Source organism: Arthrobacter sp. cf158 (genome assembly GCF_900106835.1).
In the GTDB taxonomy this organism is placed as follows: Bacteria; Actinomycetota; Actinomycetes; order Actinomycetales; family Micrococcaceae; genus Arthrobacter.
Map to the genome: position 1 here is coordinate 397,414 of NZ_FNNR01000002.1, position 56,927 is coordinate 454,340.

General features: G+C 62.0%; 55 protein-coding genes, 1 tRNA gene and 1 riboswitch (2 of these 57 only partly in view). Of the genes, 28 read left to right on the top strand and 28 right to left on the bottom strand.

Annotated elements, in window-relative coordinates; all coding sequences use genetic code 11:
- The 4 genes from BLW08_RS04860 to BLW08_RS04875 form a co-directional block, all read right to left on the bottom strand.
- Positions 1-132, bottom strand: partial view of a hypothetical protein gene (locus BLW08_RS04860; RefSeq protein ID WP_091323662.1) — the 5' portion only. The gene continues 141 nt to the left of window position 1, outside the view; the window shows 132 of its 273 coding nt (coding positions 1-132); the start codon lies at positions 130-132; the stop codon falls past the left edge of the window.
- Positions 129-329, bottom strand: coding sequence for a hypothetical protein (locus BLW08_RS04865; protein ID WP_091323663.1), 201 nt, complete (start codon positions 327-329; stop codon positions 129-131). Before BLW08_RS04865 ends, BLW08_RS04860 begins: the two co-directional genes overlap by 4 nt.
- On the bottom strand, positions 326-589 hold the full coding sequence (locus tag BLW08_RS04870) for a hypothetical protein (protein WP_091323665.1): 264 nt from the start codon (positions 587-589) through the stop codon (positions 326-328). Before BLW08_RS04870 ends, BLW08_RS04865 begins: the two co-directional genes overlap by 4 nt.
- Positions 590-950: 361 nt before the next feature.
- Complete coding sequence (locus BLW08_RS04875) at positions 951-1,205, bottom strand: helix-turn-helix domain-containing protein (protein ID WP_139244856.1); 255 nt, start codon at positions 1,203-1,205, stop codon at positions 951-953.
- Between the two features lie 172 nt (positions 1,206-1,377).
- Here BLW08_RS04875 and BLW08_RS04880 point away from each other — a divergent pair, with 172 nt between their 5' ends.
- From BLW08_RS04880 to BLW08_RS04890, 3 genes are all read left to right on the top strand, one after another.
- Positions 1,378-1,620: a helix-turn-helix domain-containing protein gene (locus tag BLW08_RS04880; RefSeq protein WP_091323669.1), complete on the top strand. Its 243-nt coding sequence runs from the start codon at positions 1,378-1,380 to the stop codon at positions 1,618-1,620.
- Positions 1,621-2,007: 387 nt separating this feature from the next.
- A complete protein-coding gene (locus tag BLW08_RS04885) occupies positions 2,008-2,301 on the top strand; it encodes a helix-turn-helix domain-containing protein (RefSeq protein WP_175538581.1) in 294 nt (97 codons plus the stop codon).
- A 370-nt stretch (positions 2,302-2,671) separates the two neighbouring features.
- Entirely contained in the window at positions 2,672-3,670 is a 999-nt protein-coding gene (locus BLW08_RS04890; RefSeq protein WP_091323673.1) for a S1C family serine protease, read from the top strand.
- Positions 3,671-3,677: 7 nt separating this feature from the next.
- Here the strand turns inward: BLW08_RS04890 and BLW08_RS04895 are convergent, their stop codons facing one another.
- On the bottom strand, positions 3,678-4,052 hold the full coding sequence (locus BLW08_RS04895) for a hypothetical protein (RefSeq protein ID WP_254779687.1): 375 nt from the start codon (positions 4,050-4,052) through the stop codon (positions 3,678-3,680).
- Positions 4,053-4,083: 31 nt separating this feature from the next.
- On the opposite strand from BLW08_RS04895, the gene BLW08_RS04900 reads away from it, so the two are divergent.
- Positions 4,084-5,535 carry a DHA2 family efflux MFS transporter permease subunit gene (locus BLW08_RS04900; RefSeq protein WP_091323674.1) on the top strand — a complete coding sequence of 484 codons (1,452 nt, stop codon included), beginning with the start codon at positions 4,084-4,086 and terminating at the stop codon, positions 5,533-5,535.
- An 18-nt stretch (positions 5,536-5,553) separates the two neighbouring features.
- Here the strand turns inward: BLW08_RS04900 and BLW08_RS04905 are convergent, their stop codons facing one another.
- The 7 genes from BLW08_RS04905 to BLW08_RS04935 all read right to left on the bottom strand — a co-directional run bounded on the left by BLW08_RS04905 (position 5,554) and on the right by BLW08_RS04935 (position 12,812).
- The gene (locus BLW08_RS04905) at positions 5,554-6,267 is read right to left on the bottom strand and encodes a metal-dependent transcriptional regulator (protein WP_090818452.1); all 714 of its coding nucleotides are present in this window, start codon (positions 6,265-6,267) and stop codon (positions 5,554-5,556) included.
- A 9-nt stretch (positions 6,268-6,276) separates the two neighbouring features.
- Positions 6,277-7,101 carry a class I SAM-dependent methyltransferase gene (locus tag BLW08_RS04910; protein WP_254779717.1) on the bottom strand — a complete coding sequence of 275 codons (825 nt, stop codon included), beginning with the start codon at positions 7,099-7,101 and terminating at the stop codon, positions 6,277-6,279.
- A gap of 93 nt (positions 7,102-7,194) precedes the next feature.
- Positions 7,195-8,604, bottom strand: a complete 1,410-nt coding sequence (locus BLW08_RS04915) for an aminotransferase class V-fold PLP-dependent enzyme (RefSeq protein ID WP_091323678.1) — start codon at positions 8,602-8,604, stop codon at positions 7,195-7,197.
- 32 nt (positions 8,605-8,636) lie between these two features.
- Positions 8,637-8,750, bottom strand: a riboswitch (SAM riboswitch).
- A gap of 183 nt (positions 8,751-8,933) precedes the next feature.
- The gene (gene hisN / locus BLW08_RS04920; RefSeq protein WP_090818461.1) at positions 8,934-9,746 is read right to left on the bottom strand and encodes a histidinol-phosphatase; all 813 of its coding nucleotides are present in this window, start codon (positions 9,744-9,746) and stop codon (positions 8,934-8,936) included.
- 55 nt (positions 9,747-9,801) lie between these two features.
- Positions 9,802-10,917: a ribosome small subunit-dependent GTPase A gene (locus BLW08_RS04925; protein ID WP_090818466.1), complete on the bottom strand. Its 1,116-nt coding sequence runs from the start codon at positions 10,915-10,917 to the stop codon at positions 9,802-9,804.
- A 2-nt stretch (positions 10,918-10,919) separates the two neighbouring features.
- Positions 10,920-12,290, bottom strand: a complete 1,371-nt coding sequence (gene aroA, locus BLW08_RS04930; protein ID WP_091323680.1) for a 3-phosphoshikimate 1-carboxyvinyltransferase — start codon at positions 12,288-12,290, stop codon at positions 10,920-10,922.
- Between the two features lie 6 nt (positions 12,291-12,296).
- A complete protein-coding gene (locus BLW08_RS04935) occupies positions 12,297-12,812 on the bottom strand; it encodes a DoxX family membrane protein (RefSeq protein ID WP_090818473.1) in 516 nt (171 codons plus the stop codon).
- A 271-nt stretch (positions 12,813-13,083) separates the two neighbouring features.
- Between BLW08_RS04935 and BLW08_RS04940 the strand changes: the two genes are divergently transcribed.
- Both BLW08_RS04940 and rsrA read left to right on the top strand, forming a co-directional pair.
- Positions 13,084-13,791 carry a sigma-70 family RNA polymerase sigma factor gene (locus tag BLW08_RS04940; protein WP_302846897.1) on the top strand — a complete coding sequence of 236 codons (708 nt, stop codon included), beginning with the start codon at positions 13,084-13,086 and terminating at the stop codon, positions 13,789-13,791.
- On the top strand, positions 13,788-14,048 hold the full coding sequence (gene rsrA / locus BLW08_RS04945; RefSeq protein WP_090818479.1) for a mycothiol system anti-sigma-R factor: 261 nt from the start codon (positions 13,788-13,790) through the stop codon (positions 14,046-14,048). The genes BLW08_RS04940 and rsrA overlap by 4 nt, the downstream gene beginning before the upstream one ends.
- A 284-nt stretch (positions 14,049-14,332) precedes the next feature.
- Here the strand turns inward: rsrA and BLW08_RS04950 are convergent, their stop codons facing one another.
- The 3 genes from BLW08_RS04950 to BLW08_RS04960 all read right to left on the bottom strand — a co-directional run bounded on the left by BLW08_RS04950 (position 14,333) and on the right by BLW08_RS04960 (position 16,924).
- Positions 14,333-14,947, bottom strand: coding sequence for a PadR family transcriptional regulator (locus BLW08_RS04950; RefSeq protein WP_091323682.1), 615 nt, complete (start codon positions 14,945-14,947; stop codon positions 14,333-14,335).
- Positions 14,947-15,795 (bottom strand): DUF4097 family beta strand repeat-containing protein, encoded by an 849-nt coding sequence (locus tag BLW08_RS04955; RefSeq protein ID WP_091323684.1) that lies wholly within the window; start codon positions 15,793-15,795, stop codon positions 14,947-14,949. The genes BLW08_RS04950 and BLW08_RS04955 overlap by 1 nt, the downstream gene beginning before the upstream one ends.
- A gap of 85 nt (positions 15,796-15,880) precedes the next feature.
- Positions 15,881-16,924, bottom strand: coding sequence for a serine hydrolase domain-containing protein (locus BLW08_RS04960; protein ID WP_254779689.1), 1,044 nt, complete (start codon positions 16,922-16,924; stop codon positions 15,881-15,883).
- Here BLW08_RS04960 and BLW08_RS24080 point away from each other — a divergent pair.
- Entirely contained in the window at positions 16,911-17,195 is a 285-nt protein-coding gene (locus BLW08_RS24080; RefSeq protein ID WP_254779691.1) for a hypothetical protein, read from the top strand. The genes BLW08_RS04960 and BLW08_RS24080 overlap by 14 nt on opposite strands.
- Here BLW08_RS24080 and BLW08_RS04965 read toward each other — a convergent pair.
- Positions 17,173-17,820, bottom strand: a complete 648-nt coding sequence (locus BLW08_RS04965) for a GDSL-type esterase/lipase family protein (RefSeq protein WP_011775296.1) — start codon at positions 17,818-17,820, stop codon at positions 17,173-17,175. The two genes, BLW08_RS24080 and BLW08_RS04965, sit on opposite strands and share 23 nt — an antisense overlap.
- A 90-nt stretch (positions 17,821-17,910) precedes the next feature.
- Entirely contained in the window at positions 17,911-21,714 is a 3,804-nt protein-coding gene (locus BLW08_RS04970; protein WP_091323687.1) for a multifunctional oxoglutarate decarboxylase/oxoglutarate dehydrogenase thiamine pyrophosphate-binding subunit/dihydrolipoyllysine-residue succinyltransferase subunit, read from the bottom strand.
- 484 nt (positions 21,715-22,198) lie between these two features.
- Here BLW08_RS04970 and BLW08_RS04975 point away from each other — a divergent pair, with 484 nt between their 5' ends.
- The 5 genes from BLW08_RS04975 to BLW08_RS04995 all read left to right on the top strand — a co-directional run bounded on the left by BLW08_RS04975 (position 22,199) and on the right by BLW08_RS04995 (position 27,592).
- On the top strand, positions 22,199-23,551 hold the full coding sequence (locus BLW08_RS04975; RefSeq protein WP_091323689.1) for a hemolysin family protein: 1,353 nt from the start codon (positions 22,199-22,201) through the stop codon (positions 23,549-23,551).
- Positions 23,548-24,618 (top strand): hemolysin family protein, encoded by a 1,071-nt coding sequence (locus tag BLW08_RS04980; protein ID WP_091323691.1) that lies wholly within the window; start codon positions 23,548-23,550, stop codon positions 24,616-24,618. Before BLW08_RS04975 ends, BLW08_RS04980 begins: the two co-directional genes overlap by 4 nt.
- Positions 24,619-24,765: 147 nt before the next feature.
- On the top strand, positions 24,766-25,734 hold the full coding sequence (locus BLW08_RS04985; RefSeq protein WP_175538594.1) for a metal ABC transporter solute-binding protein, Zn/Mn family: 969 nt from the start codon (positions 24,766-24,768) through the stop codon (positions 25,732-25,734).
- A gap of 151 nt (positions 25,735-25,885) precedes the next feature.
- Positions 25,886-26,701: a metal ABC transporter ATP-binding protein gene (locus tag BLW08_RS04990; RefSeq protein WP_254779692.1), complete on the top strand. Its 816-nt coding sequence runs from the start codon at positions 25,886-25,888 to the stop codon at positions 26,699-26,701.
- Positions 26,702-27,592, top strand: a complete 891-nt coding sequence (locus BLW08_RS04995) for a metal ABC transporter permease (protein WP_090818503.1) — start codon at positions 26,702-26,704, stop codon at positions 27,590-27,592.
- Here BLW08_RS04995 and BLW08_RS05000 read toward each other — a convergent pair.
- Entirely contained in the window at positions 27,589-28,056 is a 468-nt protein-coding gene (locus BLW08_RS05000; protein WP_090819158.1) for a Fur family transcriptional regulator, read from the bottom strand. The genes BLW08_RS04995 and BLW08_RS05000 overlap by 4 nt on opposite strands.
- A 94-nt stretch (positions 28,057-28,150) precedes the next feature.
- Here BLW08_RS05000 and BLW08_RS05005 point away from each other — a divergent pair, with 94 nt between their 5' ends.
- Positions 28,151-28,804 carry an MBL fold metallo-hydrolase gene (locus tag BLW08_RS05005; RefSeq protein ID WP_091323695.1) on the top strand — a complete coding sequence of 218 codons (654 nt, stop codon included), beginning with the start codon at positions 28,151-28,153 and terminating at the stop codon, positions 28,802-28,804.
- Here the strand turns inward: BLW08_RS05005 and BLW08_RS05010 are convergent.
- Complete coding sequence (locus tag BLW08_RS05010) at positions 28,801-29,883, bottom strand: L-cysteine desulfhydrase Cds1 (RefSeq protein ID WP_090818510.1); 1,083 nt, start codon at positions 29,881-29,883, stop codon at positions 28,801-28,803. The two genes, BLW08_RS05005 and BLW08_RS05010, sit on opposite strands and share 4 nt — an antisense overlap.
- Before the next feature lie 70 nt (positions 29,884-29,953).
- On the opposite strand from BLW08_RS05010, the gene BLW08_RS05015 reads away from it, so the two are divergent.
- From BLW08_RS05015 to BLW08_RS05025, 3 genes are read left to right on the top strand one after another with little or no spacing between them, the layout of a single operon-like run.
- Entirely contained in the window at positions 29,954-30,871 is a 918-nt protein-coding gene (locus tag BLW08_RS05015; RefSeq protein WP_091323696.1) for a sulfurtransferase, read from the top strand.
- Entirely contained in the window at positions 30,868-32,022 is a 1,155-nt protein-coding gene (locus BLW08_RS05020; protein ID WP_091323698.1) for an NAD(P)-dependent alcohol dehydrogenase, read from the top strand. Before BLW08_RS05015 ends, BLW08_RS05020 begins: the two co-directional genes overlap by 4 nt.
- Complete coding sequence (locus tag BLW08_RS05025) at positions 32,019-32,447, top strand: HIT family protein (protein WP_091323699.1); 429 nt, start codon at positions 32,019-32,021, stop codon at positions 32,445-32,447. The genes BLW08_RS05020 and BLW08_RS05025 overlap by 4 nt, the downstream gene beginning before the upstream one ends.
- 64 nt (positions 32,448-32,511) lie before the next feature.
- On the opposite strand, the gene hrpA is transcribed toward BLW08_RS05025, so the two are convergent.
- From hrpA to BLW08_RS23810, 3 genes are all read right to left on the bottom strand, one after another.
- The gene (gene hrpA, locus BLW08_RS05030) at positions 32,512-36,456 is read right to left on the bottom strand and encodes an ATP-dependent RNA helicase HrpA (protein WP_091323701.1); all 3,945 of its coding nucleotides are present in this window, start codon (positions 36,454-36,456) and stop codon (positions 32,512-32,514) included.
- Between the two features lie 13 nt (positions 36,457-36,469).
- Positions 36,470-37,462 (bottom strand): helix-turn-helix transcriptional regulator, encoded by a 993-nt coding sequence (locus BLW08_RS05035; RefSeq protein ID WP_091323703.1) that lies wholly within the window; start codon positions 37,460-37,462, stop codon positions 36,470-36,472.
- 234 nt (positions 37,463-37,696) lie between these two features.
- Entirely contained in the window at positions 37,697-37,867 is a 171-nt protein-coding gene (locus BLW08_RS23810; RefSeq protein WP_175538583.1) for a hypothetical protein, read from the bottom strand.
- A gap of 81 nt (positions 37,868-37,948) precedes the next feature.
- Between BLW08_RS23810 and BLW08_RS05040 the strand changes: the two genes are divergently transcribed.
- Entirely contained in the window at positions 37,949-38,917 is a 969-nt protein-coding gene (locus BLW08_RS05040) for a GlxA family transcriptional regulator (RefSeq protein ID WP_090818528.1), read from the top strand.
- A 23-nt stretch (positions 38,918-38,940) separates the two neighbouring features.
- Here BLW08_RS05040 and BLW08_RS05045 read toward each other — a convergent pair whose 3' ends face one another.
- From BLW08_RS05045 to BLW08_RS05070, 6 genes are all read right to left on the bottom strand, one after another.
- On the bottom strand, positions 38,941-39,243 hold the full coding sequence (locus BLW08_RS05045; protein ID WP_090818531.1) for a protealysin inhibitor emfourin: 303 nt from the start codon (positions 39,241-39,243) through the stop codon (positions 38,941-38,943).
- Positions 39,244-39,322: 79 nt separating this feature from the next.
- Positions 39,323-40,363 carry a M4 family metallopeptidase gene (locus BLW08_RS05050; protein ID WP_139244857.1) on the bottom strand — a complete coding sequence of 347 codons (1,041 nt, stop codon included), beginning with the start codon at positions 40,361-40,363 and terminating at the stop codon, positions 39,323-39,325.
- A 157-nt stretch (positions 40,364-40,520) separates the two neighbouring features.
- A tRNA-Arg gene (locus tag BLW08_RS05055) sits at positions 40,521-40,593 on the bottom strand.
- 109 nt (positions 40,594-40,702) lie between these two features.
- Positions 40,703-42,205, bottom strand: a complete 1,503-nt coding sequence (locus BLW08_RS05060; RefSeq protein ID WP_091323705.1) for an FAD-dependent oxidoreductase — start codon at positions 42,203-42,205, stop codon at positions 40,703-40,705.
- Complete coding sequence (locus BLW08_RS05065) at positions 42,202-43,074, bottom strand: FAD:protein FMN transferase (protein ID WP_091323706.1); 873 nt, start codon at positions 43,072-43,074, stop codon at positions 42,202-42,204. Before BLW08_RS05065 ends, BLW08_RS05060 begins: the two co-directional genes overlap by 4 nt.
- Before the next feature lie 4 nt (positions 43,075-43,078).
- Complete coding sequence (locus BLW08_RS05070; protein WP_090818540.1) at positions 43,079-43,567, bottom strand: FMN-binding protein; 489 nt, start codon at positions 43,565-43,567, stop codon at positions 43,079-43,081.
- A 217-nt stretch (positions 43,568-43,784) separates the two neighbouring features.
- Between BLW08_RS05070 and argS the strand changes: the two genes are divergently transcribed.
- From argS to BLW08_RS05130, 11 genes are all read left to right on the top strand, one after another.
- Positions 43,785-45,434, top strand: a complete 1,650-nt coding sequence (gene argS, locus BLW08_RS05075) for an arginine--tRNA ligase (protein WP_091323708.1) — start codon at positions 43,785-43,787, stop codon at positions 45,432-45,434.
- A gap of 4 nt (positions 45,435-45,438) precedes the next feature.
- Positions 45,439-46,911 carry a diaminopimelate decarboxylase gene (gene lysA / locus BLW08_RS05080; protein WP_091323710.1) on the top strand — a complete coding sequence of 491 codons (1,473 nt, stop codon included), beginning with the start codon at positions 45,439-45,441 and terminating at the stop codon, positions 46,909-46,911.
- Positions 46,904-48,220, top strand: coding sequence for a homoserine dehydrogenase (locus BLW08_RS05085; protein ID WP_090818548.1), 1,317 nt, complete (start codon positions 46,904-46,906; stop codon positions 48,218-48,220). The genes lysA and BLW08_RS05085 overlap by 8 nt, the downstream gene beginning before the upstream one ends.
- The gene (gene thrC / locus BLW08_RS05090) at positions 48,221-49,324 is read left to right on the top strand and encodes a threonine synthase (protein ID WP_091323712.1); all 1,104 of its coding nucleotides are present in this window, start codon (positions 48,221-48,223) and stop codon (positions 49,322-49,324) included.
- 2 nt (positions 49,325-49,326) lie between these two features.
- Positions 49,327-50,301 (top strand): homoserine kinase, encoded by a 975-nt coding sequence (gene thrB, locus BLW08_RS05095; protein ID WP_090818553.1) that lies wholly within the window; start codon positions 49,327-49,329, stop codon positions 50,299-50,301.
- 305 nt (positions 50,302-50,606) lie between these two features.
- Positions 50,607-52,739, top strand: a complete 2,133-nt coding sequence (rho, locus tag BLW08_RS05105) for a transcription termination factor Rho (RefSeq protein WP_091323716.1) — start codon at positions 50,607-50,609, stop codon at positions 52,737-52,739.
- Positions 52,740-52,994: 255 nt separating this feature from the next.
- Positions 52,995-54,068, top strand: a complete 1,074-nt coding sequence (gene prfA, locus BLW08_RS05110) for a peptide chain release factor 1 (protein WP_014922181.1) — start codon at positions 52,995-52,997, stop codon at positions 54,066-54,068.
- 46 nt (positions 54,069-54,114) lie between these two features.
- Positions 54,115-54,987 carry a peptide chain release factor N(5)-glutamine methyltransferase gene (gene prmC, locus BLW08_RS05115; protein ID WP_091323719.1) on the top strand — a complete coding sequence of 291 codons (873 nt, stop codon included), beginning with the start codon at positions 54,115-54,117 and terminating at the stop codon, positions 54,985-54,987.
- 12 nt (positions 54,988-54,999) lie between these two features.
- Complete coding sequence (locus BLW08_RS05120; RefSeq protein ID WP_091323721.1) at positions 55,000-55,911, top strand: L-threonylcarbamoyladenylate synthase; 912 nt, start codon at positions 55,000-55,002, stop codon at positions 55,909-55,911.
- Positions 55,908-56,693, top strand: coding sequence for a WecB/TagA/CpsF family glycosyltransferase (locus tag BLW08_RS05125; protein WP_091323722.1), 786 nt, complete (start codon positions 55,908-55,910; stop codon positions 56,691-56,693). The genes BLW08_RS05120 and BLW08_RS05125 overlap by 4 nt, the downstream gene beginning before the upstream one ends.
- A protein-coding gene (locus BLW08_RS05130) for a glycosyltransferase (protein WP_091323725.1) crosses the window boundary here: on the top strand, positions 56,694-56,927 show its 5' end (the start). The gene runs 723 nt beyond the window's last position; only the first 234 of its 957 coding nucleotides appear in the window; it begins with the start codon at positions 56,694-56,696; its stop codon lies beyond the right edge, outside the window. It abuts the gene before it with no gap.

The window sequence follows — 56,927 nt, forward strand, 5'->3', positions numbered from 1 at the left end:
CTGATGTGCCGGCGGCCGCATCTCCTTACGCAGGTCGTCGGCCGTGAACTCTTCCTTGTCCCGGGAGAGTTGCCCGATGGTGGCGACAGCATCCTCAATCCAGACGTTGTCTTCGAGAGCAGCAGCCTTCATGAGTTCCTCTTCCTTGCCGCGTAGGCGTTGATGTCGTCCTTGATGCGCTTCTGCCGGGCACGCTCGAGTGCATCTGCCATTAGGTCCGGGGTGAATTGGAAGGCGTTCTTGCGGGGCCGCTTGCCGCCGCGGCCGTTCTCGACAGGGCGGGAGTTGATCCCTTGCTTTACTGCGCGCTTCACCATTCCGTCGTTCATGCCGCCAACCTCCGCGCCGCTGCAGCATGGTTGCGCTCTCGCATAACGTTCTTCACTGCTTCCTCGCCCGTCGGGTCCGAGTGTTGAAGGACACGGGCGATGAGCTCGTCATCCGTGAGGGTCAATGCGTTGCACGCTTCGAAGTTGCGGTTGATTTTCTTCGCCGCCCGCCTGACGACCGTGCGATCGAGGGGGAGCCTGTGAGTGGCAGCATAGGAACGGATCTTGTTTTCCCAGCCAGCCAAAGTGTTTTCGGGCATGGCAATTAGCCCTTTCTCCGAGGGACGAACCCATGGGTGAGGTCAAAGATGGTGATGCAGGAAGGGTGCCCAGATAGTCGGGCGAGGGTGCCAGAAGTGGCGGGGCCGTTAGGCGAAGGGGTCGTGCTTTGCTTCTTGCTCGGCTGCGCCGGCGTTTCGTTCGCGTACCCAGAGGATGAGCTTTTCGATGTCATCTTGGTGGAGCATGATTCGGTTCTTGCTGAGTCTGGTGCAGTGCCCGGACTCTCGGCAGTAGCGCCGTAGTTCTGTCTTGGTCATCCCCAACTCTGGGGCGACTTCTTCGGGTGTTCGGAAAGTTGCTGGGGTTTCGGAAGCTTGGAGGGTTACGGTGGACATTCGCTCACGCCGCTTCCCGTGTGGCCATGGAGTTTGGCAACAGCGACGACGGCTGGATGTTGAGTCGATCGGCGACGTGCGCCAGCTGGTTGATGGTGAAGCTACGCTCTCCTTCGAGCGTCCTCCGCATCGTGCTGTAGCTCATGTCGAGCGTCTCGGCGAGAGCTTTCACGGTGACGCGCTTTACGATCAGGGCCTCTTGTACTCGCTGGCCGATCTCCACGTCCGGGCTGTTGGGTGGGGTGGTTGGGGTGTCCATATGAGTACTGTAAGTGTCCGTTTGGACAATTGCAAGTATCCATTTGAACACTTCCAAGTAGTCCGAAGTGCGTGAACTGAGTACACGTTGGTGACCCTAGGTAAACCTGTATCTGGTTACCCAGTTACCAATCACGTTGTGTAAGTGACCAATTGGTGTTTAAGATTGACACATGGACACATACGGTGAACGCCTGGAAGCGGCGTTGGCAACTCAAATCAAGGTTGAACTGGCCGAGCGCGACATGGACCAGAAAGACCTGGCTGCCAAGATGGGCATCGAACGCGCAACCCTGAACCGCTACCTCAAAGGTCACCGCAGCATGCCCATGCCGGCCTTCTTCAAGCTCGCCGAGTCGCTGGGCCTCAGTCCTCAGGCTCTGATGCAGCGCGCTGAAGCTCGTATTGCCGAATAAGCAAGGATGGCAGGACGCCTGCAGCGGCAGCTGTATTGCCAAGCTCCCTTACCGTGCGGATCGTCACTGATCCGACCGTTGCAACGTCAATCCTCAAGCGGCACTCCCCAAATCGTTCGAACATATGTACTAATAAAAGAACCTTAGCGGGAGACTCCGACAAGGTGCGAATAGTCGCCCGTGGCCGCTAGAACTAGGCCCGTAATACTCGAATCGCCAAGGCAAATTTACCCCATATGGGGCGGGTTGCTTAAATCGATCTTGTGGATGTATCACGTAGGCGCGTAGCGTTGATCGCAGCAGCTATGCCCCATATGGGTTGTTAATGGCCATATGGGGTAGATCATGCGTCTATGGGGTTTTCTAGTCCAAGGACGGTTTACGATCATGTCTATGCCCACAGGTAAACAGCCGGAAGCCGGCCCGTTCGCGCGCGCCGTCTCGGCCGAGTTTCGGGCAGTCATGGCCCGGAAGCAGGTGAGCGGCCCGCAACTGGCGAAAGCCAGCAAGATATCCCAGAGCTACCTGTCCAGGCGCCTCCGGAATGAGGTGGCTTTCACGGCCAATGACATCGAGGCGATTTGCAAGGCGTTGGAGGTCAGTTTGTTCGGCGTCTTGCAGGCTGCGGTGAAGTCGATGGCCAGCAGCCAGGTCCGCAGGGATCGGCTGCCGGATCAGTGAGAACCACCAAAAAATGAGCCCCACCCTCGGCAATGAGGATGGGGCTTTTTCGTGGGCCAATATTTGTTGGCCGCGCCAACATGGGACGGAACAGGTGAGGTTGAGGACGGGCAAGAACCGCTAGATTCAGCGGAGGAAAGATCGAACACATGTGCCGAAACATGACCGTACGGGTTTTCAATTCCCCCCATCTCCACCCAGGAAAGCCCTCGGATCTTCGTGATCCGGGGGCTTTTTCTGTGCCCGTAAACAGCGTTCACCCACGGCGTACCAACTTATGGAGTAGTAAGCCGTCGTTGGCGGTTGTAGTGGATAGGCAACTGGACCGCACGCTAGCGGGGCAGCCTACAGGGGTAGCAGGAGGTACGGGATGAGCACCCAGCCGGAGTTCGAACAACCGGAGTTGGATCCGCAAAACGTCGTAGACGAAGACCAAGCGTTGGACGCCTACTCCCGGATTGTCATTAGTGTGGCGGCGTCCGTGACGCCCCACGTCGCGGCCATTGAAATGACCAGCACCGGCCGTCGAGGCCAAATCAGGGTGGGCAGCGGATCGGCGGTCGTTTTCACCGGTGATGGCTACATGTTGACGAATGCCCACGTGGTGGCAGGCATCCAGGCAGGCAGGGCCGTCTTCGCCGATGGCAAGCACACGGACGTGGAGTTGGTCGGCGCAGATCCTTTGTCCGATCTGGCTGTGGTCCGGGGCCATAGGTCCACTCCGCCGCCTGCTCTGCTGGGAAATGCAGATACGTTGCGAGTGGGGCAGCTGGTGATCGCAGTGGGCAACCCGCTGGGTTTGGCGGGATCTGTGACCGCGGGAGTCGTGAGTGGGCTGGGCAGGTCCATCCCTGTCCGGGCAGGCGAACACCGGCGCGTCATTGAGGACGTCATTCAGACGGACGCCGCGCTGAATCCCGGCAACTCGGGTGGTGCTTTGGCGGACACCCAGGGCCGCATAGTCGGAATTAACACGGCTGTGGCAGGTCTGGGGCTCGGGTTGGCGGTGCCCATCAACAGGACAACGCAACGCATCATCGCGTCGCTGTTAAGGGACGGCAAGGTACACCGTGCCTATCTGGGCCTGGTGAGTACACCGATACCCCTTGACGCCAGTGCAGTGGTGCGGACGGGCCAGAAGGAGGGCCTACGCGTTGTGGAGGTGATACAGGACTCCCCGGCGGAGTTGTCGGGACTCCAGCCAGGCGACCTCGTGCTCCGTGCCCAGGGGCGGGCCGTGTCCAGCGCGGAAAGCCTCCAGAAGCTACTGTTCGAAGAAGCCATTGGCGAATCTTTCCCTTTGACAGTGCTGCGGGACGGAAGAATCCTGCAGCTCATAGCAGTGCCGTCCGAAATGAGCCAACAGTGAGGACAGCCTAGGACTGCTTCTCCGGGACATCCACCACGCCAATGAAGCGGCTGCCTATACCTTCGTACTCGCTGCGGACTTCGCCGAGGAACAGGGCTGGCAGTTCGCTGTTGCGGTGCGTGCCACAGAACACGAAGGAAAAGTCCGGCCACCATTTTTTGGGACGAATGGCCTCGGAGTAGCCGCATACGGCGCAGGTGAGCTGGACCCAGACGGGCCGTTTGCCAGTGCGGTTGGCGCGCGACTGAACCAGCCAGGCGGGGGGATTGTCCTGGATCTCCCGGAGGTCTGCCTCGCTCAGCCGGGACGGAATGCCGTGGCGTTGGGCCATTTCCATCGAAATATCAAGGGCCAATGCGGCATCACGTCTGCTAATCACCATTCAACGATACGGGACTTCCCGGGCGTAGGCTGTGCTCATGACTGATGCAGCGGCCCTGCCACCCAGCACTCCGCTCCAGAAACGCGTTCTTGTGGTGGCAATCGTGGCCTCGTTCATCGCTATCCTCGACGGATTTGTGGTGAATCTCGCACTCCCTGCCATCGGGCGCGAGCTCGGCGGGGGCTTGGTCATCCAGCAATGGGTGGTGGATGCGTATCTGCTGACGCTGGGTGCGCTGATCCTGGTGGCAGGCTCTTTGTCCGACCATTTCGGCAGGGCGCGAATACTTGAATGGGGCTTGGCGGGCTTCGCCATAACGTCGGTCATGTGTGGTCTCGCCTGGAACGGTGAAGTCCTGGTTGTTTCGAGGGCCCTCCAGGGCATAGCCGGAGCCCTGCTGGTTCCCAGCTCGCTCGCCATGATCATTACGTCGTTCTCCGGCCCTTCACAATCGAAAGCCATTGGACAGTGGTCCGGTTGGACCAGTGCTGCGGCCATCGTCGGTCCGCTGATTGGGGGTATGGCTGTTGATCTTCTGTCGTGGCGTGTCATCTTTTTCATCAACGTCATCCCCGCAATTGGCATCTGGCCGATGCTTGCCGGCCTCCGGGCGGCCGATGCCGCGAGGGACAGGAGCAAGCGCATCGATTACCTGGGAGCATTCCTTGCCATGATCGGCCTGGGCGGTCCGGTGTACGCGTTCATCGAACAGGGCCGTATGGGCTGGGGGAGCGTCCAGGTGTGGGTACCGTTGGTGGTTGGTGTTGGCGCCATGGTCCTGTTCCTCATCCATGAGGCGAGGACAGCCGAGCCCATGCTGCCTTTGAGGTTGTTCGCTATCCGTAATTTTGGTTGGGGAAACATTGCAACGCTGGCCATCTACGCGGGGATATCGCTTGGCTTCTTCGTGTTGGGAATCTACCTGCAGCAGGTGGGTGGCATGGGAGCCACCGCGGCCGGGATCGCGTTGCTTCCGGGGACGGTAATCCTGATGCTGGGTGCGTCCTACTTCGGTGGATTGGCGGGCAAGTATGGCCCCCGGTGGTTCATGACTGTGGGCCCGGCGCTGTGTGGCGTGGGCTTCCTGATGGCTTTGTCTGTTCAGGAACCTCTCAACTATTGGGCCCAGGTATTGCCCGGCCAGATAGTCTTCGGCCTGGGCTTGGCCACGCTCGTGGCGCCCCTGACAGCCGCAATTCTTGGTGCTGTCCCGCCTGAAGAGGCCGGAATCGGCTCGGCGGTGAACAATGCTGTAGCCCGCATCGCCGGGTTGATCGCGATTGCGTTCGCTGGGGTGATCGTGGGGCCGGTCTTTAGCAGGGACGGTCTGTACAACGCCTTGCTGGTCACAGCAGGCCTGTTCCTGATCGGTGCGGTGGCATCCGCCGTCGGGATCCGAAACCCTGCGCCTGATGCGGCCGCCGCTTCCAGCGAAACTGATACAGCGTCCGACGACGGCGGCGCGGCCGGGCAACGTGCCTGACCTTTAGTGCGTCCCGGGTCAGAGCGCGGGAAGGACGCACCCTTCATGGATCCCTGCGCTCTGCACCCAGAGGGCCGACGTCACTTCGTCCGCGAGATCGAACTCGCGTCGCTGGGGTCCGCTGCCAATGCGCACCACCAGTGCCCCGCCAAAGGGTTTCCGTCCCACCACTTCCACTGGTGCGTCCAAGGAGATCTCCTCTGCAGCAAGGTACCTGAGGAGGTCTGGATTCTCATCACTGATCCGTGTGATGCGGCCCGCATGGCCGTCGTCGAGCTCGATCATGCGGTAGGCGGGCGGCAACTTAACCGTGCCATCGGCGGATGGAATCGGATCGCCGTGAGGATCGCGGACAGGATGCCCTAGCTTCGCGGACATGCGTTCGATGAACGTATCTGACACCGCATGTTCCAGCATTTCGGCTTCGTCGTGGACCTCATCCCAGCTGTAGCCGAGTTGCTCCACCAGGTACGTCTCGATGAGGCGGTGCCGGCGGACCATGGACAGCGCCAGGCGCATGCCCTCGGGGGTTAGCCGGATGGCGCTGTACGGTTGGTGGTCCACCAGGCCCTGGTCCTTGAGCTTGCGGACCATCTCAGACACCGAGGAGTTTGCCACACCCAGGCGCTGGGCCAGCTGGGAGGAGGTAATCGGCTTGTCTTGCCACTCCGTATAGGAGTAGATGACCTTGACGTAGTCCTCTATCGAGGAGGAGGGCGTACTGGTCTTCACAAGCCAAGCCTACCGTGACGGTGCGGGGTGGACCTTGACCGCACGCCAGGTTTGCGTCACGTAGGGCAACTGGACGGTCCCACCCGGCGCGTGCCCCAAATGGTCGTACAGGTACCACTGCAGGTTACCCATGACTTTTGCCCGCGTGGAATCGCCGGCCCGAAGGTAGTAGCTGCGGGATTTGGTGAGCTCCATGATGTCTTCGGGTGTCAGGGGGTCCTCCCAGGCCGTGAGGTGGCGCTCCAGTCCGGCGAACTCCGGCCCGATGACAGGACGGAAGCCGGGTTTATGGACATCGCCCGCATGCATGATGCGCGAAAGCCGGTGGACCCACGGAATGGACGTATCCAATTGGTTCCAGATCAGTCCAAGGGTTCCTTGCGGCCTTAGGATTCGGGCGATCTCTGTGCTGGCAATGAGGGGATCGCACCAGTGCCAAGCCTGGGCAACGCTGACGACGTCGAATGCTGAGTCCGCCAGTCCAGTTGCCTCGGCCGTGCCTTCCAATGCGTTGACCTGCGGATAGCTTTTCCGCAGTTGCTCCAGCATGTCTGCCGAAGGATCGACGGCGGTTACGTCAAGTCCGCGTTCGACGAGAAGGGCCGTGAACTTTCCGGTTCCTGCGCCCAGGTCCGCGGCTGTCTGCGATGCGTCTGGAAGGAGCCACTCCAAGGAATCCGCGGGGTAACCGGGCCGCACGCGATCGTAGTGCTCACCGCCATCTTGGAAGCTTTGGCCGAGTTCGTGGCGCCGTGTGGCATGGAGTTTCGGACCGCGTGGTCCGGCGGGACCTGGAGTGCCTGCCGCACCGCTTGAGGCGCCCGGGGAACGCAAGGACACGCAGAACTCCTTCACAGGGTGCCAAAAGATACCCTACGAATTTACCGCAGCGCGAGCTCGGGCCGCAGCTTGCCTGGTCCAGCGTGCCTAGTCCACCGTGCAGGGTGCAGCGCCAGCGGTGCCGGGAGTATTCGGCGCCCACTCCGGGTACGTGCGGTGGTCGTTCGCCGGTACCCAGCGGCCCTCGTCCACTACGTAGTCCCAACCAAGGCCGGTGAGCTTGAGCGTCTCGACGCCGGCGAGCAGCCGTGTGGCGTCCTCCAACCGGGAGCCGACGCCGAAGCTGGCACGCAACGAACCGGAGGGGAGACCCAGGCGCTTGAGCAACGGGTGGGCGCAGAAACGGCCATCACGGAGGCCGACGCCGTGTTCCGCAGCCAGGTAGGCGGCGACCAGGCCGGCGTCGAATCCCTCTACGGAGAAATTGACTACGCCGATGGTGTCTTCCGAATCGGAGAAGATCTGGTGAACGGTGACGCCATCGATTGCTTCGAGGCCTTCCACCAGGTAGGAACGGATGGCCGATTCATGGGCGTGCCAGGCGTCCTGGTCCAGCCCGGAGATCACTTGGGTGGCCCTGGCAAGAGTTGCAGCCCCCAGGACGTTGGGGGAGCCACCCTCATGCCGTGCCGGTCCGGTGGCCCAGCTGACGGAATCGAGGCGCGCTTCGCGAACAGCGCCACCACCTGCCAGATGGGGGGTGCCGGCGTCGAGCCAATCCGGCCGGCCCACGACGACGCCCGCGCCGAAGGGGGCGTAAAGCTTGTGGCCAGAGAAGACGACGTAATCGACGTCGGCCTCTGCAATGTTGATCCGGCGATGGGGTGCAAGCTGGGCAGCATCCACCACGATCCGGGCACCGTACTCGTGGGCCAAAGAGGCGAGCTGGGCGATGGGAAGGATTTCGCCGGTGACGTTGGAAGCTCCAGTCACGGCTAGAAGGCTTACGCCACCCTGGGCCAACTCGGCGCGGAGTTTATCCACCGTGGCCGCCAATGTTGGTGCAGCGATGACGCTCCGGTGCGGGACGCCTTGCCAGGGGAGCAGGTTGGCGTGGTGTTCGATGTCCAGGTACAGGACCTCGCCGGAATACTGGCCATCATGCTGTGGCAGGCACCCTGCCAGCAGGTTCAAGGAGTCTGTGGTGTTGCGCGTAAAGATGACGGAATCGTCAGCCCTGCCGCCCACGAAGTCACGGACGATGTTCCGTGAGTTCTCGTAGACAGAGGTGCTGATCTGGGAAGCGTAGCCTGCCCCGCGGTGAACGCTGGCGTAGTAGGGCAGCACTTCATTCAGATAGGCCGAGACGATGGTCAGGGCTGGGGCGGATGCTCCGTAGTCGAGATTCGCGTAACGAACGTGGCCGCCTTGGATCAGCGGAGCCTGCAACTCTGCACCGGTAACGGCTGCGAGGGGCCGTACGGCTGCAGACGCCTGGGCTGCGGATTCTTCGGGGAAGGACGGAATGATGTTTGAGTCGAACGTGACAGTGCTCATGGGACCTCACTCAAGAGGGACCCCCATAGGGGGATCCGCGCTTGCCGCATCCGTTCCGGACCGGCCGGGTCGTCACCCGGGGCACCCCACCGCGAATGGAGGGTTGCCGGCCAGCAAACCGGGGTTTAGCGCTGGCACTCGTGACCTGTAAAAAAGGTTAGGGCACTCCACGTGGCCCATCCAAAGCCGGAACTGTTTATTAAGCTCATTGTTACGCCGGTTGCAAAAATTGCGATTGCCCGAATTAAGAACGGCGGACGACCCCAAAAGGGGTCATCCGCCGTCGAAAATTCCGTAGGTCGCCCCGCGGGATCTTTCTGTGCTTCATCTTAGAGGAGGTCGTCCAGCCCAGGGTTGAGTCGTTTGAGGACCTCCGAGTGGAGAATCGAGTTGGTTGCCAAAGCGTTTCCGCCGAACGGGCCGTCTTCACCTTCCAGAGAGGTAAACCGGCCGCCGGCTTCGGTGACGATGGGGACAAGTGCGGCCATGTCGTACAGATTCAGTTCGGGCTCGCAGGCGATGTCCACCGCACCCTCCGCCACCAGGCAGTAAGACCAGAAATCACCGTAGGCACGAGTTCGCCAAACGTCCTCCGTGAGTCCCATGAACTCGTCAAGGTTGCCACGTTGCTTCCAGCCGGACAGGCTTGAATACGACATCGAAGCGTCGGCCAGTCGGGAAACATTGGACACTTTGAGCCTGGTAGCGGAGGCAAGGGAGCGGCCCATGTAGGCGCCCATATCCTTCGCAGCCCACCAGCGCTTGCCCAGAGCCGGGGCGCTCACCACGCCTACTACTGGTTCGCCCTCGTCCACGAGGGCGATGAGGGTCGCCCATACCGGAACGCCGCGGACGAAATTCTTGGTCCCATCGATGGGGTCGATGATCCAGCGGCGCGAGCCGTGACCGCTGCTGCCAAACTCTTCGCCGAGGACGGCGTCACGCGGGCGGGAGCGCGACAGCTGACCGCGAATGGCTTCTTCGGCGGCCTTGTCAGCATCCGTGACAGGGGTGAGGTCCGGCTTGGTTTCGATCTGGAGGTCCAGCGCCTTGAAGCGATCCATGGTCTGGGCGTCAACGGAATCAGCGAGGACGTGGGCAAGGCGCAGGTCATCGTTGTAGGTGGAAACGGGATGGGTCATGCCACCAAACTATCCTGAATCATTCGCTGCAGTGGGGACGTGAAGCCCTAAACGATCAGTTGACGGTGCCCAGTTCCTTGGTCTCTTTGGCTTCCAGCCTGGGGTCTGCACCCAGCAGGCGTCGAAGGGATGCCAAGCGGGCAACCCCCGACGGCCCGGCATGGCCATCATTGACCCATGGATCCAAACCACAATTGATGGCAGTGGCATCGTGCTTGCAGCCGCGGTCGCAAGCTTCCGTGCCTGGTTCAAGATCCGGAAAGGAATGCAGGATCCGGTCCGGGTCAACGTGGGCCAGTCCGAACGAACGGATGCCCGGGGTGTCGATGATCCAGCTGCCGGACGGCGCATCCGCAAGTTTGAGCGCCAGGGCCGACGAGGATGTGTGCCGCCCCCGACCCGTCACCGCGTTGACGCCCCCGGTGGCACGCTCGGCCCCCGTCAGCGCATTGACCATGGTGGACTTGCCAACACCCGAGTGGCCGAGCATGACGGTGACTTTTCCGCCGAGGTGGGAGCGGAGTTGGGACACGGCGTCCCTGTCCAGCCGGGCAGATAATCCGTCGTCCGAGCGGGCGTCAATTCCGCCTGCTTCGGAGTCCGCAGTGCGGCTGATGATGACGGGGAAGTCCAGGCTCAGGTAGTTGGCGAGCAACTCCGCCGGATCTTTGACGTCTGCTTTGGTGATGAGCAGCAGCGGCTCGATGCCGGCGTCGTAGGCGGCCACCAAGGCGCGGTCGATGAATCCGGTACGCGGTTCCGGATTGGCTGCTGCCACCACCACCACCAGTTGATCGGCGTTGGCTACCACCACGCGTTCGATGGGGTCGGTGTCGTCAGCGCTGCGGCGCAGGAGGGTCCGGCGCTCTTCCACCCGGACCAGGCGGGCGAGGGTGTCCGGAGAACCTGAGACGTCGCCCACCAATGCCACAAAGTCGCCCGGGACTACGGGATTGCGGCGCAGTTCGCGTGCCCGCGCGGCGATGATCACGCGTTCGTTGGCAGAATCCTCGTCCACGATCGCCCTGTAGCGTCCGCGGTCCACTGTGATGATCCGGCCAATAACGGCATCATCGTGACTGGGCCGGTCCTTGGTGCGGGGCCTTGATCCTTTTTTGTTGGGTCGGATCCGGACATCGGATTCATCCCAGGAGCGTGCGTCGCGGCCCATGGTCAGTTGCTGGCCTCATCGGTGCTGGCAGATTGGAGCATTCGTGCCCAGATTTCCGGGAATTCAGGCATGGTCTTTGACGTGGTGGCGATGTCTTCAACCTGGATGCCCTCGACGGCAAGTCCCAGGATGGCACCCGCGGTGGCCATGCGGTGGTCGGCGTAGCTGTGGACCACGCCGGAATGGAGTCGGGCGGGGCGGATAATCAAGCCATCGGCGGTCTCTTCGGCGTCCCCGCCGAGTCGATTGATTTCGGCCACAAGCGCGGCCAGTCGATCCGTTTCGTGCCCGCGGAGGTGCGCAATCCCGGTTAGTCTCGACGGGCTGGTTGCCAGTGCGCACAGAGCGGCTACGGTGGGTGCAAGTTCGCTGGTTTCGTCGAAGTCAGCGCCTTTGATCTCTTTGCCTCCGCTGACCGTCAGAGTCCCGTCCTGCAAAGTGACTTCGGCTCCCATGGTGGCCAGGATGGTTCGCCAGAGGTCGCCAACCTGGGTGGTTCCGGCTGGCCAGTTGGGGATCCGAACGGTTCCTCCAGTGGCCAACGCCGCGGCCAGGAACGGCCCGGCGTTGGAGAGGTCCTGCTCGATCCGCTGGTCAAAGGCCCGGATGGGGCCGGGGGAGACCCTCCAGTGGTTGGGAACGGAGTCGTCCACGCTCACCCCGACGCTGCGGAGGACGGACACGGTCATGCTGATGTGGTCAAGGCTTGGAACCGGCTTGCCGACGTGCTCCAAATGGAGACCTTCGGTGAAGCGTGCTCCTACCAACAGCAAAGCGGACACAAACTGCGATGAAGCGCTGGCGTCAATCACCAGGTGGCCGCCCCGGACTTCGCCGGTGCCCTCCACCGTGAATGGAAGGGCCGACGGCGTCCTGCCGCCCTCGGCCGCCACAGGGACACCGAGGGCAATCAATGCCTCGATGATGGTTCCCATGGGGCGGTTGCGGGCGTGGGGATCGCCGTCGAAGACGCTTGCGCCGTTTCGCAGTGCAGCCAGCGGGGGGACGAACCGCATGACGGTGCCAGCCAAGCCGCAGTCGATCTCAGTGCTTCCGCCGACGGCCGCGGCATCCAGCGGAGTGATTTCCAGGTCCGGGCCGTAATCACCATCGCCGGGCACTTCGGTGACACTTGCACCCAACTGCCTCAGAGCCTGGATCATCAGGGCAGAGTCACGTGAATGGAGCGGTGCCCGGAGCCTGGAAGGACCATCCGCCAAAGCCGCCAACACCAGGAATCTGTTGGTCAGCGACTTTGAACCAGGTACCGTCACCGTGGCGTCCACGGGTCCCTTGGCATGCGGGGCCGGCCACAGTGGCAATGTGGAGCCGGTTTCGGTTGATTCGGTGTTAGCGGCGGTGGTACCGGTCATGCTTCCTTATGCTCCAACTGCGTTATCGACGGCCTTGCGAACTGCTTTGTCTGCGCGCTTGATCTGCTTGCCTGTCACTTTCCTGGCATCTGCAGCCAAGTGCTCCGCACGCCAGGCAATGCTCGGGCGGCCTTCAGTATCCACAGAGGCCAGCAACACGCCTCCAGTCAGGGAAATATTCTTCAGCAACTGTGCCTTGCGGGCGCTCCTGCCTTCCTTGGTGCTGATATCGGCGGAACGCCACTCAACGTAGGAGTTCAAAGCTGACGTCACAGCAAGTACCGTGGCGGCGAAACGGGAGAGCTTGCCGAGTCCCAGCAGCGCGCCGGCGCCCAGTTGCGCGCCACCGATGACGCGGGCAAGGGTCTTCTCATCAGCCTTGAAAGGCAGGGATTCGGAAGCGCGACGAAGCACGGGCGAGAGTTGCTTCGCAGTGTCGTCCGCGTTCCTGAGCTTGTCCAGACCTGCAACGACGAAGCTGGACGCGAGCATAGGTCGCGCGAGAAAACGGATAACAGACATGTCTTGCCTCCTGGATGGCTTGCCACACTAATTCGATGAGTGTTGTGTTCAAGGGGTGCAGTCTGCTCTAGTCTTGCACCTTTGCGGAATATTTACCCAGCGGCGGCCGTTGTGAACATCAGGTGCGGTGGAGGCCGGACCGCGGCATGGTGTTGCCGCTTCGCTGAATGGAGTTGGTTTTTTGACTTTGGTTAAGGACCGCGTGGTTCTGCCGGAGCCCGGGTACGGTACGCAGCCGGATTCCCCGCAGCTGACAGTAGACTTAGCAACGATGAGCACCACGGAACCGGCCGCAGCGGCCATGTACCAAGCAGCCGGCGCGGACGACGACGCAATGGCGGCGCCCGACGTCGACCTCGCTACCGAGACTACTGAACAGCGGCGGGAGCGCTTCGAGCGTGACGCCATGCAGTACGTGGACCAGTTGTACTCGGCGGCCATGCGGATGGCGCGGAACCCTTCAGATGCCGAAGACCTGGTTCAAGAGGCCTACACCAAGGCGTTTTCGGCTTTCCACCAGTACAAGCCGGGGACCAACCTCAAAGCCTGGCTCTACCGGATCCTGACCAACACCTACATCAACCTCTACCGGAAGCGGCAGCGTGAGCCGTTGCAGTCCAATTCGGACACGATCGAGGATTGGCAGTTGGCCAAAGCAGAGTCGCATACTTCGGCAGGGCTGCGATCCGCTGAAACCGAGGCCCTGGATCACCTGCCGGATTCCGACGTCAAGAACGCCTTGCAGTCGATCCCGGAAGAATTCCGTTTGGCCGTCTACTTCGCGGATGTCGAGGGATACGCCTACAAGCAAATTTCAGAGATCATGAACACCCCCATCGGCACGGTCATGTCACGGTTGCACCGCGGCAGGAAGATGCTGCGGGACATGCTGGCGGACTACGCCGCCGAACGGGGCTTCAGGGCCCATACCGAAGATCAGGCCGCGGCCGGAAGCAACAATCAGGAGAAAGAGAAATGAGCGACTGCCAGGGATTGGGCGATTGCGACGATACGCGAATGCAGCGGATCTACGAGTACCTCGATGGTGCGCTGACCCGCGAGGACCTCACCGAGATCAAGCAGCACCTGGACACGTGCGAGGAATGTGCCGAACAGTACGACCTTGAGTGCCTCATTCGCACCATGGTCAAGCGCTCCTGCACGGAGTCGGCTCCGGAGAACCTGAAGAACTCAATCCTCGACAGGATCCACGCCATCAAGCCGGTTGAGGCCTGAATCGCCGGCCTTGCCACAAGATCAACGCCAAGGGCCCCGGAAACCGCATGGTTTCCGGGGCCCTCGCTCTTAAGCCTTTGACGCTAAGCCGCTGGCTTAGGTGTTGGGACGCTTGCCGTGGTTCGCGCCGCCGCGCTTACGGTCACGACGCTTACGTGCACGCTTGCTCATAGCTGGCCTCCTTCAATGATTGATACTCAATAGAGCTGCCCTCCAGTTTCGCACATCAGGGCGCTGCGTCGCGAACCGGGCGACGTGTTGATGCCACAGTGGCCGGCGGCCCGTCAGTTTCCCAGGGAGTTCCTGATGGAGATGCGGGCCTGGTCAAGCACAGCGCGAACAGTTTCAAGGGCTACCGGGGTCAACGGATGAGACGCGCCGTGTTGGCGTAGTTCCACCCGGATGTCATCCCTGAAGGACTGAACCATCAGCTCCGCCTCCTTGAGGATGCGCTGGCCTTCGGGAGTGTAGCCCGCAGTCCGGCTCCTGAACGTTGCCGTGGTTGCGCTGGTGCGTGCGGCTTCAGCAGTCGCTGCCAGATCTGCGCGGAGGCCCCGCATGTTGGTCTGGATGTCTTCCCGGAGGGTGTCAGCCAGCCGCCTGACGGAGGCCGATATGGTGTCCTCGACGTCCGCCAGTTCCTGGCGGCGGCCGTCAAGTTCAGATCGGCCAGCTTCCGTGATGAAGTACTTGGTACGGCGCCCGTCTGTCTCGGTGGCAACAAGACCTTCTTCCTCCAACTTTGCCAAGCGGGGGTAGATGGTTCCGGCGCTGGGCGAATACGTTCCGCCAAAGCGGTCGCCCAGTGCCTTGATCACTTCATAACCGTGTTTGGGACCCGTCTCGAGCAGTGCAAGCAGGTAGAGCCGCAGAGCGCCGTGCGCGAAGACCGGAGGCATCAGAGACCCGCTTCCCCGGGGACCGGGTGACCGTTATCCGGTGCCGGCGCTGAGCCGTGAATGATATAGGTCTTGCCGGAAACGGTGTTGGTCCGCACCAGCATCAGCCGCTCGTCCGGGCCGACAATGGTGTGGACGTTGCTGCCCGGCTGGGCGTACATCTGGTCGTCGATCACCACGATTCCGCTGGCTGACTTTGCCACGATATCCAGGCCCACATCATGCGGCAGCCGGATGGTCAGGTCCCCCGACACGGAGTTGGCCCCGAGGTCGTTGGTGTAGTCCTGGAGATCGAAGCTGAGGTCGCCGCTCACCGTGCTGGCCCGGACGTTCTTGAACGTGCCTGAGGCGGTAACTTCACCCGAGACGCTCTTGGCGGTCAGGACGCCGTCGTGTTTCCTGACGATCACTTCACCACTGACGGTGTTGACATGCAATTCGCCACTTGTGCCGTCTGCCATAACGGAACCGGAAACGGTGTTCAGCCGCGAGCGGCCGCTGATGCCCGAGACCATGCCGTCGCCGCTCACCGTCCCCGCTTCGACGTCGACGCCGGGTGGCAGCGCGATGCCGACCACCACTGAGTTGGTGCTGGTGTTGTTGACAGTTCCCATCAGGTTGCGGAACCAGCCTTGCGGCCCCTGCAGTTGGTGGCGTACTTCCAGGCGTCCATCCACCAGCGTGACAGTGAGTGGGTCACCGGTGATCTCGCTGATTTCGATGCGAACGAAGGGCTCGTCGTGGGTCATGACGTCAAAGCGGCCTTTGACGATTCCCAGCTTCAGGGAGCGGACGTCGTCCACATCAATGGTTTGCGGACCCGTCACGGTCCATAGTTCGTCTGACATGATCCCTCCAAGTTGCGATATATCGCGTTGATGTGAACACGATATATCGCGAATTGCAGGGGCGCAATAGCCTAGCGGGTGGGAGTCAGGATGACGGGCGGTAGACCTTATCGATGAGGGAGCGGGCGATGGTCACGGCCGGGTCCTTCCCATCGGCGGTCGGTGCCAGGTTGGTCCACACCACGAGGGTTACGCCATTGATCGGATCGCTGCCCATGAAGGTGTTGAAGCCCGGGAGTTCCCCAGTGTGGCCGTACAGGTTGCCGAACTTTGCAATCCCCAACCCATACGAAGCGCCGGTTGGGTTATTCGGATTGGTCGGGGTGACGCTGTCGAGCCGTTGTTGCTGAAGTTCCGGTTTCAAGAGCTTTCCGTTAACAAGGCCTTCGCCCAGCGTCTTCAGGTCCGCTGCCGTGGAAATCCCGGAACCGGCAGCCCAAGCCCATGACGGGTTGACATCAGTGACGTCGTTGGGTGCGAGGGTTCCCGCCGTTGCTTCCTTCTGCATGTCCTCCGGAAGGGCGGGATTGGTCATGGTGAGGACGTTGTCACCGAAGAAGTAGCCCTGGGGGTGCGGCTCTGGAATGCCGTTGGACGAAATGTCGGGAAAAACCGTTCCCTTCAAGCCGAGGGGCTCAAGGATGCGCTCCTTGAAAAGGTCACCGAGCGGCTTCCCTCCGACTTTCTCCGCGATCAGGCCAAGAAGGACCGTGTTGGTGTTGGAGTAATGGAACCCTTGGCCGGGCGCGAAGTACGGTTGATGGGCAAACGCCAGGGCGATGAGCTCCTCCGGCTGCCAGACTCTCTGAGGCTCTTTGTCCATGGCTGTATTGAGCTCAAGGGTCTCCGTGTAGTTGAACAGACCGCTTCGCATGGTCAGCATCTGTTCCAGGGTGATTGCACCCCCATTGGGAACGTCGGGGCGATACTTGGACACCGGATCATCCAGTGCGAGCTTGCCCTCCTGAACCAACTGCAGGATGACAGTGGTGGTCCAGGTCTTCGTGACGGAACCTACCCGGATATGGTCCTCCGCGGTTACCGGCCGGTCGGAGCCCCGGACGCCTGTGCCGTACGAAGCACTAAGCGTTCCCTCGGGCGTCTCAAGCAGCACAATGGCTCCGGGCACCAGGACTTCCTTCGCTGCCCGTTCGAACTCCGCGCGTAAGCTCGCGGCATCGAACGGCTGCAAAGCTGCAGGGGCAGCTGTAGCCGAGGTGGTGGATGCGGGTGCTGCGGAAGATGAAGATGCGGGTGCCGTGGAAGAGATGGCAGTGGAGGGAGGACCGGAACTGCAGGAAACTGTGGCTGCGACGGCGGCCACGATGGCCGCTGTGACTGTTGTTCTGACAGAAACCTGCCTGCTCCGCATCATGGCTACTCCGGTTGAGCGATATTAAGCCATTGGAACCAGCCGCGGTGCAGGACGAGCCACGCAATCAATCCGTAGCCCGCCTGGCCCGGTGTGCCCCCATTGGCTGCGAGGTCCGTCCTCCACTGCTCATGATTGAGCAAGGGAGAGAACGTGTCAACGTAATGATGATTTCGCCTGGTGGTGACGTCGGCAAAGGCGGTGTTCAGCTCGGCCAGCCGCTTGTTCCGTGCAGGATCCAGTGTGGGCGGCGGACCGACAACGAAAACCTCCACGCTGCTGTGCGATGCACCGTCAAGGATGTTGGCCAGATTCAGCCGGCTGCGCGCCGTGGACAGACCAAATTCCAGGTCCCGGCCTGAAAGGCCGATCACCAAACGATTCTCGTGGGTATCACTGAACCTCCGGCCGGCTTCATCCTGCCAACGGGCAGCGAGGCCCTCCGTGCCTTCCATGGGGCAGGGGAGCGGGAAACTTTCCACCACGACGGAGTCCTGGGGCGTACGGGCCAGCACTCTTCCGAGCCAACCCAATGCGCGGGGATCCCCCAGGCCCGCGAGCAGTTCATCTCCTACAGCTGCGATGCGCAGCTTCCTGTCTTCCACGGTTACCTCTTCACACTCGTTACGGTCCTTGCACGGTTTCCGGATCATCGGCCGGTTCGGGAACCGGGTACTTGTCCCATTAAACAGAACTGCCCGGCCTGAGGCGCGCTCATCGCTCCTCAGACCGGGCAGTTTCGCTTACTTGCGTTCGAACGCCTGCTTGATCAGGGCATCCTGCTCAGCTGCGTGGCGCTTCATGGAACCGGCAGCGGTGGATGCCGAAGCCGGACGCGACACGAGGCGGAGCTTGCGGTCCAGCTCCGGTGCCAGGTTCAGGCCCATGAACGGCCACGGACCCTGGTTGGCGGGCTCGTCCTGCGCCCAAACGATGTCAGCGTTCGGGTACTTGGCGAGCTCGGCATCAATCTCGGCCTTGGGCAGCGGGTACAACTGCTCCACGCGGATGATCGCGGTGGAGGTATCGCCGGACTTCTGGCGGTTGGACAGGAGGTCGTAGTACAACCGGCCCGAGACCAGGATGACCCTGTCCACGTTGGCAGGCTGTACTTCCGGATCGCCAATGACCGGCCGGAAGCCGCCGTTGGTGAAATCTTCGACGGCGGATGCGGCACCCTTGAGGCGGAGCAACTGCTTGGGAGTGAAGATGATCAACGGCTTGCGCGGACGGCTGTAGGCCTGGCGGCGCAACAAGTGGAAGTGCGAAGCCGCCGTGGTGGGATTCGCCACGATCATGTTGTCCTCGGCGCACATCTGCAGGAAGCGCTCGATGCGTGCCGACGAGTGGTCCGGGCCCTGGCCTTCGTAGCCATGCGGAAGCATGAGCACCAGCGAGGAGCGCTGCCCCCACTTCTGTTCAGCCGAGGAGATGAATTCGTCAATGATGGTCTGCGCGCCGTTGACGAAGTCACCGAACTGGGCTTCCCACAGGACGAGGGCATCCGGACGCTCCACCGAGTAGCCGTATTCGAAGCCCATGGCAGCGTATTCGGACAGCAGGGAGTCGTAAATCCAGAGTTTGGCCTGATCATCGGAGAGATTGCCCAAGGGCAGCCATTCGTTGCCATTGGCGCGGTCGTGGAATACGGCGTGGCGCTGGACGAACGTGCCGCGCCGGGAGTCCTGACCGGCAAGGCGTACGGGTACGCCCTCCATGATCAGCGAACCAAAGGCTGCGATCTCGCCAAAGCCCCAGTCGATGCCACCCTCACGGGACATCTGCTCGCGCTTCTCCAAAAGCTGCTTGAGCTTGGAGTGAACGGTGAAGCCGTCCGGGATTTCCAGGTGGGCCTTGCCGATACGGGCAAGGGTTTCCGCGGAGATCGCCGTGGAGGCAGGGGAGTTGGTCCCGAAGTCGGCCTGCTGGGCGATGGGACGCTCGATGTCCGAGACAGCCGCAGAGTCCGCCGTGATGATCGGGATCGGAGACGTCTGGGCGGCGTGCGTCTCAGCGAAGACACGCTCAAGGCGTTCCTGGTAGTCGCGGAGCAGCTGCTCTGCTTCTTCCTCGGTGATGTCGCCACGGCCGATCAGCGACTCGGTGTACAGCTTGCGGACGGAGCGCTTGGCTTCGATCAGGTTGTACATGAGCGGCTGGGTCATCGAGGGGTCGTCGCCTTCGTTGTGACCGCGACGGCGGTAGCAGACCATGTCGATGACGACGTCCTTGTGGAAACGCTGACGGAACTCGTAGGCCAGCTGCGCAACGCGAACCACGGCCTCCGGGTCGTCGCCGTTCACGTGGAAGACCGGTGCCTGGATCATCTTGGCCACGTCCGTGGAGTACGTGGACGAACGCGATGACGACGGCGCAGTGGTGAAGCCAACCTGGTTGTTGACGATCACGTGGATGGTGCCGCCGGTGCGGTAGCCACGCAATTGCGAGAGGTTGAGGGTTTCAGCCACAACACCCTGGCCGGCGAAGGCCGCGTCACCGTGGACCATGATGGGCAGGACAGGGAAAGATTCACCCTGGTCCAAGCGGTCCTGCTTGGCGCGGACGATGCCCTCAAGGACGGAGTCCACAGCTTCAAGGTGGGACGGATTGGCGGCCAGGTAGACCTTGGTCTGCTTGCCGTTGTCCGACGTGAAGGTTCCTTCGGTACCCAGATGGTACTTGACGTCGCCGGAGCCCTGGACCGAGCGCGGGTCCTGGGTGCCTTCGAATTCACGGAAGACCTGGGCGTAGGTCTTGCCTGCGATGTTGGTCAGCACATTCAGACGGCCACGGTGCGCCATGCCGATGGCAACTTCGTCCAGGCCATCGTCAGCTGCATCCGAGATGACGGCGTCGAGCAGCGGGATCAGCGACTCGCCACCCTCGAGGGAGAAGCGTTTCTGGCCGACGAACTTGGTTTGCAGGAAGGTCTCGAAAGCCTCTGCGGCGTTGAGCTTGGAGACGATGCGCAGCTGCTCTTCGCGGCTGGGCTTGGAGTACGGGTGCTCCAACTGGTCCTGGAACCACTTGCGCTCTGCCGGTTCCTGGATGTGCATGTACTCGATGCCGGTGGTGCGGCAGTAAGCGTCGCGGAGTACTCCGAGGATGTCCCGGAACTTCAGCTGCGGCTTGCCGCCGAAGCCGCCTGTGGGCCACTCGCGGTCAAGGTCCCACAGGGTCAAACCGTAGGTCAGGACGTCGAGGTCAGGGTGCTTGCGCTGCACGTACTCCAGCGGATCGGTGTCGGCCATGAGGTGGCCGCGTACGCGGTAGGAGTGGATGAGCTGCTGGATACGGGCAACCTTGTTGATCTCGTCAGCCGGATCAACCTGGAGGTCAGGGCTCCAGCGCACGGGCTCGTAAGGAATGCGCAGTGCTTCGAAGATTTCGTCGTAGAAGTTCTGCGCGCCGAGGAGCAGCTGGTGGACCAGCTTGAGGAACTCGCCACTGCCGGCACCCTGGATCACACGGTGATCGTAGGTGGAGGTCAGCGTCAGGATTTTGCTGATGGCGTTCTGGGCGATGATCTTCTCGCTGGCACCCTGGAACTCCGCCGGGTAGTCAAGGGCGCCGACGCCGATGATGGCAGCCTGTCCCTTGGAGAGGCGCGGCACCGAATGAACGGTACCGATGCCACCGGGGTTGGTCAGCGAAACCGTAGTGCCTGCGTGGTCGTCAGCCGTCAGCTTGCCGTTGCGGGCGCGCTTGATGAGGTCCTCGTAGGTGTGCCAGAACTCGGCGAAGTCCATGGTCTCGGCCTTCTTGATGTTGGGAACCATCAGGAGGCGGGTGCCATCGGGCTTGGGCATGTCAATGGCAATGCCAAAGTTGACGTGTGCCGGCTGCACGGCGCTCGGCTTGCCATCGATCTCGTCGTAGAAGACGTTCATCGACGGGAACTGGGAAAGCGCGCGAACAACGGCGTAACCGATGAGGTGCGTGAAGGACACCTTGCCACCGCGGGCACGGGCAAGGTTGGAGTTGATGACGACGCGGTTGTCAATGAGCAGCTTGGCGGGAACTGCCCGGACGCTGGTAGCCGTAGGAACTTCCAGGCTGGTGACCATGTTGGTGGCAATGGCCTTGGCCGGTCCCCGGAGGACGGAAACGACGTCTTCCTCCGGTGCCGTTGGAGCTTTGGTGCTCTTGGGCAACTGGGCGGGAATAGGCTGGGCCGTGGTGCCGGCGGCGGGCTTCTTTGCTCCGTCCCGGGCAACCGTGGCAGGTGCTTTCTTCGCCGGGGCGGGGGCCGCGGCAGGGGTAGCGGCCGCGGCAGGGGCTGCTGCAGGAGCGGCCGGCGCCGGTGCCGGTGCCGCTGCAGCCGGAGCTACCACGGGAAGTACTTGGGTAGGGGGGTTGGCAGCTGCTGGAGCTGCAGAGGTTCCGTTGGAAGAAGTGCCGTCAGCGGAAGCAAAGGATTCGAAGAGCGGCCACCACTTGGTGTCCACCGAATTCTTGTCCTGTTGGTACCGCTCGTACAGTTCGTCAACGAGCCACTCGTTTCCGCCAAATTCCTCTGGTAGACGGTGGCTGGGCTGCTCTGGCACTTGAAATACGCCTCTTCCATGAGTGTTGTTTTCCCGCTGGCCAAAGTTGCTTTTCCGCAACGATGGGACAGGGTCCGGGTCCCGCGAACTCAGACCCCTGACAGTCTAGTTAGGATCGTTGGTTAACTGCCAATAGTGGTGACCTAAATCATGTTGCGGCTGACTTAGTGGACCGTCTTGCCTATTAACCTGCGGTAACCCGCGTGCGGGGTCCCCGTCGGGCGGACTGTAGACTGAAAGTCTTATGGACAGTAAATCTAGGTGCCGGCCTGGGAACTGTCGGGGGAGCCAATCTGGCAACTCCGCACAGCGCGCCCGTCGAGCCGGCAATACCCGTTCACATGCCCATCACGCGCCGGCGTTCACAGCCGGTGGCGCCGCAGACCACGCGTCCGCAGCGCCCGACCAGCCTCCGCCAGGGCGAATTTCCCGGCCTTCGGCACCTTCCCCATTGCATGCGCCCGCCCTTGGAGGGATGCGCTAAGTGGAATGGATTCTTCTTTTGGCCGGCTTTGCCCTCATCCTGGGCACCGGCTTCTTCGTAGCAGTTGAGTTTTCCCTGGTTGCCTTGGACCAGTCCAGCGTCCAGCGCGCAGTCGACAATGGCGACCATGCTGCAGCCCCTCTGCTCAAATGCCTGAAGTCGCTCTCCACGCAACTTTCCAGCTGTCAGCTTGGCATTACGTTGACCACGCTGTTGACGGGTTTCGTGATGGAGCCATCCGTCGGCCAGTTGCTGCTGGGGCCCCTTGGTCTTCTGGGTTTGCCGTCGGAGGTGGTGCACTCCGTCGCGTTGATCGTCGCCATGGCTTTCGCAACGCTCCTGTCCATGCTGCTGGGCGAACTGGTTCCCAAGAACATGGCCATTGCCCTGGCATTCCCGCTGGGTAAGCGGCTGGCCCGCCCGCAACTGATGTTTACGGCAGTTTTCAAGCCGGCGATTGTGGTGCTGAATGGTTTTTCCAACAAGGTCCTGAACCTGTTCGGCCTTGAAGCCAAGGAGGAGATCTCGGGCGCGAGGACACCCGCTGAGCTTGCTTCTTTGGTGCGGCGTTCTGCCGAACTTGGAACATTGGATGCAGGGACAGCCAACTTCGTTGCCCGGACCCTGAACTTTTCGGGGCGGACGGCGGCTGATGTCATGACGCCGCGCATTCGCATGGAAACGATCGACGCAGACCAGACGGTGGCTGACATCCTGGATGCCGCCCGGCGAACGGGGTACTCCCGTTTCCCGATCATCGGCGATTCCACGGACGATATCCGTGGGGTGGTCCACGTCAAAAAGGCTGTGGCCGTCCCTGCTGAGCGTCGGGCGAAGCTCCAAGCCGGAGCAATCATGACCGATGTGCTGCAGGTCCCCGAGACAATTCACCTGGACGCCCTCCTGTCTGAACTGCGCGAGGGTAACCTGCAACTCGCCGTCGTTCTTGACGAATATGGCGGCACCGCCGGCATCACCACCCTTGAGGACCTTGTTGAGGAGATCGTCGGCGAAGTATCGGATGAGCATGACAAGGTCCGTCCCGGAGTGCTGCAGAGTGCATCCGGTGACTGGTACTTCCCTGGACTTCTCAGGCCGGACGAAGTGTCCGAGCAGATTCCCAATCTCACTGTCCCTGACGAGTCCGCTTACGAAACGGTGGGCGGCTACGTCATGAGCCAGCTGGGCCGCATTGCCAAAACGGGAGATGTGGTGGAGACGAGTGGGGGCACGCTCACTGTGACCAGGATGGACGGACGAAGAATCGACCGGATTTGCTTCCACCACGTGGAAAGCGATGAGTCGTCCCCTGCCGAGGCCGGGAACCCGCGCAATGAAGAAGGTGCCGCATGAGCGACTGGGCAGGTATTGTCTGGCTGGTTGTCCTCCTGATTGGCAACGCGTTCTTCGTCGGTGCCGAGTTTGCTGTCATGTCTGCACGGCGAAGCCAGATTGAACCGTTGGCCGAAGCCGGCTCCAAGAGTGCGCAGACTACTTTGCGGGCCATGGAAAACGTGTCACTGATGCTCGCATGTGCGCAGTTGGGCATCACTGTCTGCTCCCTCCTGATCCTTCAGGTTGCCGAGCCCGCCATCCACCACCTGTTGGCGGAACCGCTTGAATTGGCAGGCGTGCCGGTGGAGTTGGCAGACGTCATCGCCTTTGCGATCGCGTTGCTGTTCGTCACCTTCCTCCACGTCACGTTTGGCGAGATGGTCCCCAAGAATATTTCGGTGTCCGTGGCGGACAAGGCAGCACTCCTGCTGGCGCCGCCGCTGATGTTCATCGCCCGCGTGGTCAACCCGATCATTTGGTCCCTCAACTGGCTGGCCAACCACATCCTGCGGTTGATGAAAATCGAACCGAAGGATGAGGTGTCTTCCTCGTTCACGCTCGAGGAGGTGCAGTCCATCGTTCAGGAGTCAACCCGACACGGCTTGGTTGACGACGACACAGGATTGTTGAGCGGGGCACTGGAGTTCTCAGAACATACGGCCTCCCACATCATGGTTCCCCTGGACAAGCTGGTGGTATTGAAGACCGCGTCCACGCCTGTGGACCTGGAAAAGGCGGTCAGTCGCACGGGATTCTCCCGTTTCCCGATGGTTGACGACGACGGCGAACTCGCCGGTTACCTGCACGTGAAGGACATCCTGTCCATTCCGGAGGAAGGCAGACGGCACCCTATCGCCGAGGGTCGCATCCGGTCCTTGGCGAATTTGTCTCCGGACGATGAGATCGAGCAAGCGATGTCCGTCATGCAACGAACGGGTTCGCACCTGGCACGCGTGGTGGGAGCGGCCGGTGATACTCAAGGTGTCCTGTTCCTGGAGGATGTCATTGAGCAGTTGGTCGGTGAGATCCGCGATGCCACGCAGGCGACGGGTATCCGCCGCTATGGAGGCCAGCAAGCCCAGTAGTCCGCAGCAACGACGTGGGACAGCCTGGCGCCGACCAATCAGGGTCGGCGCCAGAGCTTTCTAAATAGGAATCATTCCTATTTAGCGCTACACTCGAATGTGTCAGTTATTGTGTTTGATTCTCATTTGAGTAGATCCGAGGTCTTCGTGCGTCGTTCCGCCGCCCGCCTGTCCATCGCCGCTTCCGCTGGTCTTGTCGCGCTCCTGCTTTCCTCTTGTGCCGGAACGGCCGGAGCGGATACCACCTCATCGTCCGGCGCGATTGAGGTGGTCACCTCCACGAACGTCTACGGCGACATTGTGAAGGCCATTGGCGGTGACAAAGTCAACGTGAACGCCATCATCACCAAGACGAGCCAGGACCCCCACTCGTATGAGGCCAGCGCGCAGGACAAGCTGGTGATCTCCAAGGCGAAGCTGGTTGTTGAGAATGGTGGCGGCTACGACGAGTTCCTGCACAAGATCGCTGACGAGACCAAAATCGGCCATGAGAACATGATCAGCGCTGTCGAAATCTCCGGGCTGGCTCCCGAGGAGGAGGCCCACAGCGAAGAAGCCCACAGCGTAGAGGGCCACACGCATAACCACGGCGAGTTCAATGAGCACGTCTGGTACAGCCTGGACACCATGGGCAAGCTCGCAGATGCCGTTGCCAGCAAGCTCGGCAGCCTGGACTCAGCGTCGGCTTCAACTTTCAGCGGCAACGCGGAGGCCTTCAAGGCAAAGCTCTCTGAACTCACCGGAAAGCTGAACGCGGTGAAGGCTACGAGCGATCACGAACCCGTTGCCATCACGGAGCCAGTACCCCTGTACCTCCTGGAAGCGGCAGGCCTGGAGAATAAGACCCCCGAGGCGTACAGTGCCGCGGTTGAAGAGGGAACTGATGTTCCTGCTGCCGTGCTCAAGGAAACTACTGACCTCCTCAACGCCAAGTCGGTGCGGTTCCTTGCCTACAACGAACAGACCGAGGGACCCCAGACCGAGGCCGTCAAGCGTGCCGCAGAAGCCGCTGGCGTGCCGGTACTGAACTTCACGGAGACCCTGCCCGATGGCAAGGACTACGTCCAATGGATGACGGACAACGTGGAGTCCATTTCCTCGGCGCTCAAGAAGTAGCGCTCCGAACACCCCCAGTGCAGTGAAGGGCCCTGTCAGCGTCCTAAGATATTGAGGATGGCTGCGGGCCCTTTTGCCTGCCACCAGAACAGGCGCCAACACCAGCGCCACAACATTGCGTTCCCTGTGGCGCATGGATCGAGGACAAGTTTTGACACCGGTAGTGAGCCTCCGCGGAGCCAGCCTGCAGTTCGGCAAGAGGACACTCTGGCGGGATCTGGACCTCGACATCAATCCGGGGGAGTTCTTTGCGGTTCTGGGCCCCAATGGCAGCGGAAAAACCAGTTTTCTGAAAGTACTTTTGGGATTGCAGGAACTGCACTCCGGGACGGTGTCCTTGGGTGGACACCCTGTGGAACGTGGAAGCAAACGGATCGGTTACATCCCTCAGCAGAAGTCCTTTGCCCCGGATACGCCGTTGCGGGCACGGGACCTGGTGGGCTTGGGCATTGACGGGCACCGCTGGGGTATGCGGCTGTCATCACGCAAGGTCAACCAGCGGATCGACGAGTTGCTTGAGCAGGTTGGTGCCTCCGACTACGCAAGGGTGCCTGTGGGGCAGTTGTCCGGCGGTGAGCAGCAACGGCTCAGGGTGGCCCAGGCCCTTGCCACGGAACCGCAGGTCCTGTTGTGCGACGAGCCGCTGTTGTCGTTGGATCTGCATCATCAGCAGGGCGTCAGCTCGTTGATCAACAAGCAGTGCCACGAACGGAACAGTGCAGTTGTCTTCGTAACCCACGAGATCAACCCTGTGATCGACTACGTCGACCGCGTGCTCTATTTGGCCGGTGGCCAATTTCGGGTAGGAACCCCGCAAGAGGTCATGACCACGGAGGTGCTGTCCGAGCTTTACGACAGCCACGTGGAAGTCATCCATACCAACGGAAGGATCGTCGTCGTCGGTCTTCCCGACGCAACCACGCACTTCCACGACGATGCCCATGCCACCGCCGGGGAGGAGCTCTAAATGGATCTCGACACGATTTTTCAGACCATTTTTAACTTCGAGAACTATGGCGAGCTGCTGGTCCTGGTCCAGAACTCCATCTGGGCCGGTGCCGTCTTGGGGCTACTGGGAGGCTTGGTAGGCACTTTTGTCATGAAGCGGGACCTTGCTTTCGCGGTCCACGGAATCTCCGAGCTGTCATTTGCCGGTGCGGCCTTTGCTTTGCTGATCGGCGCAGACATCATTTTCGGTTCTTTGATCGGCTCAGTGGCTGCGGCAGTGCTGCTCGGCTTCATGGGCGTGAGGGCGCGGGACAAGAACTCGATCATTGGCGTCATCATGCCGTTCGGCCTGGGCTTGGGCATCTTGTTCCTGGCCCTGTATGAGGGCCGCGCAGCCAACAAATTCGGTCTGCTGACCGGTCAGATCGTTTCCGTGGACACGGTCCAACTGCAGGTTCTCGCTGCGACAGCCGTGGTGGTGATGCTGGCACTGGTGGCCATCTGGCGACCGTTGAGTTTTGCCAGCGTGGACCCGGAAATGGCGGAAGCCCGGGGCGTACCGGTCAGGGGACTTGCGATCGGCTTCATGGTGCTGTTGGGCGTCAGCGTGGCGTTGTCCATCCAGATTGTTGGTGCTCTGCTCGTGCTGGCTTTGCTGATTACCCCTGCTGCCGCCGCGCTGCGCGTGACTACCTCGCCGAGGTTGGTGGTGTTGCTGAGCGTGGCCTTCGCAATGACGGCCACGGTAGGTGGCATTCTGCTGGCACTTGGAAGCCGCATTCCCATCAGCCCATACGTCACCACATTGTCTTTCTTGATTTACGTGGTGTGCCGGATTGTTGGAAGGGTTCGAGCCAGCCGTGGCCTCAACGGCAGGGTATCGCGGGAGCAGCCTGCAGGCGCCCTCTAGAGTATTCCGGCCGCTTTTTTCGCCGTGCACTCCGGGCAGAGGCCGAAGATTTCCACGGTGTGGGCCACCTCGGTGAAACCATGTTCAGTGGCCGTCCGCGCAGCCCAGGTTTCGACGGCGGGCGCCTCCACCTCGACGGCCTTGCCGCAGTTACGGCACAGCAAATGGTGGTGGTGTCCGGTGACTGCGCAGCGCCGGTAGACGGCTTCGCCTTCGCCGTTTCGAAGGACGTCAATGAGACCGTCATCTGCCAAAGACTGGAGGATGCGGTACGCGGTGGCCAACGATACGGAAATTCCCTTGTTCTGCAGCAGCCGGTACAGCTCCTGTGTGCTGACGAAGTCATCCAATTCGTCCAGCGCGGCGCTGACAGCCAAGCGTTGCTTGGTGACACGCTGCTCCTTGACGCCGCTGGAGGCCGGCGCCGCGGGGCCGGTCGTGGCGGAATTGGTGCCGTGTGGCATTGAAAGACTCACTTCCGTGGGGATGCTGGCAAACCCCAATTTTACCAGCAGGGGAAGCTTGGAAACTGTCAGCGGCCGCCCATAGGCTGTCCCCATGAAGCTCACCAAGTACACCCATGCCTGTGTCCGGTTGGAGAAGGACGGAAACGTTCTGGTCATTGATCCCGGAACGTTTTCCGAGTCAGAGGAAGCATTGAGCGGGGCCGATGCCGTACTTGTCACCCACGAGCACAATGACCACATTGACCGTCAGGCTGTGCTGGCCGCCATGCGCAGCAATGCCTCCTTGGTGGTCCATGCCCCCGCCGGTGTTGCCGCGGCATTGAAGGAAGATGACGATGTTGCCGAGCGGGTGCACACCGTTGAGCCCGGTTCTGACTTCGAAACCGCCGGATTCAGCGTGCGCACCTTCGGCGGCCAGCATGCTGTCATCCATCCGCAAATCCCGGTGGTGGCAAACATTGGTTACCTGGTGGATGGGAACGTGTTCCACCCCGGGGATTCCTTTGTGGTCCCTGACGGGATCGATGTCAAAACGCTCCTGCTCCCGATCCATGCGCCGTGGTCCAAGGTAGGCGAAGTACTGGACTTCGTTATTTCGGTGCGTGCGCCCAGGGCGTTCCCGGTCCACGACGGCCTGCTCAATGAGCTGGGACGCGGGGTGGTTGAGGGCCACGTGACGCGGATCGGAGCCCGGTACGGTACAAGCTATGAACGGCTTGTTCCCCGTGACTCAGTGGAGGTCTAGCCCGACCAAGCGCCGGTCTCGTGGAATCGGTCCAGAGCGTCCTCATGGGGCGCGGGGTCCAGCCCGTGCGCTGCCAGCCACCCGGCGTCGTTGTAGCTGCCCGCATAGCGGTCGCCGCCGTCGCACATCAACGACACAATGCTGCCCTTGCGTCCTTCGGCGACCATGCCGGCCACCAACTGCCACACGCCCCAGAGATTGGTGCCCGTGGACGGGCCGGCGTGCAGGCCGGTGAGTTTGCGGAGGTGGCGCATGGCAGCGATGGATGCGGCGTCTGGCACCTGGATCATGTGGTCGATGACCGCCGGTACGAAACTGGGCTCCGAACGGGGCCGGCCAATACCTTCGATGCGCGACGGCGAACCGGTGGCAGCAGCCGCGTCGCCGTCCCGCCACGCCGGGTAGAAGGCGGAATTTTCGGGGTCCACCACGGCCAGTCGCGTGTTGTAGCGGTTGTAGCGAAGGTAGCGGCCGATGGTGGCGCTGGTCCCGCCCGTACCCGCTCCCACAACGATCCATTCCGGAACCGGGTGTTCTTCCAAGGAAAGTTGTTCGAAGATGGATTCCGCGATGTTGTTGTTTCCGCGCCAGTCCGTGGCCCGTTCGGCATAGGTGAACTGGTCCATGTAGTAGCCGCCCGACGTCTTTGCGGTTTCCTCGGCCACGGCATAGACCTCCGAAGCATGGTCCACCAACAGGCATGCACCGCCAAAGTCTTCGATCAGGGCGATCTTCTCGGGGCTGGTGGTCTTGGTCATCACCGCGATGAAGGGCAATCCGATGAGCCGGGCAAAGTAGGCCTCGGAGACTGCGGTGCTGCCGCTGGAAGCTTCCACAATGGTGGTGCCCTCCGTGATCCAGCCGTTGACCAGGCCATAGAGGAACAAGGACCGCGCCAAACGGTGTTTGAGGCTGCCCGATCGATGCGTCGACTCATCTTTGAGGTACAGCTGGACGCCCCAGTGTTCCGGCAGCGGGACAGCGTAAAGGTGCGTGTCCGCCGAGCGGTTGTTCTCGGCTTCGATTTTCCGGATGGCCTCGCTGGCCCATGCCCTGTCCTGAATACACGAATTGCTCACCCGATAAGCCTAGGCTGGAATGCGGGCGCCGGCAGCAACAGGGCCCATTCGCCGGAATGAAGGAGAGCTTATGGCCACGCTGATGAGTGCACCAGAACTGCATGCGCGTCTCAAGACGGGGGACCGCACCGTTTTGTTGGACGTCCGCTGGGTGTTGGGCCGCACTGACGGACAGATCGAATATTTGGCGGGGCACCTTCCCGGTGCGGTGTTTGTGGATCTCCCCACCGAACTTGCCGATCATGCGCAGCCACGACTCGGACGCCACCCCTTGCCATCCGCAGAGCGGTTCCAAGAGGCAGCACGCCGGTGGGGTATTAATGACGGCGACACGGTCGTCGCCTACGACAACAGCGGCAGCATGGCGGCGGCACGTGTGTGGTGGATGCTGCGAAACGCCGGTGTTTCCTCGGTGTACCTGCTGGACGGCGGTCTGGCAGCCTGGCGCGCGAACGGGTATGCGGTGGAGCCCGGGGAGGTGATTTCCGGGGCCGGAAATGTCACTTTGGGCGAGGGCAACATGCCGGCCATCACTGAGCTGGAGGCCGCGCAGTGGCACAGCGATGGGGTGTTGCTGGACGCCCGGGCGGGGGAACGCTACAGAGGCGAAGTAGAGCCCATTGATCCCAGGGCGGGACACATTCCGGGTGCTGTGAGCGCACCGACCACTGGGAACATCAGGGCCGATGGGACCTTCCTGCCGGCAGACCAGCTGCGGCAGCGTTTTAAGGAGATGGGCCTGGATATGTCCACCAGCGTGGCCGTCTATTGCGGTTCCGGGGTGACTGCCAGCCACGAAATCGCCGCACTGGAAATCGCCGGATACACTGCCGCGCTCTTCCCGGGATCGTTCTCGCAGTGGTCCAACAACACCGCGAATCCTGTGGTTGTGGGGAGCGAGCCACTTGGCGAAGGCGCTGGTGGTGCCGACGCTCACGCTGGCCCAAGTGGCACCAGTACCTCTGCCGGGAGTAGCGTCGGAGGATGACTCCCGGACGTCCAGTGCCCCCGCCCCTTGCCAAGCCCATCACCCTTGACCCGAGTGGACCCGGTGCCGAAACCAGGACGCTCGCCGCGGCGTACGGCGCAACCTCGCCTGACAGCGGGTTGGTGCCGCTGACAGTGGCACGCCGGGTCCCCACCGAAGACGACATCGAAATCGCCGTCGAATTCTGCGGACTGTGTCACTCCGATGTACATGCGACGCGTGGTGAATGGCGAGTGCCGCCGTACCCGCTGGTCCCTGGCCACGAAATTGTGGGCCGGGTAACCCGCGTGGGCGTCGGAGTGCAGGACTTTGCCGTTGGAGACCGTGTGGGTGTTGGTTGCATGGTTGACTCCTGCCGCGAATGCGAGAGTTGCCTCGAAGGCCTGGAGCAATACTGCGAGCGGGGCAACATCGGCACCTACGGAGCTGCCGACCCCCGCCACGGCGACGCCATCACCCAGGGCGGCTACTCGACGTCGGTTGTGGTGGACAAGCGCTTCGTGCTGCGCGTTCCAGAATCCCTGGACCCCGCAGCGGCAGCGCCTTTGTTGTGTGCAGGAATCACCACCTACTCGCCGCTGCGGTACTTCGACGTAGAAGAAGGCGACACCGTAGGCGTTGTGGGGCTGGGCGGACTGGGACATATGGCCGTCAAGATCGCCAAGGCCATGGGCGCGGAGGTCACTGTTTTTACTACCTCCGAATCCAAGTTCGACGCCGCCAGGGAGCTGGGTGCAGACCACGTGGTCCTCTCCAAGGATGCCGACGCCATGGAGGCCGCGAATCGGAGCATCGACGTCATTATTGATACCGTCGCCGCCCCGCACGACCTCAACCCTTACTTCCGTACGCTTCGCCTTGATGGTGCGCTCTTCCAGTTGGGCCTTCCCGCCGACGATATGCCGCCGGTCAGCCCCGGGCTGCTCATCCGCCGCCGACTCGCCTACGCGGGTTCGTTGATCGGGGGCATCGAGGAGACCCAGGAAATGCTGGATTTCTGCGCGGCACACGGAGTGGCCAGCGACATCGAAATCGTAGGGGCTGAACAGCTGAACGAGGCATACGACCGCATGGTGGCCGGCGACGTGAAGTACCGTTTTGTGCTGGACACCGCAACACTTCAGGAACCATCGGAAAGGGCAGACGCATGAGCACACTGTTCACCAAGATCATCAATGGGGAGATCCCGGGCCGTTTCGTCTGGAAGGACCAGGACGTAGTGGCTTTCCTGACGATCGCGCCACTCACGCACGGACACACCTTGGTGGTGCCGCGTGAAGAGGTTGACTCGTGGACGCACGCCAGCCCCGAGCTCCTTTCAAAGGTCATGGACGTCGCCCAAAGCATCGGCAAGGTCCAGGAGGAGCTGTTCGACGCCAAACGCGTGGGTGTCCTGATGGAGGGCTTTGAGGTGGAACACCTGCACGTGCATGTGTGGCCGGCATACTCCACTGCGGACTTTGAGGTCCACAACGTGGATCACAATCCTGATCCGGCAGTCATGGATGCCACCGCAGTGAAGCTTCGTGCCGCCCTCCGGACGGCTGGGCATGGAGACGCTGTCCCCGAGGACTGATCCCAAACCAGAGTTAACCCGGCGGTGCTGAATCAGCGCCGCCGGGTTTTTCTTTGGTGGCTCGTCAGGCAGGCGCCAGTGCCTGGTTCAACACAGTGCGGATGCGCTTCTCCGACACCGAATATGCGGTCCCCAGCTCCACCGCGAACAGGCTCACCCGAAGTTCCTCGATCATCCAGCGCACCCGGGTTAACTCCGCTCCCGCCCTGCGTCCGGGAAGCAGCGCAGAAACGGCGTCATCGTAGTCATCCTCCAGCGCCTGCACAATTGCCATATTGAGGCCGTCACGCTGGACGTTCCCCGGCAGTTTTTCCAGCCGTTTTTCGATCGCTTGCAGATACCTGGGCAGCTGGCTGAGCTGCGTGTAGCCCGTCCGTGCTACAAAGCCAGGAAAAACCAGCTGTTCCAGTTGGCTCTTCATGTCGTTGAGGGCACTGATCAGCGGGAGGCTTGCGTTGGACTTGAGCTCCTTCTGAATGCGCCGGGTACTTGCCAGGATGCGTTCGACGACGGCAGTCACCGTGAACACGGTGTCGATCAGTTCGGCCCGGACTACCTCGTACAACGCATCAAAAGCCTGCCTGTCCCACGGGAGATCCTGCGGCGTCAGTTTGTCGATGGCCGCAAGGGCGCAGTCCGCGATCAATGCGCTCACTGATCCATGCGGGTTCTGGCTGAAGGTCAGCTTCTCCATGTTGCTCAGGTGCTCCAGCACATAGCGGTCGGGAGGCGGAATGCGAAGGGCCAGGAGCCGGATAACGCCGCCACGCATGGCCGTCTCCTGCTCTGCCCGGGTTTGGAACACCCGGAGTGCAACCGATTTGCCGTCGTCCACGATCGCTGGGAATCCGGTGACGGAGTGTCCCTTCACGGTGCGTGTGACCTGACGCTCCACGGTGCCGAAGTCCCATTCGGTGATACCGCTGCGTTCCGCTACCGCTCCGTTGCCGGCCGAGGCGTTGGGGTTGGCCGCCGTCGACGGTTGGTTGTTTGCGGTGCCGGTTGCCTTGCCGCCTGTTGCGCGGGAAGTGGTAGCAGGGGTAGCCCCGAGCGATTCGGCGATGGCCCGGCGTGTGGCCGGTGCCAGCTTTTCCTGAAGCTCTGCGAGGTCTTTGCCCTCGTCCAGTACTTTGCCCTTGCTGTCCACCACTTTGAAGCTCACCCGGAGGTGCGGCGGTACTGCGTCCCAGTTCCATGAACCAGGAGGAATGACGTGACCCCGGAGGCGGCGCAGGACCAGTTCCAAGGATGGCTCAAGCTCGTCAGCTGCGGGATCAAAGTCTGATTCCAGGGCTGCGGCAGCCTGGCGCGCGACATCGGGGGCAGGAACAAAATTCTTACGAATCTGTTTGGGCAGCGATTTGATGAGCGCCGTGACCAGTTCAGCGCGTTGCCCCGGGATCTGCCACCGGAAGGGGGCATCGTCCAGTTGGTTGAGGAACAGTACAGGCACCTCGGCGGTGACGCCGTCTGAAGGATTCGGTGAGGAGCCCGGAGCCACAGGGTGGAACTCGTAGCTCAGGGGGAGTTCGAAGCCCTTGTGAAACCACGTCTTCGGGTACGCGGAGTCGTCCAAAGCCTCTGCGTCTTCGCTCATCAACAGGGATTGGTCGAAGTCAAGGAGGGTGGCGTCGGATTGACGGGCGTCCTTCCACCACTTATCAAAGTGCCTCTCCGACACCACGTCCTTGCCCACCCGGGCGTCATAGAACTCGAAGAGTGTCTGGTCATCCACGAGGATGTCGCGGCGCCTCATGCGCGTCTCGAGTTCTTCGATCTCCTGGAGCAGCGCCCGGTTACGGTGGAAGAACTTATGGTGCGTCTTCCATTCGCCTTCCACCAGCGCATGGCGGATGAAAAGCTCACGGGAGAGCTCAGGATCGATCCGTCCATAATTGATCCGGCGGTTGGGAATGATCGGCACGCCATACAACGTGACTTTTTCGTGCGCCATGACAGCGCCCTGGCGCGAGGACCAATGCGGCTCGCTGTAGGACCGCTTCACCAGGTCCGGGGCTACCTGCTCTGCCCAGAGAGGATCGAACTTGGCGGCGACACGGGCCCACAGCCGGCTGGTCTCCACCAACTCCGCCGCCATGACAAAAGCAGGAGACTTCTTGAACAATGCCGAACCGGGGAAGATCGCGAAGCGGCTGCCGCGAGCACCGGCGTATTCACGCTTGCGTTCGTCCAAGAGCCCGATGTGGCTCAACAGCCCTGACAACAAGCTGATGTGGATGCCCTCATAGTTCCCCACGGGATCGGCCTCGCGCTTGTTGTCCAGGGCGATACCCAAGGGCTTGGCGAGCTGCCGGAGCTGCGTAAAGAGATCCTGCCACTCACGGACACGCAGGTAGTTGATGAACTCGTTGCGGCAGAGCTTGCGGAATTGCGTTGATGACAGCTCGCGCTGCTTTTCCTGAATGTAGTTCCACAAGTTAAGGAAGCCCGTGAAATCCGACAACTCATCGCGGAATCGCGCGTGCTTCTCCGACGCCAGCTGCTGCTTGTCCGTAGGCCGCTCGCGCGGATCCTGGATGGTCAGGGCCGCCGCGAGGATCATGACTTCCCGGACACAGCCGCGTTTCCCTGCCTCCACGATCATGCGGCCGAGCCGCGGATCCACCGGCAACTGGGCAAGCTTCTGCCCGACGGCGGTCAGCCCACTGCCGCCGCGGCCGTTGCCCGCCGCGTCTGCTGCCTTGGGCAAACTCAAGGCGCCGAGTTCACGCAGAAGCGTGACGCCGTCGTTGATGGCCCGCGAGTCCGGTGGTTCGACGAAAGGGAAGTTCTCAACATCCTTGGGGCCCCGGGCAACTCCCATGGCTGTCATCTGCAGGATCACGGCAGCGAGGTTGGTACGGAGGATTTCCGGGTCGGTGAACTCTGGCCGTGACTCGAAATCGTCCTCGGAGTAGAGCCGGATCGCGATGCCTTCGGACACACGGCCGCAGCGGCCCGAGCGTTGGTTGGCCGACGCCTGGGACACGCGCTCAATGGGGAGGCGCTGGACCTTTGTGCGGTGCGAGTACCGGGAGATGCGTGCCGTTCCGGTATCGATCACATACTTGATGCCCGGGACGGTCAGGGATGTCTCCGCCACGTTGGTAGCGAGGATGATGCGTCGTTTTCCGCCCGGGTTGAACACCCTGTGCTGTTCCTGGAGGCTCAAGCGGGCGAAGAGGGGCAGCACTTCGGTTCCCGCCAAGCGCCGGTTGGTCTGGATGCGCCCATTGATGGCCTCAGCCGCGTCGCGGATTTCCCGCTCGCCGGAGAAGAAGATCAGGATATCGCCGGGTGCTTCCTTGGCGAGCTCATCCACGGCATCGCACACCGCGTCCAAGGGGTCGCGGTCCTCTTCCAATTCGTCGTCGGAGCTGTCATCGTCCGCATCTGCAGGCTGGGACAGCGGCCGATACCGGATCTCCACCGGGTAGGTACGCCCGGAAACTTCGATGATCGGCGCCGGGTCTTCCTCGCTGCCAAAGTGCTTGGCAAAGCGTTGGGGGTCGATGGTGGCCGAGGTAATGATGACCTTCAAGTCCGGGCGCTGGGGGAGGATGCGCTTGAGGTAGCCCAGGATGAAGTCGATATTGAGGCTGCGCTCGTGGGCCTCGTCAATGATGATGGTGCTGTACTCTCGCAGCAGTTTGTCCCGCTGGATCTCAGCAAGGAGGATGCCGTCGGTCATCAGTTTAATCTTGGTGGATGCGCTTACCTCACCGGTGAAGCGGACCTGGAAGCCGACTTCCTGGCCGATCTCGACACCGAGTTCAGAGGCGATGCGTTCGGCAACGGTGCGGGCCGCCAACCGGCGCGGCTGCGTGTGCCCGATCAGTCCCTTGTCTCCAAGGCCAAGTTCGAGGCACATCTTGGGGATCTGCGTGGTCTTACCTGAACCGGTCTCGCCGGCGATGATGGTCACCTGGTTTGCGGCGATGGCCGCCATCAGATCCTCGCGGCGCTCGGATACGGGCAGCTCAACGGGGTAGGAAATATGAAGTGTCATGGCTGCTGCCAGTCTACTGTGGCCGGGGTCCTGCGTCCGCTGCTTCCGTCACAGTCCCGGCCGCCGCGTTGAGCCTGTGGGAGAGATGCCGGGCGAAGGACCTGAATTCTTCGGGTTCGAGGATCTCGAAGTCCATGTCCAGCGCGGCCAGATACGCGGCGGGCGCGGCGAGGTTGTCCCATCCGGAGCGCAGTATTGTGGCCTTGTGGCCATCTGCCGTCAACGTCGCATATTGGGGATTTACGACGGCGGCCACCTCCGCCAGTGGGGCGCGCAGCCGTACCACGACGTCAAATCTGTAGGGCGAACGGGTAATGGACTGCTGCACATAGGCAGCCAGATCATCCGCGGGTAGTGGGCGTGGCACGTACTTCTTGCGTTCGGATGGCAAGGAAGCGAACCGGTCAGCCCGGAAAGTCCGCCAATCCTCGCGATCCACATCCCACGCCACCAGGTACCAGCGGCGGCCAGTGTCCACCAGCCTGTAGGGTTCCACCAGCCTCCGTGCGGAGTCGCCGTCGGACGTGACGTAGTCGAAGGAGATCTGGCGCCGGTCGGATATGGCGGCCGACACCACGGTGAGCTGTTGGGGATCCACTGTTGCCGCATTGCTGGGAAGGGTGGTGACAGCGGCCTTCAGCATGGCGAACTTGGGACGAAGCCGGGACGGCAGGACTTGTTCCAGCTTGGCCAGGGCACGGACCGAAGCCTCACCGATTCCGGCAACTGGGCCCGCGGCCACCGAGTTCAAGCCCAGGGCTACCGCCAGTGCTTCATTGTCGTCCAGGAGAAGGGGCGGTAACTGTGCGCCCGCTCCAAGCTGGTATCCGCCGGCGATGCCGGGGGAGGCATGGATGGGATAGCCCAGGTTCCTCAGCTTGTCGATGTCGCGCCGCACGGTCCGCTCTGTCACGCCCATCCGGTCAGCGAGAGCCGGACCTGTCCATTCCCGGCGAACCTGCAAGAGTGACAACAACTGGAGCAGCCGGGCAGAGGTTTGGATCATGCAAGTGAATCTAGTCCATCTGTTGTGCGTGGTGGTGGGTGGTGCGTGCGTTGGACGGCGTGGGTTGGGCGCTCCTTCGTGAAGGGCACTGAGGGAATGCCCTTCACATACGCCCTGCACATACGCCCTACACATAGGGGCGCCCGCCGTTCGCGTGAATCCTGCAGAATTCCTTGAACAGACGGGCGCCGGTTGGTTATGGCGTGGTGGACCTTGCAGTGGCCTGGCATGCTCCTAGTAGATGCGGGGGTTCCAGTACGGGCTGCTGGGAGCGTCAAATGCGCTCCAAGGTTCTTTGGAGTTGATGGGCGGGTTGTGCCCGCGTCCATCCTTCAACAGTGCTGAGATGGTAGCTGCGACGGCGGTGATGAGGACGATGAAGAGGATGATTCCGAAGATTTCCATGCCTCAAGCCTGCTCCTGTGGCAGATCAAGAAACAGTGGCAGAAATGCCCCATTTAGACAATTTTCTGCCACACTGGAGATATGTTGAAATCAGTCGCGGTGATCGTTGTACCCAACTTCTCGATCTTCGAATTCGGCACGGCTTTCGAAGTCTTCGGCATTGACAGAACGGACCGGAACGCAGGCGTTCCAGCCTTCGATTTCCGGGTGGTCACCCCTGTTCCGGGGGACATCCGGATGAAGTCCGGCCTGTCCCTGCACGTAAACCTCGGCCTCGAGGCAGCGGCAGATGCGGACCTCGTCATCATGGCTCCCTTCGGTCGGGACCAGGAGGTACCGGAGTCGGTCATGGACGCGTTGCGGGCAGCACATGCCAGGGGCGCGTGGGTGATGTCCATCTGTTCCGGGGCGTACGCCTTGGCCCGCGCAGGATTGCTGGACGGACGTCGCTGCACCACTCACTGGCACTATTCGCAGGATCTGGCCAGCCGCTATCCGGAGATCATCGTGGACGAGAACGTTCTCTACGTCCAAGACGGCACCATCATCACCAGTGCAGGTACCGCAGCTGGGATCGATGCCTGCCTCCACCTTGTCCGCGTCGAGTTGGGAGCTAATGTCGCTGCCGCCATTGCGCGTGACATGGTGGTCCCTCCACACCGGGACGGCGGCCAGGCTCAGTTCATCGACCGGCCTATGCCCACGTGCGGCTCGGCGCCGATGGAAGCGTTGTTGCGGTGGATGGTGGAACACCTGGACGAGGAACACAGTGTGAACGAGTTGGCTGCGCGGCTCCACATGTCTCCCAGAACCTTCGCCCGCAGATTCCGGGCAGAAACCGGCACGACGCCGGCGGCCTGGCTGAACTCGCAAAGGGTGCTGCGCGCCCAGGAACTGTTGGAGACCACCGAACTGAACATCGATGAAATCGCCCGCGAGGCCGGGTTTGGGCACTCTGTGTTGCTGCGCCACCATTTCACCAAGGTGCTGGACACGAGTCCACAGAGCTACCGGCGGGCCTTCCGGGGCCAGCTGGCCGAAGCGATCTGACTCAGGCCTGCGGCTGGGGTGCGTTACCGCCGGCTGCCGAGCCGGCCACTGGACTCAGAGCCTTCGGCTTTGGCGCATTCCACCAGCTCTTGCCACGGTCCGGTGACGGCACGGTCAGGAAGGGTGGCGCGCCGTTGACCGGCACGGATGGAATACATGAAACGGTCGGGCTGGTTGATTGTTTTGGCTTGGCCTTTGGCTTCATCCCACGGGCAGGCCTCAACAATTGGCAGCCACCGTTCCTTGTCAACGGGGGAGACAGCCTCCACGCTCCAGACACGTGTCATTGCGGCGATTCCCCCACTGCGTTGGACCGTGATCTTCATGACGGGCTGCTTCTCGTTCGATCTCCTGGAGCCAGCCAACCGGGGGGACCGAACACAGCGGTTCGGTCCCGCCGACTGACTAAACCTTGACCTTCACAGTCTCCCACGCCTTCAGGACGGCGTCATGCTCTGTTGAACCGCTGCCGAACAGTTCTTCGGCGGTAGCAACGGTGGTCTTGGCGAACTTTCCGAAAGTGCAGGTCGCCGGCAAGGCCCCGCTGGTCAACGTGCCATACCAAATCTGTCCTGGCGCTTCCCACGCCCTGCCGCCCAGCTCCGAGGCAACCACATAAAAAGCCTTGTTGGGGATGCCTGAGTTAATATGCACACCACCGTTGTCCGCACTGGTGCGCACATACGAGTCCATGGAATCCGGCTGCGGGTCCTTACCCAGCACATCGTCGTCGTAGGCGGTTCCGGGTGCCTTCATGGAGCGTAGGGCAGCACCTTGGACCTGATCGGTGAAAAGGCCCTCTCCGATCAGCCAACTGGCTTGGCTGACTGTCTCCTGCTTGAGATATTGCTCCACAAGTACTCCAAACACATCCGACATGGACTCGTTGAGTGCGCCGGCTTGGTTCCGATACGCCAAATTTGCTGTGTACTGGGTGACGCCATGAGCCAGTTCATGGCCGATCACGCTGACGGACTTGGTGAAGCGTTGGAAGATCTGGCCGTCGCCGTCACCGAACACCATCTGGGAGCCGTCCCAGAAGGCATTGTCGTAGAGCTTGCCATAGTGGACCGTCGCATCCAGGGCCAGTCCCGCGCCATCAATGGAGTCGCGCCCGAAGACCTCGCCGTACAGGCGGTGAGTGCTGCCCAGGGCATCGTAAGCCTCATCCGCAGCTACGTCACCGACAGGCGCGGCGCCTTCCTTCCGGACAATGCGGCCGGGCAGTGTCTCGGAGGACTCGGCATCGAAAATGGTCCGCTTGGGCGGGCCGGGTTTGGCCTGACGGGCGCTGGGCGCCGCGACGGGAGTCGGAGCCGTCCGGATAGCCTGCAGATTCTTAATATGAAGCAGGGATTCTTTGGCTGCGCGGGCTACCGCACGCAGCCGTGGTTCGTTTTGGGCGGCAATCCTGCGAAGCATGTACGGCGGAACGATCGAGCACATCACGGCAAACCCCTTTGGCAATCGGTAAGTCCAACTGGGATCAGCCTAGAAGCAGGGGCTGACAATATGGCGGCGTGTGCCCGGCAAGCCTTGAACTGATAGTTCTTCACCAGCACAGAAAAATACCCCGCCAGCAGGACTGGCGGGGTATTCGTTGTGCCCTCGATAGGATTCGAACCTACGGCCTTCTGCTCCGGAGGCAGACGCTCTATCCCCTGAGCTACGAGGGCATCCACGGTTCCCTCCGTTGCCGGTGGGACGTCCTAGAGCTTAGCAGCCCCTGCGCCGCAAATGAAAACCCGGTGCCACAGCGGCGGGCTCCACCCGCGAACCTGTGAATCAGTACCCCGCGAACGAGTCAACGCGGACCTTGTGAGCCCCTGCGCCGCGGGCTGCGGCCCGCAAGGAATCCACACTCGCAGGGGAGCCGGAAACGAACACTTCCCTGCCGGCGATGTCCGGAACCAGCTCCTTGAGACGCCCTGCATCGATCCGGGCGTTGCCGGCGTCGAGCATGAACGACGGGGGAGTGGAACCATCGGCGAGCCGGGCAATCACCCTGGCCCCGGACGCTTCCAGTTGTTCCACGCACGCCAATTCGTCGCGGCCTTTGGCGAGGTACAGCACCACCGTGTCGCGGACGCTGCCATCGGCGGCCAGCTGCGACAGGAAAGGCGTGATGCCGATACCCGCAGCAATCAGCAGGACCGGCTTCCCGGCGTCGCGCGGTAACAGGAAGTCGCCGCCGACTGCCGTAGCAGACACGCTGTCCCCGGGCTGAAGGGCGAGCAGTGCCTTCTTCGCCGTGGAGAGGGGCTCGGCCGTGCCCACCCCAAAGGTCAGCTCGGGCGCGTCAGGGGCGCTGGTGATGCTGAAGACGCGGCGGCGGCCCCTACCGTCCGAACCCGGGTGCGGCAGGTTGAGTTCCATGAATTGCCCGGCGGCAAATCGGACCGGCCGGTGCGGTGCGAACCGGAATTCAGTGGTTCCCGGCGTCAGGGGCCGGGAACCCTGGAGCGTCAGTTGGACGCCCCCGCGCTGGCCCAGGAAGAATGCGATCGCGTTGCCCACCAGCAGCGCCAGTTCCGGCGAATTGGCCACGAACCCCAGGTTGTAAGGGACGGCGAAAACAACACCCACGACGGCGGCAAGCGCCAGTTGCTGCCAGCGCCGCGGCGGGAGGGTGAGCGGCTCGGAGAGCATGAAGCCCACGAAAAAGAGAAGGGGGCGTTGCGCGAGAGGCTGCCACAGCGCCTGTCCCAACGTCATGCCGCGGCTCAGCAGCTCCATGCCAACGATTCCTGTGGCCACCACCACGAAGGTTGTTGCCATGAGCAGCTTGCGTGTGCGGTAAAGAACAATGAAGACCCCGGGCACCAGCAGCCACAACATGGCCGGAGTTGCTGCCCACCACGTAGCAATGTTCAGTCCTGTCAAACCTGTGATGAAGGCACCGGCGGCCGCCGGGTTGAAGATATGCCTGCCCCGGAAAGCCAGGGCATATTTGGACGCACTCGCCAGGAAGCAGGCGAGGGCCACCCCGGCCATGTCCAAGGGAGCGAAGGTGGGCCAGAACAGGAAGTACAGGAGCAGGCCGGTGATCAGGGAAGACTCCGAATGCGGTGTGGTCCGGAAAACCAGCGCCAGCAACCGGTTGCTGGCGTAGGTCAAGGCCAAACACAGGGCCAAGTGAACCAGCATTTGGGGGAGTCCGAACGTCAGCCATCCCAGGATGTTCAGGACCATGCTGTAGACCACCAGAATGATCAGCACCCACAAGATCAGCCGATACATGGTGAAACGGCCCAGCCAGGTGTCCAATCGTGACTTCACGGCGTTCATGAGAACAGTCTCCCCTCAAACCCGGACGAAAACGTGGCAGCGCCCGCCGAAGACACGCGCAGCCAGGCAAAGTCGAACTCCTCTTCCAATCTGGCAGGGTCCACCATGAACAGCGCCGTGGCCAACGCATCAGCCACCAAGGCATTCCCGGCCATGGTCCAGGTGGCCACTGTGGTTTGGATGGGCTGGCCCGTTGTCCCGTCAAGCACATGGTGCAGGCCGTCGCCCCAATTACGCCTGTTGGCAGCCGAAGCGCAGAGAGCGGAGTTCTGTAGCTCAATGGTGCCAATGGCCTGCCGCGGATTGTAGGGATGTTCCAGTGCCACCGTGATGGGATGACCGCCGGCGTGCAGCATGTCCCCGCTGCCATCCACCAGAAAGTCGCTGTACCCGGCTGAACGCAGGACCGCGCCCAGCAGATCCACCAGTTGGCCTTTTCCGGCCGCACCGATGTCCAGAACCAAGGGCTCCTTGGCGACGAGGCTGGAACCGCTCCAGTCCAGGGCGTCTTCCCACCGCGGAGGTGCCATGGCGGTACCTGAGGGCTGGAGGCTGTAACCGGCGTCGTAGCCCAGCCGTTCAAGGCTGCTGCCGATCAAGGGTGTCACGGCGCCCTGGCTTAGCCGGTACAGCGCGGCATACACACTGTGGAGCGACGCTGCGTGTTCCGGGAGTGCCACGCGGCCAGGCTCCCGGGACAGGCCGGACACCAAGGAGTCTGCCCTGAACCGTGAGTACGTCCGATCGTATTCCTCGACCGTTTCAAGCAGCCGGTTCTGATCGCCCGCAGGTAGGGCATCCGGCGTCGAAATTTCCCATTGCGTGCCGATCCCCTCGAAACTGAAACTGCTCCAGCCCGAATGCGGCATGATGCTACTTCGCCTGGGACTTGATCTGCTCCACGGCCTCATTGAAGCCGCCGCTGGTCAGGGACGAGCCAGCCACTTTGGAGACATTGAGTTCGTCGATGTCCTTGCCAACGATCTGTGCCGAAATGCCGCTGGCAAACTCACCTTGGAACTTCTTGGTATTCGGGTTGGACGGGTGCGTGGTGATGTTCACGGCGGACACTTTGTCTCCGGCGAGAGTGATCTCCACACCGACGGTTTCCTGGCCGTTTGGTGAAGTGTACGTTCCGTCCGCGCTATAGGTTCCGTCCTTATAGGTGGACGTGGTGGCCGATGTGGAGCCGCCGGCAGCGGATGACGAAGGGCTGCTGGTGCTGGCTTGGCCGCCGTTCTCGGCTGCGGGAGTCGACTGGGTGGACGGGGACTGCGCGGTGGGCGCACATCCGGCCACAGCGCCGATGAGGGAAAGGCCGGCGACGCCGACGTAGAGGCTCTTGCGGAGTGGCGTAGTCATGAGTCTGCTCGTTTCAACTGGACAAGATGTGGTCAAGGAGTTGCTTCGGTTGGGTGACCCTTGAAGGCCACCTCTTACGTCTTCACAACGTTGAAATCAGCGTAATGGTTCAGTCTGTGGCGCCAGGCAGTCATTCCTGTGAGCCGCCTATGTCCGCATTTTCCACATAAGCGTCCCTTAATTCCGCGACTTTGCGGGCCCCCGGTAGGCTAGATGCGTGACTCCCGAAGAACTCTCTGCTGCCATATCCGCCTGCCTTAAGGACGCCGTCTCTACCGGCGAAATCGTCTTGACGGAATCTGCCGTGCCTGACGCCGTGCGAGTGGAGCGACCCAAGAACAGGGAGCATGGGGACTGGGCTACCAACATCGCCCTGCAATTGTCCAAGCAGGCCGGCATGAATCCCCGCGAATTCGCAGGCATTCTCAGCAATCGCCTGCAGGGCATCCCCGGTGTCACCGGGGTGGAAATCGCCGGACCAGGCTTCCTGAACATCACAGTGGACGCGGCCACGGCAGGTGCCCTCGCGAAGGCCATCGTTGAGGCGGGAACAACTTACGGCACCAACACGGCGCTCGCAGGCCGTGTGGTCAACATGGAATTCGTTTCTGCCAATCCGACGGGTCCGTTGCACATCGGGCACACGCGCTGGGCAGCCTTGGGCGATGCGATCGCCCGTGTCCTGCGCGCCTCCGGTGCTGACGTCACCGCTGAGTACTACATCAACGACGCCGGATCGCAGATGAACGTCTTCGCCAACTCCGTGCTCTCCCGCCTTCACGGCCGCGGTGTCCCGGAGGGCGGCTATCCGGGTGAATACATCCGCGAGTTGGGCGACGAGGTCTTGAAGGCCCACCCGGACATCCGCGAGTTGACGGACGAGGCAGCGTTGCCCGTCATCCGCGCCGCAGCCTACGAGGCACAGATGGCCGACATCAAGGCGACGTTGGCCGGATTCGGCGTGGAGTTCGATGTCTTCTTCTCGGAGAAGGAACTACACGACGCCGGTGCCATTGAGTCTGCCGTGGCGCGCCTTCGCGAGCAGGGTCACGTGTTCGACGACGGCGGCGCAGTATGGCTGCGGACCACCGACTTTGGCGACGACAAAGACCGCGTCATGATCCGCGCCAACGGTGAACCGACGTACTTCGCCGCGGACGCCGCTTACTACCTTTCCAAGAAGGACCGTGGGTTCACGGAGAAGATCTACCTCCTCGGTGCCGACCACCACGGATACATCAACCGCCTCAAGGCCATTGCGGCCTGCGCCGGAGATGACCCGGAAGTCAACATCGAGGTCCTCATCGGCCAGCTGGTATCGGTGAATGGCGCCAAGCTGTCAAAGCGCGCAGGCAACATCATCGAACTAAAGGACCTCATTTCCTGGCTTGGCAAGGACGCGGTTCGCTATTCGTTGGCCCGGTTCCCTGCCGATTCCCCGTTGACGCTGGACCCGGAACTCCTGAAGAAGCACAGCAATGAGAACCCGGTGTTCTACGTGCAGTACGCCCACGCCCGGTCACGTGGCACGGCACGGAACGCTGCCGAGGCGGGCGTGGATCGCTCCGTCTTCGACGCCTCACTGCTGGACCACGCTACGGAAAACGAGCTTCTTTCCTACCTAGGCAGTTACCCGTCGATCGTTGCCAAGGCTGCGGAGCTGCGCGAGCCGCACCGCGTGGCCCGCCACCTTGAAGTCATCGCAGGTGCCTATCACCGCTGGTACGACGCTTGCCGGGTTTCCCCACAGGGCGAAGAACCAGTGCAGGACGTCAACCGCACGCGTTTGTGGCTGAACGACGCCACCAGTCAGGTGCTGGCCAACGGACTCGAACTGCTGGGCGTTTCGGCGCCGGAACGGATGTAGGGCAATGAACACTGACGCAGTACATGCTTCTCCGCTGGCCCCGGAATGGCTGGCTGTCCCGGACAACCTCAATGTGCTTCAGGCGCCCATGTGGGCGGCTGGGGTGGAGAAGAGCGACGCCGGTGAGGTCACCATCGACGGTATTCCCGTGAGCGAGCTCAAGGAGAAATTCGGCACACCTCTCTTCGTCATGAGCGAATCGGATTTCCGCTCCCGCGCCCGGGCGTTCAAAGACGCCTTTGACGAAGCTTTCGCGGACATTTGCGGGGGAGTGGATGTCTACTACGCCGGCAAGTCATTCCTGTGCACGGCTGTCGCCAGTTGGGTGGCCGAAGAGGGCCTTCGCCTGGACACTTGCTCCGGCGGTGAGCTCGCAGTCGCCGCCCGTGCCGGAATCGAAGGCCCCAACCTTGGGCTGCATGGGAACAACAAGTCCGACGCCGAGATCAACCGTGCCTTGGACATGAAGCTTGGCAGGATCGTGGTGGACAGCCTCGATGAACTTGAGCGCGTCGCCAAGATTGCCTCCAGCCGTGGGGAAACAGCCAAGGTCATGCTGCGGCTTACCCCTGGTGTGCATGCCCACACGCATGAGTTCATTGCCACAGCGCACGAGGACCAAAAGTTCGGCCTCTCCATGGCGGAAGACTCCACGGAGGAAGCAGGCCTCTCCGCAGCCGAGGAAGCAGTGGCAGCAGCCACCTCCTACTCCAGCATCGAGCTACTGGGCCTGCACTGCCATATCGGCTCGCAGATCTTTGAACCGGATGGCTTTGCCGTGGCAGCGCAGAAGCTGCTGGGGTTCCTCGCCGCCATGCAGCTCAAGTACTCCATAGTCTTGCCGGAGCTGGACCTTGGAGGTGGCTACGGTATCGCCTACACCCCGGTGGACACGCCGCGTCCGGCAGCCGAAATCGCTCAGGCCATGGCCGTCGTCGTACGTTCCACCTGCGCAGAGTTGGGCATTACCGCCCCGCGCATCTCCATTGAGCCCGGACGCGCCATCGTGGGCAGCACCACTTTCACCTTGTACGAGGTCGGCACGCTCAAAACCGTGCGTGTTGACGCTCCTGAGGCTGAATCGCAGCAAGGGAACGTTACGTATCCGCGCCGCTATGTGTCGGTGGATGGCGGTATGAGCGATAACGCCCGTCCGGTGCTGTACGACGCGGATTATTCGGCAATTTTGGCTTCCCGGGAGTCTTCGGCGGATCCGCAGCTGTCCCGCGTAGTGGGCAAACATTGCGAGAGCGGCGACATAGTTGTTAGAGATGTATATCTGCCCGCGGATGTGGCAGCCGGTGATTTGCTCGCAGTACCGGGTACCGGCGCCTACTGCTGGGCCCTCTCCAGCAACTACAACTACCTGGCCCGGCCTGGCGTTGTCGCTGTACGCGACGGAGCCGCCCGGCTGATTGTCCGCGGGGAAACCGAAGAAGATCTCTTGAACCGCGACATGGGAGTGGCGAATGTCTGAAGTGCGAACCTTGAAGGTGGCCCTGCTGGGCTGTGGCAACGTGGGGGCCCAGGTCGCGCGGATTCTTATTGACGACGCCGAGGCCCTCGCTGCTCGCAGCGGTGCCCGCTTGGAACTCTCCGGCATCGCCGTGCGCAACATCGACACCCCGCGGGACGTTGAACTGCCCCGTGAACTGTTCACCACGGATGCGGATACCCTCGTCAAGGAGGCAGACCTGGTCATCGAACTCATGGGCGGCATCGAGCCGGCCCGTTCGCTGATCCTGACCGCCATCCAGAACGGCGCCTGTGTGGTCACCGGCAACAAGGCCCTGCTGGCGCAGGATGGACCCACCCTTTACGAAGAGGCTGACAAAGCCGGCGTCCAGTTGTCCTATGAAGCCGCTGTGGCCGGTGCGATCCCCATCCTCCGACCCATCCGCGACAGCCTGTCCGGAGACCGCATCACCCGCGTGCTGGGCATCGTCAATGGCACCACAAACTTCATCCTTGACCAGATGGACACCACCGGCGCGCAATTTGCCGACGCCCTTGCCGAGGCCCAGCGCCTTGGCTACGCAGAGGCCGATCCCACCGCGGACGTCGAAGGCCACGATGCCGCAGCCAAGGCTGCCATCCTCGCCTCGCTTTCCTTCCACACCCGCTTCTCCCTGGACGACGTCTACTGCGAAGGCATCACCAAGGTCAGCGCTGCTGACATTGCCTCAGCCAAAGAAGCCGGCTTCGTCATCAAGCTCCTCGCGATTGCCGAGAAGATCGATTCCTCGGACAACGGCAGCGGTATTTCAGTGCGGGTCCACCCCACGCTCCTGCCGCGCGAACACCCGCTTGCCGCCGTCCGCGGCGCATTCAACGCGGTCTTCATCGAGGCAGAGAATGCCGGCGAACTGATGTTCTATGGCCAAGGCGCCGGCGGAACCCCGACGGCGTCTGCCGTACTGGGCGACCTCGTATCCGCTGCCCGGCGTCTGGTGTTGGGCGGCCCTGGCCGCACGGAAACCACCACGGGCCACGTCCCGGCGCTGGCCATCGACGCCTCAAACACCAGCTACTACATCGGCCTGGACGTCGCTGACCAGGCAGGCGTGCTGGCCAGGATCGCGCACATCTTTGCGGAGAACGGCGTTTCCATCGAAATCATGCGCCAGACGATTCACCGCGACTCTGCCTCGAACGTTGAGTCGGCCGAACTGAAAATCGTCACGCACCGTGCATCCGAAGCTGCACTCGCAGCAACCGTCGAGGCCGTCAAGAGCCTGGACGTCATCAATTCTGTGACATCCGTTCTGCGGGTAGAAGGGGTCTAAGTGGCTCACCAATGGCGCGGAGTAATCCGCGAATACGCTGATCGTTTGCCCGTAACGGAAGCCACCAAGGTCATCACCCTCGGCGAGGGCGGCACACCGCTGGTCCACGCACAGAAGCTCTCCGAGCTGACCGGCTCAGAGGTCTACCTGAAGGTTGAAGGCATGAACCCCACGGGGTCCTTCAAGGACCGTGGCATGACCATGGCCATGACTGCGGCAGTTGAAGCCGGCGCTAAAGCCGTTGTGTGTGCTTCCACGGGAAACACGTCCGCTTCTGCAGCTGCCTACGCTACGGCCGCTGGCCTTAAGTGTGCTGTCCTGGTGCCTGAAGGCAAGATCTCCATGGGCAAGCTGAGCCAGGCAATCGCGCACGGCGCCACCCTGCTCCAGGTCGATGGCAACTTCGACAACTGCCTGGATATCGCCCGGAAGCTCGGTGAGGCCTACCCCGTATTCCTGGTGAACTCCGTCAACCCGGCACGCATCCAGGGCCAGAAGACCGGTGCTTTCGAAGTTGTGGATTCACTGGGTGACGCCCCGGACATCCATGTGCTGCCTGTCGGCAACGCCGGCAACATCAGTGCGTACTGGAAGGGCTACAAGGAGTACTCCGGGCCGTTCGAGACCGCTAACGGCACGCTTCCGGCCGTTTCCACCAAGACGCCCATCATGTGGGGCTTCCAGGCTGCAGGCGCTGCACCGTTCGTCGCCGGACACCCGATCACCGAGCCTGACACCATTGCCACTGCCATCCGCATCGGCAACCCGGCGTCCTGGGACACCGCTGTTGCAGCCCGCGACGAATCCGGTGGACTCATCGAGGCTGTCTCCGACGACGAGATCCTTGCCGCCCACCGCTGGCTGTCTGCGAAGGAAGGCGTCTTTGTGGAACCCGGCTCAGCTGCCGGCGTCGCTGGGTTGATCAAGAAGCACGCCGCAGGCGAGGTGCCCGCCGGCAAGACCATCGTCATCACCGTTACCGGGCACGGACTTAAGGACCCGCAGTGGGCTCTCCGCACCGAAGACGGCAGCGATGTCCAGCCCGTGAAGGTGCCCAATGACGTCGTCACCGTTGCCGCAGAACTGGGACTGGAAGAAAACTAAGAGTGGAATCAACGCAGCCCACCGCGACCGATCGTGCACTCGTCGCGGCAGGCCAGCGGCTGACCGTCAAGGTCCCCGGTACGAGTGCCAACCTGGGCCCTGGCTACGACAGCCTCGGCTTGGCCCTGTCCATTTACGACACCTTGACGGTGGAAACCCTCAGCACCGGAGAGCTCGAGTTCGAGCTCTCCGGTGAGGGCGCCGACACCCTCCCACGCGATGCCAGCCACTTGGTGGTGCGTGCCATTGACCAGGCGTTGGATCGCCTGGGCTTCCAGCGCTCTGGTCTCAAAATCACCGCAGACAACGTGAACCCGCACGGTCGCGGTCTGGGGTCATCGGCATCCGCCGTAGTCGCCGCGGTGACAGCTGCCAACGCATTGGTTCCGAAGGAATCGCAAAAGGACCGCGATTGGATCCTGCAGCTGACCAGCGAGATGGAAGGCCACCCGGACAACGTCGCACCTGCGATTTTCGGCGGACTGGCGCTGTCATGGCAGGACAGCGAGCAGTACAGCAGTACGCGTGCCGAGGTTGCCCCCTCCGTTATTCCAGTGGTGGCGGTTCCGGACTTTGAATTGTCCACGGAAACCGCCCGTGGACTGCTTCCGGCATCGGTGGGCCATCATGCGGCAGCCATGAACTCCGGGCGGGCAGCTCTCCTGATCCATGCACTGACTGCACAGCCCGGGTTCCTGCTCGCCGGCACGGAGGATTACCTTCACCAGAGCTACCGTGCCCAAGCCATGCGTCCCAGTGCCGACCTCATTGCCGCCCTTCGCTCTGCAGGCCATGCGGCCGTTGTTTCCGGTGCGGGACCAACGGTCATGGTGTTGGCCAATGGCGAAGAGGAAGCTGCCATGGTTGCTGATTTCATCACCGCTTTTACGGCAGCCAACACACCCGATGTCGGCTGGCGTGTGATGACGCTGGCTGTGGACGTTCAAGGTGCTAGAGTGGAAGTGCACCGCCGGTAAAGCCGCGGGCAGTTCCCTGATTTTGGATTTCGGTGGTTTCGCCGTACCTTTCGTCAACTGTGCCAACGTTGGTGGTGTCGTCTCTTTCCGGCCTGTCTCAGGTGCCGAGAACCTTCTCTGTTCCCTGAACATTCAGCCGGCTGTCCGGGCAACCGGATCCAGTGATGACGATCAGTAACCGGCCCTGTTGGCCACAATCCATCAGGCACGGCCGAAATCACCGGCTGCAGATCTGAACTGCAGCCCAGAACAAATCATCGCGTCCAGCTCTCGCTCTGGACGCCGTCGAGGGGGAAGGATCCTTCGTGACAGAAACCACTGAGCTGGCTTCAGCTGTGGACACAACATCTTCTGCTGCTGAGTCGTCAACTGCAGCAACCACCAAGAGCAGCGGCCTTGCAGGCCTTAAGCTCGCCCAGCTTCAGGCTCTCGCGAGCCAGCTGGGAATTTCCGGGGGATCCCGTATGCGCAAGGGAGATTTGGTCACGGCCATTTCCGCCCACCGTGCAGGCACTTCCACCACCAAGGCACCGGCCAAGGCCACGGCCTCGGCAAAGGGAGCCGCCGCCTCGGCAAAGGAAGCCCCGGCAGCGGAGGTCAAAGCCGCTGACAACGGCACCACTGCAGAGACTTCCACCGAGGCCCCTGCCCAGGAAGCCCCCCGTGGACGTGGACGCGGCCGCAGCCGTCGCGCCACCAGCGATGGTGTCGTAGCAGCTGCGGAAGCTACTGCCGCGCCGGTTGAAACCGCAGCTGCGCCCGTTGCCGAAGCGCCGGCAGCTCCGGAAGCCGGTGAGGCCGGCACTGAGCGTCGCCAGCCGCGTACCCGCAACCGTCGTCGAGGCGAAGCCGCTGCAGCGCCTGCCGAAGCGGCCGAGGCACCGGCAGCTGAGCAGCGCACGGAGCAGCGTGCTGACCGCAGCGAACAGCGTGAGCAGCGTGCTGACCGCACGGAACAGCGTGAGCAGCGTGCTGACCGCACGGAACAGCGTGAGCAGCGTGCTGACCGCAGCGATCAGGCCGATTCAGGCGAACAGCGCGAACGCCGGGACAACACCCGCGGTCGCCGTGAAGACAACAACGACGGCGAGGACACGGGCAACCGCCGTAACCGCCGTAACCGTCGGGACCGCAACGACCAGAACGACCGCCGTGGCGGTCAGGACAGCCGTGACGGCGGCAACACCCGCAGCGACCGCTTCCGCGACCGCAACGAGCGCCGCCGTGGCCGTGCACAGGGACCGGACGTTGACGACGTCGAGGTCACTGAAGACGATGTCCTGCTGCCCGTAGCGGGCATCCTGGACGTCCTTGAGAACTACGCCTTCATCCGTACGTCCGGTTACCTTCCCGGTGCCAACGACGTCTACGTTTCCCTGGCACAGGTCAAGAAGTACAACCTTCGCAAGGGCGACGCCGTGGTGGGTGCCATCCGCGCCCCGCGTGATGGTGAAGACCGCAGCCAGCAGTCTGCCCGCCAGAAGTTCAACGCACTTGTCCGCGTCACTTCCGTCAACGGCAAGACGCCGGAGGAACTCAAGGACCGCGTCGAGTTCGCCAAGCTGGTACCGCTGTACCCGTCCGAGCGCCTGCGCCTCGAGACGGACCCCAAGAAGATCGGTCCGCGTGTCATCGACCTCGTGGCACCTATCGGCAAGGGCCAGCGTGGCCTGATCGTCTCCCCGCCGAAGGCCGGTAAGACGCTCATCCTGCAGTCCATCGCGAACGCAATCACCACCAACAATCCTGAGGTCCACCTCATGATGGTGCTGGTTGACGAACGTCCCGAAGAAGTCACGGACATGCAGCGCACCGTCAAGGGCGAGGTCATTGCCTCCACCTTCGACCGTCCCGCCGACGACCACACCACGGTTGCCGAGCTCTCCATCGAACGCGCCAAGCGCCTGGTGGAAATGGGCATGGACGTGGTGGTCCTCCTGGACTCCATGACCCGCCTGGGCCGTGCATACAACCTGGCAGCACCGGCTTCCGGCCGCATCCTGTCCGGTGGCGTTGACTCTGCTGCTCTGTACCCGCCCAAGCGCTTCTTCGGTGCAGCCCGCAACATCGAAAACGGTGGCTCACTCACCATCCTTGCTACCGCTCTGGTGGAGACCGGCTCCAAGATGGACGAAGTCATCTTCGAAGAGTTCAAGGGCACCGGTAACATGGAGCTCCGCTTGTCCCGCCAGCTGGCAGACAAGCGCATCTTCCCGGCCGTGGACGTCAACGCGTCCGGCACGCGCCGCGAAGAGAACCTGCTCTCGCCTGAAGAAGTCAAGATCATGTGGAAACTGCGTCGCGTCCTTTCCGGACTTGAGCAGCAGCAGAGCCTTGAGCTGCTGACCAACAAGATCCGGGAGACGCAAAGCAACGTCGAGTTCCTCATGCAGGTCCAGAAGACGACGCTCGGAGCGAAGTCGGACAACGACAAATAGCTGTGCTCTAACCGCTCAAAATATGCCGGCCCCGCCCCTGTGCCGGGTAGCTTCCGATCTGCGATCGGAAGCTACCCGGCACTGGTAGGCCCGAAGCCACTCCCTGGCCGGCATATTTTGAGCGGTCTTTGTTTAAACGAAACCCTTGACCTGACACCACGCGAGGTCATATGGCCCATGCGGGCCCGCCAGATGGGCTGTACGTGACCCCACGATGCAGTTATTAGACTTGTAGAAGTCGAAAGAGGTTTGAAAATGTTTGAGTCCGTACAGGGATTGCTTGATGAGCATGCTGCCATTCAGGCGCAGCTCAGTGATCCTGCTGTTTATGCCGATCAGTCTGCTGCCAGGAAGTTGGGGCGTCGGTCTGCGCAGCTTCAGGGGATTGTGGAGGCGTACAACAAATGGCGCGGGCTCAATGACGATCTGGAAGCTGCCAAGGAAATGGCTGACGAGGATCCCGAATTTGCCGCTGAGGTTGTGCAGTTGGAGGAGCAGATTCCCGCCGCTCAGGAGCGGCTGCGTCGTCTGCTGATCCCGCGTGATCCAGATGATGCCCGCAATGTCATCCTTGAAGTGAAGGGTGGCGAAGGTGGCGACGAAGCCGCTCTGTTCGCTGGCGATCTATTGCGCATGTACATGCGCTATGCGGAGTCCCGCGGTTGGAAGACTGAAATGATTTCCGCCACTGAGTCAGATCTTGGCGGCTACAAGGATGTTGCTGTTGCCATCAAGGGCAACTCCAACGATCCCGCGCAAGGTGTATTTGCGCGCTTGAAGTTTGAAGGCGGCGTGCACCGGGTGCAGCGTGTTCCCGTGACTGAATCGCAGGGACGCATCCACACGTCCGCTGCAGGTGTGCTGGTCCTCCCCGAAGTGGACGAGCCCGAAGAGCTTGAGATCAACCAGAACGACCTCAAGATCGACGTTTACCGTTCATCCGGTCCGGGTGGACAGTCCGTGAACACCACTGACTCCGCGGTCCGCATCACCCACTTGCCCACGGGCATCGTTGTGGCCATGCAAAACGAGAAGTCCCAACTGCAAAACCGCGAAGCCGGCATGCGTGTTCTCCGCGCCCGCCTCCTTGCCCACCAGCAGGAACAGATTGACGCCGCGAACTCGGAACAGCGCAAATCGCAGATCCGCACCATGGACCGTTCTGAGCGCATTCGCACGTACAACTTCCCCGAAAACCGTATTGCCGATCACCGCACTGGTTACAAGGCATACAACTTGGACGCCGTCATGAACGGTGATCTGGAGCCCGTGATTCAGTCCGCCATTGAAGCGGACGAGCAGGCACGCCTGGACGCTATCGGCGAGTAGCAGCCGATCACCAGCCTGCCGATTCCCAGCAAACCAGAGTAGATCCATGACGTTTTACCAGGGCCAGAGCCTCGCGGACGCCGTCCGCGAGGCCACTGCCGTCCTCACCGACGCCGGGGTTCCGACGCCGAGGGTGGACGCCGAATTGCTGGCCGACCATTTGCTCGGTGTCGGTCTCGGCAGACTCCGCGCAATGCTTCTGGGGGACACGCCTGCCCCGGTGGGCTATCGTGAACTGGTGGAGGAGCGCGCCGGGCGTGTCCCCTTGCAGCACATCACCGGCGTCGCGTATTTCCGTTACCTGGAGCTGCGCGTGGGCCCGGGTGTCTTCATTCCCCGGCCCGAAACGGAATCAGTGGTCCAGCTGGTCATCGACCACTTGGCCGGAGTACGCAAACCCAAAGTGGTGGATCTCGGTACAGGGTCCGGTGCCATCGCCGGTTCCATCGCCCACGAGATTCCGGATGCCGACGTCCACGCCGTTGAATTTAGTACATTTGCGCACGCCTGGGCCGCCAAAAATCTCGAACCACTGGGCGTCACCCTCATTCAGGGCGATCTGCGGGATGCGCTGCCAGAACACAACGGAACCTTCGACGTCGTCGTCTCCAACCCGCCCTACATCCCCGCTGAGGCGATACCCACAGAACCGGAAGTCGCGCTCCATGATCCCCCGGAGGCCTTGTACGGTGGGGGAGCGGACGGCATGGAACTCCCGACGGCGGCAGCTGCCTCCGCGGCCCGGCTTCTGAAACCCGGCGGCTACTTCGTGATGGAGCACGCGGAGGTCCAGGCGGAGTGGATCGCCGGGATGCTGCGACGCGCAGGCCACTGGAATGACGTCACCACACACTTCGACCTGAACGGCAAGGAACGTGCCACCAGCGCTGTGCTGGCAAGCACCGCTCCTGATGAGTGAAAGAATAGCGCTGTGACCACAACCTATAACTGCACTTCAGATGACCAGCGTGCCGAAGGACTTCAGCACGCCCAGCGTGCCATCAGCGAAAAGAAGTGCATCGTGCTGCCGACGGACACTGTGTACGGCATTGCCGCCGATGCTTTTTCCCCTTTGGCCGTGACGATGTTGCTGGCGTCCAAGGGCCGCAGCCGTCAGATACCTCCACCAGTGCTGATCCCGAGGATCAACGCCTTGGACGGGCTGGCCACCGAGGTTCCTGCTGACGCCAGGGCGCTGGCGCAGGCCTTCTGGCCGGGTGGGCTCACACTGATCCTGCACGCGCAGCCCTCCTTGGACTGGGACCTTGGCGACACCAAGGGCACCGTGGCCCTTCGGATGCCTGATGACCAGATTGCCTTGGAACTCCTTGGGCTCACGGGCCCGTTGGCGGTATCCTCAGCCAACCGCACGGGCCAGGAGGCAGCCCAGACAGCGTCGGAAGCACGCCTCCAACTGGCAGAGTCGGTTGAGGTCTATCTGGAAGGTGGTTTCCGGCCGGTAGAGGGCACCGCCGCGCTGCCTTCCACCATTGTGGACGCAACAGCCAGCCCGTTCCGTGTGGTGCGCCAGGGTGCAATCTCACTTGAGCGTCTTCGCGAGATCGTTCCTTCGGTACTCGGCTTCGGCGAGACTGTTGCTGCCGCAGCGGAAGTCCCTCAGGAGACTGTCGCCGAAGAGACGGCTACCGACGAGGCTGAGGCTGACAACAATGCGGTTGCGGAGACCGATGTGGCCGAGCCTGCGGAATCCGCACCTTCAGTTGAAGCGACAAGTGTGGTTGATGTTGTGCCGGTTGAAGCAGCAGAAGCCACCGCCGTCGAAGTGCCGGCGCCGGGCGAAGCAGTGGATCGGAACGCCCAACGAGAAGCCAAGCCCGAATGATTCCGGAGCGCCAGCGCGTCCCCGTCCTTGACGTCGACGCCACTCCGCTGCGCGTCAATGAGCTCATTGAGGCCATCGGCGGACTCATCACTGCCGGCACCATGAGCACCGTGCTGGGACATAACCTCCACAGCATCACCCTGTTTCATTCCTGTCGGAATTTCAGTTCGCTGTACCAGAACAGCTCGATCGTCCTCCTCGACGGCGCCCCCGTCGCGATGCTGTGGGGGTTCGCCCACAGGCGGGAATTGCGGCTCCTGGGCGAAAAGCCCATGGCCTACCGGCTCGGATCGATGGATTGGATCCCGGAACTCGGCCGTGTTCCTGGCATTGAACGCGTGGCTGTGATCGGTGCCGGTCGAGATGCCAACACCACGGCTATAGCACGGTTGCGGTCCATCATTCCCGGTGCGACAGTGGACGGCATGCCCGGCGAAGCATGGGACGAGGCCCTGGAAGGAGCTGTGGTGGAATGGCTTAAGGAATTCCGTCCCCAGCTTGTTTTGCTGGGATTGGGAATGCCCCTCCAGGAAACCGTCCTGCATCGGAGGCTTGGACAACTGCCTCCGGCTGTTTACTGCACCGTGGGCGGTGCCATTGAGCAGGTGGCAGGTATCCAGAAACTGGCGCCGAGGTGGCTCGGGCGACTCGGCCTTGAATGGGCTTGGCGTCTTGTTCTCCACCCGGGCCGGGTTGCCTACAGAGTTTTCGTTGAACCATGGAAGCTGGCCGGACTGCTCGTGCGGCGGAGATTTCAAACACCCAAGACCAAAGGCAAGTAAATGACGTCCCAAGCTGTCGTGGTCGCTGTTGTGGTGACCTACAACCGACGCGAACTCCTCCAAACCACCCTGGCGGGCATCGCAGCCAGCACCAGGGTGCCGGACGCCGTCGTTGTCGTTGACAACGCCTCCACGGACGGAACGGCAGAGTTTCTCCGCAATTACGAAGGGCCGGTGACCACGGACGTCGTCACGCTGAACACGAATGTGGGCGGCGCCGGAGGCTTCGTGGTT

Coding starts and splice junctions, on each gene's coding strand:
- BLW08_RS04865 (WP_091323663.1), bottom strand. CDS start 329: ATGAACGACGGAATGGTGAAGCGCGCAGTAAAGCAAGGGATCAACTCC.
- BLW08_RS04870 (WP_091323665.1), bottom strand. CDS start 589: ATGCCCGAAAACACTTTGGCTGGCTGGGAAAACAAGATCCGTTCCTAT.
- BLW08_RS04875 (WP_139244856.1), bottom strand. CDS start 1,205: ATGGACACCCCAACCACCCCACCCAACAGCCCGGACGTGGAGATCGGC.
- BLW08_RS04880 (WP_091323669.1), top strand. CDS start 1,378: ATGGACACATACGGTGAACGCCTGGAAGCGGCGTTGGCAACTCAAATC.
- BLW08_RS04885 (WP_175538581.1), top strand. CDS start 2,008: ATGTCTATGCCCACAGGTAAACAGCCGGAAGCCGGCCCGTTCGCGCGC.
- BLW08_RS04890 (WP_091323673.1), top strand. CDS start 2,672: ATGAGCACCCAGCCGGAGTTCGAACAACCGGAGTTGGATCCGCAAAAC.
- BLW08_RS04895 (WP_254779687.1), bottom strand. CDS start 4,052: ATGGTGATTAGCAGACGTGATGCCGCATTGGCCCTTGATATTTCGATG.
- BLW08_RS04915 (WP_091323678.1), bottom strand. CDS start 8,604: ATGAGCACTGTCACGTTCGACTCAAACATCATTCCGTCCTTCCCCGAA.
- hisN (WP_090818461.1), bottom strand. CDS start 9,746: ATGACCCATCCCGTTTCCACCTACAACGATGACCTGCGCCTTGCCCAC.
- BLW08_RS04925 (WP_090818466.1), bottom strand. CDS start 10,917: ATGGGCCGCGACGCACGCTCCTGGGATGAATCCGATGTCCGGATCCGA.
- aroA (WP_091323680.1), bottom strand. CDS start 12,290: ATGACCGGTACCACCGCCGCTAACACCGAATCAACCGAAACCGGCTCC.
- BLW08_RS04935 (WP_090818473.1), bottom strand. CDS start 12,812: ATGTCTGTTATCCGTTTTCTCGCGCGACCTATGCTCGCGTCCAGCTTC.
- BLW08_RS04940 (WP_302846897.1), top strand. CDS start 13,084: ATGAGCACCACGGAACCGGCCGCAGCGGCCATGTACCAAGCAGCCGGC.
- rsrA (WP_090818479.1), top strand. CDS start 13,788: ATGAGCGACTGCCAGGGATTGGGCGATTGCGACGATACGCGAATGCAG.
- BLW08_RS04950 (WP_091323682.1), bottom strand. CDS start 14,947: ATGCCTCCGGTCTTCGCGCACGGCGCTCTGCGGCTCTACCTGCTTGCA.
- BLW08_RS04955 (WP_091323684.1), bottom strand. CDS start 15,795: ATGTCAGACGAACTATGGACCGTGACGGGTCCGCAAACCATTGATGTG.
- BLW08_RS24080 (WP_254779691.1), top strand. CDS start 16,911: ATGGCTCCGGGCACCAGGACTTCCTTCGCTGCCCGTTCGAACTCCGCG.
- BLW08_RS04965 (WP_011775296.1), bottom strand. CDS start 17,820: ATGATCCGGAAACCGTGCAAGGACCGTAACGAGTGTGAAGAGGTAACC.
- BLW08_RS04980 (WP_091323691.1), top strand. CDS start 23,548: ATGAGCGACTGGGCAGGTATTGTCTGGCTGGTTGTCCTCCTGATTGGC.
- BLW08_RS04995 (WP_090818503.1), top strand. CDS start 26,702: ATGGATCTCGACACGATTTTTCAGACCATTTTTAACTTCGAGAACTAT.
- BLW08_RS05000 (WP_090819158.1), bottom strand. CDS start 28,056: ATGCCACACGGCACCAATTCCGCCACGACCGGCCCCGCGGCGCCGGCC.
- BLW08_RS05005 (WP_091323695.1), top strand. CDS start 28,151: ATGAAGCTCACCAAGTACACCCATGCCTGTGTCCGGTTGGAGAAGGAC.
- BLW08_RS05015 (WP_091323696.1), top strand. CDS start 29,954: ATGGCCACGCTGATGAGTGCACCAGAACTGCATGCGCGTCTCAAGACG.
- BLW08_RS05020 (WP_091323698.1), top strand. CDS start 30,868: ATGACTCCCGGACGTCCAGTGCCCCCGCCCCTTGCCAAGCCCATCACC.
- BLW08_RS05025 (WP_091323699.1), top strand. CDS start 32,019: ATGAGCACACTGTTCACCAAGATCATCAATGGGGAGATCCCGGGCCGT.
- hrpA (WP_091323701.1), bottom strand. CDS start 36,456: ATGACACTTCATATTTCCTACCCCGTTGAGCTGCCCGTATCCGAGCGC.
- BLW08_RS05035 (WP_091323703.1), bottom strand. CDS start 37,462: ATGATCCAAACCTCTGCCCGGCTGCTCCAGTTGTTGTCACTCTTGCAG.
- BLW08_RS23810 (WP_175538583.1), bottom strand. CDS start 37,867: ATGGAAATCTTCGGAATCATCCTCTTCATCGTCCTCATCACCGCCGTC.
- BLW08_RS05040 (WP_090818528.1), top strand. CDS start 37,949: ATGTTGAAATCAGTCGCGGTGATCGTTGTACCCAACTTCTCGATCTTC.
- BLW08_RS05045 (WP_090818531.1), bottom strand. CDS start 39,243: ATGAAGATCACGGTCCAACGCAGTGGGGGAATCGCCGCAATGACACGT.
- BLW08_RS05050 (WP_139244857.1), bottom strand. CDS start 40,363: ATGTGCTCGATCGTTCCGCCGTACATGCTTCGCAGGATTGCCGCCCAA.
- BLW08_RS05060 (WP_091323705.1), bottom strand. CDS start 42,205: ATGAACGCCGTGAAGTCACGATTGGACACCTGGCTGGGCCGTTTCACC.
- BLW08_RS05065 (WP_091323706.1), bottom strand. CDS start 43,074: ATGCCGCATTCGGGCTGGAGCAGTTTCAGTTTCGAGGGGATCGGCACG.
- BLW08_RS05070 (WP_090818540.1), bottom strand. CDS start 43,567: ATGACTACGCCACTCCGCAAGAGCCTCTACGTCGGCGTCGCCGGCCTT.
- lysA (WP_091323710.1), top strand. CDS start 45,439: ATGAACACTGACGCAGTACATGCTTCTCCGCTGGCCCCGGAATGGCTG.
- BLW08_RS05085 (WP_090818548.1), top strand. CDS start 46,904: ATGTCTGAAGTGCGAACCTTGAAGGTGGCCCTGCTGGGCTGTGGCAAC.
- prfA (WP_014922181.1), top strand. CDS start 52,995: ATGTTTGAGTCCGTACAGGGATTGCTTGATGAGCATGCTGCCATTCAG.
- prmC (WP_091323719.1), top strand. CDS start 54,115: ATGACGTTTTACCAGGGCCAGAGCCTCGCGGACGCCGTCCGCGAGGCC.
- BLW08_RS05125 (WP_091323722.1), top strand. CDS start 55,908: ATGATTCCGGAGCGCCAGCGCGTCCCCGTCCTTGACGTCGACGCCACT.